This window comes from Thioalkalivibrio versutus (assembly GCF_001999325.1).
GTDB lineage: Bacteria > Pseudomonadota > Gammaproteobacteria > Ectothiorhodospirales > Ectothiorhodospiraceae > Thioalkalivibrio > Thioalkalivibrio versutus.
Genome location: NZ_MVAR01000016.1, coordinates 1 through 55,499, shown reverse-complemented (window position 1 = coordinate 55,499; position 55,499 = coordinate 1). Strand labels below are relative to the sequence as shown.

At 65.0% G+C, this 55,499-nt stretch carries 45 protein-coding genes and 2 pseudogenes; 19 read left to right on the top strand and 28 right to left on the bottom strand.

The annotated features are described in order from the left end of the window. The coding region (locus tag B0684_RS06455; RefSeq protein WP_077276994.1) for a GntP family permease at nucleotides 1-936 on the bottom strand (936 nt) is incomplete at its 3' end. A gap of 124 nt (nucleotides 937-1,060) precedes the next feature. On the opposite strand from B0684_RS06455, the gene B0684_RS06450 reads away from it, so the two are divergent. The 3 genes from B0684_RS06450 (at nucleotide 1,061) to putA (ending at nucleotide 6,127) form a co-directional block, all read left to right on the top strand. Next, nucleotides 1,061-1,630, top strand: a complete 570-nt coding sequence (locus tag B0684_RS06450; protein WP_018176559.1) for a Spy/CpxP family protein refolding chaperone — start codon at nucleotides 1,061-1,063, stop codon at nucleotides 1,628-1,630. A 73-nt stretch (nucleotides 1,631-1,703) separates the two neighbouring features. Then, entirely contained in the window at nucleotides 1,704-2,357 is a 654-nt protein-coding gene (locus tag B0684_RS06445; RefSeq protein WP_018176558.1) for a cupin domain-containing protein, read from the top strand. Nucleotides 2,358-2,449: 92 nt separating this feature from the next. Further along, nucleotides 2,450-6,127, top strand: coding sequence for a bifunctional proline dehydrogenase/L-glutamate gamma-semialdehyde dehydrogenase PutA (gene putA, locus B0684_RS06440; protein ID WP_018176557.1), 3,678 nt, complete (start codon nucleotides 2,450-2,452; stop codon nucleotides 6,125-6,127). A gap of 43 nt (nucleotides 6,128-6,170) precedes the next feature. Here the strand turns inward: putA and B0684_RS06435 are convergent, their stop codons facing one another. Beyond that, on the bottom strand, nucleotides 6,171-6,497 hold the full coding sequence (locus B0684_RS06435) for a DUF3634 family protein (RefSeq protein ID WP_018176556.1): 327 nt from the start codon (nucleotides 6,495-6,497) through the stop codon (nucleotides 6,171-6,173). Nucleotides 6,498-6,717: 220 nt separating this feature from the next. Here B0684_RS06435 and B0684_RS06430 point away from each other — a divergent pair, with 220 nt between their 5' ends. The 3 genes from B0684_RS06430 (at nucleotide 6,718) to B0684_RS06420 (ending at nucleotide 8,948) form a co-directional block, all read left to right on the top strand. Further along, nucleotides 6,718-7,077: an MbcA/ParS/Xre antitoxin family protein gene (locus B0684_RS06430; protein WP_018168043.1), complete on the top strand. Its 360-nt coding sequence runs from the start codon at nucleotides 6,718-6,720 to the stop codon at nucleotides 7,075-7,077. A 12-nt stretch (nucleotides 7,078-7,089) separates the two neighbouring features. Then, nucleotides 7,090-7,836, top strand: a complete 747-nt coding sequence (locus tag B0684_RS06425) for an RES family NAD+ phosphorylase (RefSeq protein WP_018168042.1) — start codon at nucleotides 7,090-7,092, stop codon at nucleotides 7,834-7,836. A gap of 200 nt (nucleotides 7,837-8,036) precedes the next feature. Continuing rightward, complete coding sequence (locus B0684_RS06420; protein ID WP_018168041.1) at nucleotides 8,037-8,948, top strand: D-hexose-6-phosphate mutarotase; 912 nt, start codon at nucleotides 8,037-8,039, stop codon at nucleotides 8,946-8,948. 545 nt (nucleotides 8,949-9,493) lie between these two features. On the opposite strand, the gene B0684_RS06415 is transcribed toward B0684_RS06420, so the two are convergent. The 4 genes from B0684_RS06415 to B0684_RS06400 all read right to left on the bottom strand — a co-directional run bounded on the left by B0684_RS06415 (nucleotide 9,494) and on the right by B0684_RS06400 (nucleotide 14,963). Then, a complete protein-coding gene (locus B0684_RS06415) occupies nucleotides 9,494-10,333 on the bottom strand; it encodes a hypothetical protein (protein WP_018168040.1) in 840 nt (279 codons plus the stop codon). Beyond that, complete coding sequence (locus B0684_RS06410) at nucleotides 10,333-12,444, bottom strand: molybdopterin-containing oxidoreductase family protein (RefSeq protein WP_018650489.1); 2,112 nt, start codon at nucleotides 12,442-12,444, stop codon at nucleotides 10,333-10,335. The genes B0684_RS06415 and B0684_RS06410 overlap by 1 nt, the downstream gene beginning before the upstream one ends. Before the next feature lie 383 nt (nucleotides 12,445-12,827). Then, nucleotides 12,828-14,546, bottom strand: coding sequence for a potassium channel family protein (locus B0684_RS06405; RefSeq protein ID WP_018650488.1), 1,719 nt, complete (start codon nucleotides 14,544-14,546; stop codon nucleotides 12,828-12,830). A 33-nt stretch (nucleotides 14,547-14,579) separates the two neighbouring features. Continuing rightward, nucleotides 14,580-14,963 (bottom strand): DUF6394 family protein, encoded by a 384-nt coding sequence (locus B0684_RS06400; protein ID WP_018146378.1) that lies wholly within the window; start codon nucleotides 14,961-14,963, stop codon nucleotides 14,580-14,582. A gap of 370 nt (nucleotides 14,964-15,333) precedes the next feature. Between B0684_RS06400 and B0684_RS06395 the strand changes: the two genes are divergently transcribed. Further along, nucleotides 15,334-16,989: a tetratricopeptide repeat protein gene (locus B0684_RS06395; protein WP_231362624.1), complete on the top strand. Its 1,656-nt coding sequence runs from the start codon at nucleotides 15,334-15,336 to the stop codon at nucleotides 16,987-16,989. 126 nt (nucleotides 16,990-17,115) lie between these two features. On the opposite strand, the gene B0684_RS06390 is transcribed toward B0684_RS06395, so the two are convergent. From B0684_RS06390 to B0684_RS06380, 3 genes are all read right to left on the bottom strand, one after another. Next, nucleotides 17,116-17,583, bottom strand: a complete 468-nt coding sequence (locus B0684_RS06390) for a HEAT repeat domain-containing protein (protein WP_018168036.1) — start codon at nucleotides 17,581-17,583, stop codon at nucleotides 17,116-17,118. A gap of 475 nt (nucleotides 17,584-18,058) precedes the next feature. Next, complete coding sequence (locus B0684_RS06385) at nucleotides 18,059-19,006, bottom strand: hypothetical protein (RefSeq protein WP_018168035.1); 948 nt, start codon at nucleotides 19,004-19,006, stop codon at nucleotides 18,059-18,061. A 530-nt stretch (nucleotides 19,007-19,536) separates the two neighbouring features. After that, nucleotides 19,537-20,322, bottom strand: a complete 786-nt coding sequence (locus B0684_RS06380; RefSeq protein ID WP_018650487.1) for a matrixin family metalloprotease — start codon at nucleotides 20,320-20,322, stop codon at nucleotides 19,537-19,539. A 462-nt stretch (nucleotides 20,323-20,784) separates the two neighbouring features. Between B0684_RS06380 and B0684_RS06375 the strand changes: the two genes are divergently transcribed. Then, nucleotides 20,785-21,267, top strand: a complete 483-nt coding sequence (locus tag B0684_RS06375) for a hypothetical protein (RefSeq protein WP_196802250.1) — start codon at nucleotides 20,785-20,787, stop codon at nucleotides 21,265-21,267. Nucleotides 21,268-21,754: 487 nt separating this feature from the next. Here B0684_RS06375 and B0684_RS06370 read toward each other — a convergent pair whose 3' ends face one another. Continuing rightward, nucleotides 21,755-22,126 carry a rhodanese-like domain-containing protein gene (locus B0684_RS06370; protein WP_018168032.1) on the bottom strand — a complete coding sequence of 124 codons (372 nt, stop codon included), beginning with the start codon at nucleotides 22,124-22,126 and terminating at the stop codon, nucleotides 21,755-21,757. A 136-nt stretch (nucleotides 22,127-22,262) separates the two neighbouring features. On the opposite strand from B0684_RS06370, the gene B0684_RS06365 reads away from it, so the two are divergent. Beyond that, on the top strand, nucleotides 22,263-22,631 hold the full coding sequence (locus B0684_RS06365; protein ID WP_018168031.1) for a rhodanese-like domain-containing protein: 369 nt from the start codon (nucleotides 22,263-22,265) through the stop codon (nucleotides 22,629-22,631). A 195-nt stretch (nucleotides 22,632-22,826) separates the two neighbouring features. Here the strand turns inward: B0684_RS06365 and B0684_RS06360 are convergent, their stop codons facing one another. Next, complete coding sequence (locus B0684_RS06360; protein WP_018650486.1) at nucleotides 22,827-23,048, bottom strand: hypothetical protein; 222 nt, start codon at nucleotides 23,046-23,048, stop codon at nucleotides 22,827-22,829. A gap of 199 nt (nucleotides 23,049-23,247) precedes the next feature. On the opposite strand from B0684_RS06360, the gene B0684_RS06355 reads away from it, so the two are divergent. After that, nucleotides 23,248-23,796: a glutathione peroxidase gene (locus B0684_RS06355; protein ID WP_018650485.1), complete on the top strand. Its 549-nt coding sequence runs from the start codon at nucleotides 23,248-23,250 to the stop codon at nucleotides 23,794-23,796. 234 nt (nucleotides 23,797-24,030) lie between these two features. Continuing rightward, nucleotides 24,031-26,223, top strand: a complete 2,193-nt coding sequence (katG, locus tag B0684_RS06350; protein ID WP_018650484.1) for a catalase/peroxidase HPI — start codon at nucleotides 24,031-24,033, stop codon at nucleotides 26,221-26,223. Between the two features lie 361 nt (nucleotides 26,224-26,584). Here katG and B0684_RS06345 read toward each other — a convergent pair whose 3' ends face one another. The 3 genes from B0684_RS06345 to B0684_RS06335 all read right to left on the bottom strand — a co-directional run bounded on the left by B0684_RS06345 (nucleotide 26,585) and on the right by B0684_RS06335 (nucleotide 29,874). Further along, the gene (locus B0684_RS06345) at nucleotides 26,585-27,784 is read right to left on the bottom strand and encodes an NnrS family protein (protein WP_018650483.1); all 1,200 of its coding nucleotides are present in this window, start codon (nucleotides 27,782-27,784) and stop codon (nucleotides 26,585-26,587) included. A 232-nt stretch (nucleotides 27,785-28,016) separates the two neighbouring features. Beyond that, a complete protein-coding gene (locus B0684_RS06340; RefSeq protein ID WP_018650482.1) occupies nucleotides 28,017-28,349 on the bottom strand; it encodes a DUF3634 family protein in 333 nt (110 codons plus the stop codon). 157 nt (nucleotides 28,350-28,506) lie between these two features. Continuing rightward, the gene (locus tag B0684_RS06335) at nucleotides 28,507-29,874 is read right to left on the bottom strand and encodes a DUF2254 domain-containing protein (protein WP_018650481.1); all 1,368 of its coding nucleotides are present in this window, start codon (nucleotides 29,872-29,874) and stop codon (nucleotides 28,507-28,509) included. A 901-nt stretch (nucleotides 29,875-30,775) separates the two neighbouring features. Here B0684_RS06335 and B0684_RS06330 point away from each other — a divergent pair. Further along, nucleotides 30,776-31,381, top strand: a complete 606-nt coding sequence (locus B0684_RS06330; protein ID WP_018168024.1) for a PEP-CTERM sorting domain-containing protein — start codon at nucleotides 30,776-30,778, stop codon at nucleotides 31,379-31,381. Nucleotides 31,382-31,864: 483 nt separating this feature from the next. On the opposite strand, the gene B0684_RS06325 is transcribed toward B0684_RS06330, so the two are convergent. Continuing rightward, nucleotides 31,865-32,308: a GNAT family N-acetyltransferase gene (locus B0684_RS06325; protein ID WP_077276993.1), complete on the bottom strand. Its 444-nt coding sequence runs from the start codon at nucleotides 32,306-32,308 to the stop codon at nucleotides 31,865-31,867. A 146-nt stretch (nucleotides 32,309-32,454) separates the two neighbouring features. Further along, nucleotides 32,455-32,895 carry a hypothetical protein gene (locus B0684_RS06320; RefSeq protein ID WP_018650480.1) on the bottom strand — a complete coding sequence of 147 codons (441 nt, stop codon included), beginning with the start codon at nucleotides 32,893-32,895 and terminating at the stop codon, nucleotides 32,455-32,457. Between the two features lie 322 nt (nucleotides 32,896-33,217). Here B0684_RS06320 and B0684_RS13940 point away from each other — a divergent pair. Beyond that, nucleotides 33,218-33,352, top strand: a pseudogene (locus B0684_RS13940) (type II toxin-antitoxin system RelE/ParE family toxin); the annotation flags it as partial. Between the two features lie 174 nt (nucleotides 33,353-33,526). Here the strand turns inward: B0684_RS13940 and B0684_RS06310 are convergent. The 9 genes and pseudogenes from B0684_RS06310 to B0684_RS06270 all read right to left on the bottom strand — a co-directional run bounded on the left by B0684_RS06310 (nucleotide 33,527) and on the right by B0684_RS06270 (nucleotide 47,961). Continuing rightward, the gene (locus B0684_RS06310) at nucleotides 33,527-34,720 is read right to left on the bottom strand and encodes a diguanylate cyclase domain-containing protein (protein ID WP_018650479.1); all 1,194 of its coding nucleotides are present in this window, start codon (nucleotides 34,718-34,720) and stop codon (nucleotides 33,527-33,529) included. Nucleotides 34,721-35,410: 690 nt separating this feature from the next. Then, nucleotides 35,411-37,396 (bottom strand): AsmA family protein, encoded by a 1,986-nt coding sequence (locus tag B0684_RS06305; RefSeq protein ID WP_018650478.1) that lies wholly within the window; start codon nucleotides 37,394-37,396, stop codon nucleotides 35,411-35,413. A gap of 223 nt (nucleotides 37,397-37,619) precedes the next feature. Next, a pseudogene (locus B0684_RS06300) lies at nucleotides 37,620-37,808 on the bottom strand (type II toxin-antitoxin system RelE/ParE family toxin); the annotation flags it as partial. 546 nt (nucleotides 37,809-38,354) lie between these two features. Further along, nucleotides 38,355-40,145 (bottom strand): GmrSD restriction endonuclease domain-containing protein, encoded by a 1,791-nt coding sequence (locus B0684_RS06295; RefSeq protein WP_018650477.1) that lies wholly within the window; start codon nucleotides 40,143-40,145, stop codon nucleotides 38,355-38,357. 146 nt (nucleotides 40,146-40,291) lie between these two features. Continuing rightward, on the bottom strand, nucleotides 40,292-41,326 hold the full coding sequence (locus tag B0684_RS06290) for an NERD domain-containing protein (protein ID WP_018650476.1): 1,035 nt from the start codon (nucleotides 41,324-41,326) through the stop codon (nucleotides 40,292-40,294). A gap of 520 nt (nucleotides 41,327-41,846) precedes the next feature. After that, on the bottom strand, nucleotides 41,847-42,659 hold the full coding sequence (locus tag B0684_RS06285) for a DUF5677 domain-containing protein (protein ID WP_018650475.1): 813 nt from the start codon (nucleotides 42,657-42,659) through the stop codon (nucleotides 41,847-41,849). Nucleotides 42,660-42,766: 107 nt separating this feature from the next. After that, the gene (locus B0684_RS06280; RefSeq protein WP_018650474.1) at nucleotides 42,767-43,345 is read right to left on the bottom strand and encodes a hypothetical protein; all 579 of its coding nucleotides are present in this window, start codon (nucleotides 43,343-43,345) and stop codon (nucleotides 42,767-42,769) included. 92 nt (nucleotides 43,346-43,437) lie between these two features. Next, nucleotides 43,438-44,235, bottom strand: coding sequence for a hypothetical protein (locus B0684_RS06275; protein ID WP_026313087.1), 798 nt, complete (start codon nucleotides 44,233-44,235; stop codon nucleotides 43,438-43,440). A 222-nt stretch (nucleotides 44,236-44,457) separates the two neighbouring features. Then, the gene (locus tag B0684_RS06270; protein ID WP_018650472.1) at nucleotides 44,458-47,961 is read right to left on the bottom strand and encodes a class I SAM-dependent DNA methyltransferase; all 3,504 of its coding nucleotides are present in this window, start codon (nucleotides 47,959-47,961) and stop codon (nucleotides 44,458-44,460) included. Nucleotides 47,962-48,622: 661 nt separating this feature from the next. On the opposite strand from B0684_RS06270, the gene B0684_RS06265 reads away from it, so the two are divergent. Beyond that, on the top strand, nucleotides 48,623-48,958 hold the full coding sequence (locus tag B0684_RS06265; RefSeq protein ID WP_018168017.1) for a hypothetical protein: 336 nt from the start codon (nucleotides 48,623-48,625) through the stop codon (nucleotides 48,956-48,958). 365 nt (nucleotides 48,959-49,323) lie between these two features. Here B0684_RS06265 and corA read toward each other — a convergent pair whose 3' ends face one another. Then, nucleotides 49,324-50,406 (bottom strand): magnesium/cobalt transporter CorA, encoded by a 1,083-nt coding sequence (corA, locus tag B0684_RS06260; protein ID WP_018650471.1) that lies wholly within the window; start codon nucleotides 50,404-50,406, stop codon nucleotides 49,324-49,326. A 141-nt stretch (nucleotides 50,407-50,547) separates the two neighbouring features. Between corA and B0684_RS06255 the strand changes: the two genes are divergently transcribed. Together B0684_RS06255 and B0684_RS06250 are read left to right on the top strand one after the other, a co-directional pair. After that, on the top strand, nucleotides 50,548-51,033 hold the full coding sequence (locus B0684_RS06255; protein ID WP_018146349.1) for a universal stress protein: 486 nt from the start codon (nucleotides 50,548-50,550) through the stop codon (nucleotides 51,031-51,033). A 22-nt stretch (nucleotides 51,034-51,055) separates the two neighbouring features. After that, nucleotides 51,056-51,310, top strand: coding sequence for a Smr/MutS family protein (locus tag B0684_RS06250; protein ID WP_018650470.1), 255 nt, complete (start codon nucleotides 51,056-51,058; stop codon nucleotides 51,308-51,310). Nucleotides 51,311-51,913: 603 nt separating this feature from the next. Here B0684_RS06250 and B0684_RS06235 read toward each other — a convergent pair. Beyond that, a complete protein-coding gene (locus tag B0684_RS06235; protein WP_018650469.1) occupies nucleotides 51,914-52,867 on the bottom strand; it encodes a patatin-like phospholipase family protein in 954 nt (317 codons plus the stop codon). Between the two features lie 139 nt (nucleotides 52,868-53,006). Next, nucleotides 53,007-53,438, bottom strand: a complete 432-nt coding sequence (locus tag B0684_RS06230; RefSeq protein WP_018168013.1) for a hypothetical protein — start codon at nucleotides 53,436-53,438, stop codon at nucleotides 53,007-53,009. 115 nt (nucleotides 53,439-53,553) lie between these two features. Here B0684_RS06230 and B0684_RS06225 point away from each other — a divergent pair, with 115 nt between their 5' ends. The 3 genes from B0684_RS06225 (at nucleotide 53,554) to B0684_RS06205 (ending at nucleotide 55,159) form a co-directional block, all read left to right on the top strand. Continuing rightward, nucleotides 53,554-54,030: a YbhB/YbcL family Raf kinase inhibitor-like protein gene (locus tag B0684_RS06225; RefSeq protein ID WP_018650468.1), complete on the top strand. Its 477-nt coding sequence runs from the start codon at nucleotides 53,554-53,556 to the stop codon at nucleotides 54,028-54,030. A 617-nt stretch (nucleotides 54,031-54,647) separates the two neighbouring features. Next, the gene (locus B0684_RS06210; RefSeq protein WP_018650467.1) at nucleotides 54,648-54,908 is read left to right on the top strand and encodes a type II toxin-antitoxin system Phd/YefM family antitoxin; all 261 of its coding nucleotides are present in this window, start codon (nucleotides 54,648-54,650) and stop codon (nucleotides 54,906-54,908) included. Further along, entirely contained in the window at nucleotides 54,905-55,159 is a 255-nt protein-coding gene (locus B0684_RS06205) for a type II toxin-antitoxin system mRNA interferase toxin, RelE/StbE family (RefSeq protein WP_018650466.1), read from the top strand. Before B0684_RS06210 ends, B0684_RS06205 begins: the two co-directional genes overlap by 4 nt. Nucleotides 55,160-55,499: the final 340 nt, after the last annotated feature.

Sequence of the window (55,499 nt, the reverse complement as noted above, 5' to 3'; positions counted from 1 at the left end):
CGGGGCCGCCAGCAGGATCGCGTCGACCGTCATCTGGTGGAAGCGGTCCTTGATGCCGGCGCCCTTGATCAGCAGCAGCGCGAAGATCACGCCGATGGCCAGCGCCACGACCGGGGTGCCGAGGAAGATCAGTGCGTTGGCGAATATCCCGGCCTCGGTGTCGCGGGTGGCCAGCAAGGCGACGGAGCCGATGGAGATCAGCACGATCGGCGCCAGGATGGGCATGAACGCGCCCAGGGTCGTCGGGCGGTGTTCCAGCTTGATCTCTTCCCTCTCGACCTCCTGCCCGGTGGCCTCGCTGATCGGGTCCGGTTCCAGCAGCTCTTCGTCATTGGCATTCGCGTAGCGGCTGGCCCACAGCCAGCCCACCGCGGCCGCGACAGCGGAGACGAACAGCCCCACCAGGATCACCAGGCCCAGGGCATCGGCGATGCCGATGTTGCTGGCGGCCGCAATCGGGCCGGGGGTGGGCGGCACGAAGTTGTGCGTGGCGAACAGCCCGGTCGCCAGCGCGACACTCATGGCCACCACCGAGATGCCGGCGGTCTTGGCCAGCGCGTTCTTCAGCGAGTTCAGGATGACGTAGCCGGAGTCGCAGAACACCGGGATGGATACGATGTAGCCGATGATCGAGACCGTGAGGGTGGGGAAGCGGTCGGACAGCGTGCGGATGATCGCCTCCGCCATCACCACGGCCGCTCCGGTGCGGTCGAGGATGACCCCGATGATCGTGCCCAGGGCGATCACGATGCCGATGTAGCCCAGGGTGCTGCCGAAACCGTCGTTGATGACACTGATCGCCTCGCGCGGCGCGATACCGCCGATGAGTGCCATCGCGAAGGCGGCGATCAGCAGGGCGAGGAACGGATGTACGCGCAGTTTCGCGGTGGCGAACACCAGCGCGGCGACGACCACAATCAATCCGATAATCAGCATGTCGCGTCCTTTTGCCTTTTTATGAGTATCGATCCGGAGTCTAGACGTCCGTGAGCGGTTCGGTGTCCCGTGATTGGTCTGGGCGCTACAATCCAGACGCCATTTCTTGCCAGGGGATTCCTGCATGCATCGTGTTATCGCTTTTTCGGGGTTGATGGGCGCGAGCCTTGCGCTGGTGATGTCCGCATCGGCCGCGGCCAATCCGTATTCCGGGTTGCAGGAGCGCGAGATCAAGGCACTCTCCGCGCAGGAGACCGAAGACCTCCTGGAAGGGCGCGGCATGGGGATGGCGCTGCCGGCCGAGCTGCACGGCTACCCGGGCCCGCTGCATGTGCTGGAGGTGGCCGAGGAACTGAACTTGACGGCCGAACAACACCGCGAGACCGAGCGGCTGTTCGAGACCATGCGGGAGCAGGCGCGCGAACTGGGCCGGCGCATCGTGGAGGGTGAAAGGGAACTGGACGCGCGCTTTGCGGAGGGCGGGATCTCCAGCGAGACCATCGAGACGCTCACGGTCGAGATCGGCGAGCTGCGCGGTCGCCTGCGCCACCTGCACCTGTCCTACCACCTGAAGATGGACGCATTGCTCAGCGACGAGCAGAAGGCGCGCTATCGGCAGGCCCGCGGTTATCACGGCGAGGCGGAAGATCGTCCGGGGCCTGAGCATCACGGCCACGAAGGTCACCACCACTGAACGCCCGTGCCCTTGCCGGAAAGGAACTAACCGGCCGGGGCTGTGTTCGATTGAAAAGACGGTCGGAGCGCGCATGACGGGAGCCCTGAACCTGGATCTGAACCGGCCGGTGGTCGTGGAGACGGCGGCGCAGCCCTGGAGCGGCAGCCGTGCCGACGGCGTGGTGCGCAAGCCGCTGGAACGCGAGCAGGCGGAAGCGGGCCGCGCCACCAGCATCGTGCAGTTCCAGCCCGGAGCCCGCTTCCCGCCGCACACGCATGCGCTGGGCGAGGAGATCCTGGTACTGGACGGCGTGTTCTCCGACGAAACCGGTGACTATCCCGCCGGCACCTACCTGCGCAATCCGCCGGGTTCCCGCCACACGCCGCACTCGGATCCCGGCTGCACGCTGTTCGTGAAGCTGGAGCAGTTCGCGCCCGAGGACCGCGAGAAGGTGGTGGTGGATACCCACTCGGCGCCCTTCCAGCCGGGCATCGGCGGCTTGCGCGTCCTGCATCTGCACAGCTTCGGTGCCGAACACACCGCACTGGTGCACTGGCCGGCGGGGGAGCATTTCCAGCCCCACCGGCACTGGGGCGGGGAGGAGATCCTGGTGCTGTCCGGCGAATTCATCGACGAGCACGGGCGCTATCCCGCCGGCACGTGGATCCGCAGCCCGCATTCGAGTCAGCACGACCCCTGGGTGGAGGAGGAGACGCTGATCTACGTGAAGACCGGTCACCTGTGATGCCCTGCGCCCGGGCCTGCGCTTTCACCGGGTAAGGTGACCGAAGGCGCCCGGGCCGGGTACAGGGACCCCCTTTACACGGGAGCAGGCCGATGCAGCAGCCCGAATCCCAGCAGGACACTGTCCTCGACCCGTATCGTGCCCGCATCCGGGCGGCATACGGGGCCGACGAGGCGGCCGTGTTGCGCGACCTGCGGGCCGCCATCCGGCTGGATGCCGAAGCCCGCGCCCGTATCGCGGCCGAGGGCGCGCGCATCGTCGAGCGGGTGCGCGCCGACACATCGCCGTCGATGCTGGAGAGCTTTCTCGCCGAGTACGGCCTGTCCACCGAGGAGGGTGTCGGTCTGATGTGTCTGGCGGAGGCCCTGCTGCGGGTGCCGGACGCCGAGACCATCGACGACCTGATCCAGGACAAGATCGAGCCCTCCGACTGGGGCGCCCACCTCGGGCATTCCTCGTCGTCGCTGGTGAACACCTCTACCTGGGCCTTGATGCTGACCGGCAAGGTGCTGAGCGACGACCCGCAGCGCCCGGCCGCCGCATTGCGCGAGCTGATCCGGCGGGTCGGCGAGCCGCTGGTGCGTACTGCCGTGGCGCAGTCGATGAAGCTGCTGGGGCGCCAGTTCGTGCTCGGCGAGACGATTGCCCAGGGGATGCGCAACGCGCGCGAGATGGAGCGCGAGGGCTACACCTATTCCTACGACATGCTCGGCGAGGCGGCGCGTACCGATGCCGACGCCCGGCGCTATCACGAGGCCTATGCCACGGCTATCGCGGAGATCGCGAAGCAGGCGCAGGGCGACGTGCGTTCCAGTCCCGGCGTCTCGGTCAAGCTTTCCGCGCTGCATCCCCGTTACGAGTACACCCACCGCGCGACGGTGATGGCGGAACTCGTGCCGCGGGCGCGGGAACTAGCACGGCAGGCGGCGCGGGCCGGAATCGGTTTCAACATCGACGCCGAGGAGCAGGATCGCCTGGAGTTGTCGCTGGACGTGATCGAGGCCCTGCTGGCGGATCCGGAACTGGCCGGCTGGGACGGCTTCGGCGTGGTCGTGCAGGCCTACGGCCGCCGCGCGGCGCCGGTGATCGAGGCGCTTTACGCGCTGGCGGAGCACCTGGAGCGGCGGATCATGGTGCGCCTGGTCAAGGGCGCCTACTGGGATACCGAGATCAAGCTGGCGCAGGAACGGGGTGTGGAACACTTCCCGGTGTTCACGCGCAAGGTGAATACCGATGTCAGCTACATCGCCTGCGCGCAGATGCTGCTGGACCGGCGCGACCGCATCTACCCACAGTTCGCCACCCACAACGCGCATACCTGTGCGGCGGTGCTGGCCATGGCCGGAGACGATCGCGACGGCTTCGAGTTCCAGCGCCTGCACGGCATGGGCGAGTCGGTGCACGCCATCGTCAAGGCAACGGCCGGCACCCGCTGCCGCATCTACGCCCCGGTGGGCGCGCATCGTGACCTGCTGGCTTATCTCGTGCGTCGCCTGCTGGAAAACGGCGCCAACAGCTCTTTCGTCAACCAGGTGGTGGACAGCGCCATCGCGCCGGCGGAGATCGCCCGCGACCCGCTCGCCGAGCTGGATGCCCTCGGCGACACCATCGCCAACCCGGCCATCCGCGACCCGGCTGATCTCTACCAGCCGCAGCGGCAGAACTCGCGTGGCTACTGCGTTAACGAACCCGCCTCCATCCTGCCGCTGCTCGAGGCGCGCGAGGCCTTCGCGCGGATGCGCTGGCAGGCGGCGCCGATGCTGGCCGCGGGGCACGCGCCACAGGGCGAACCCCGCGCCGCGGTTTCTCCTGCCGACCCCGACGACGTGGTGGGGGCGGTGCGCGAGGCCACGGTGGAGGAAGTCGAGCAGGCCCTGCGGGCCGCATTGATGGGGTTTGTCGACTGGTCGGCGCACCCGGTCGCGGCACGGGCGGACCTGCTGCGCGCCATCGCGGATCGTTACGAGGCGCACGCCCCCGAGCTGATCGCGCTGGCCAACCGCGAGGCCGGCAAGACCGTATGGGACGGCATCGCCGAGGTGCGCGAGGCGGTCGACTTCCTGCGCTACTACGCCGGCGAGGCCGAACGGCTGGAAGAGGAGGCGGAGCTGGAGCCGCGCGGGGTGTTCGTTTGCATTAGCCCGTGGAACTTCCCGCTGGCGATCTTCACCGGGCAGGTCGCCGCGGCCCTGGCGATGGGCAATACCGTGCTGGCCAAGCCGGCCGAGCAGACCCCGCTGATCGCCACCCGCGCGGTGGAGCTGATGCGCGAGGCCGGCCTGCCGGAGACCGCCCTGCAGTTGTTGCCGGGTGACGGCCCGTCCGTCGGCGGGCCGCTCACCGCCGATCCGCGCATCAGTGGGGTCTGCTTTACCGGCTCCACCGAGGTGGCGCAGCGGATCCATCGCAGCCTGGCGGACAACGCCGGGCCGGACGCTGTCCTGATCGCCGAGACCGGCGGGCTGAACGCGATGATCGTCGACAGCTCCGCGCTGACCGAACAGGCGGTGCGCGACATCCTTGCCTCCGCCTTCCAGTCCGCCGGGCAGCGCTGCTCCGCGCTGCGCATGCTCTACGTGCAGGACGAGGCCCATGACCGGTTGCTGGAGATGCTGCAGGGCGCGATGGACGCGCTGACCATCGGCGATCCCTGGCAACTGGCGACCGACGTCTCGCCGGTGATCGATGCCGAGGCACAGGCGGATATCCGCGATTACCTGAAGGCGCAGGAGGAGCAGGGATGCCTGGTGAAGTCGCTGCCGGTGCCGGAGACCGGACGTTTTGTCGGCCCCTCTATCGTCCGGCTCCCGGGGATCGAGGCCCTGGAGCGCGAGGTATTCGGCCCCGTGCTGCACGTCGCGCGCTTTCGCGCGCGGGACCTGGACGCCGTGGTGGATGCCATCAATGCCCGCGGCTACGGCCTGACCTTCGGCCTGCATACCCGCATCGACGATCGCGTGCAGCAGGTGGTCGAGCGCCTGCGCGTGGGCAACCAGTACGTGAACCGCAACCAGATCGGCGCCATCGTCGGTTCCCAGCCGTTCGGCGGCGAGGGGCTCTCCGGCACCGGCCCGAAGGCCGGCGGGCCGCTGTACCTGACCCGTTTCGGGCGCCGCCTGCCAGTCGCCGCGGATCACCCCGCGGCGCCGGATGCGGAGGCCCCCGGGGTTACCCGGGATACCCTGCAGCAGGCCCTGGACGCGCTGGATGCCGGTGACTGGGCCGCGCGCACCGACCGGATGGAGGTGCTGCGCAAGGCGCTGCCGGAGCGCACGGGGCTGCTGCGCCAGGCCCTGGCGGAGACCGCGGCGTTCGACACGAGTCCGCAGACGCTGCCGGGGCCGACCGGCGAGAGTAATCGCCTGCGTCTCTATCCCCGCGGTCCGGTGCTGTGCCTGGGGCCGGGTGCGGAGGTTGCACTGGCGCAGGCGGCGCAGGCGCTGGGGGCGGGGTGTCCGGTGGTCATGGTGGCCCCGGGTGCCGAACGCGCCGCGCGGGCGCTGCAAAAGGCCGACGTCCCGCTGCGGGGGATCGACGGCGTCGTCGATCCGGAAACGCTGACTCTACTCGACGGTCTGGTGGCGGTGGCCGCGGTCGGTAGCAGCGAGTGGACCCGCAGGTTGAGCAAGGCGCTGGCGCTGCGCGACGGGCCGATCATTGCGCTGGAGACCGCCCTGATCGCGCCGGAGCGCTATGTGGTGGAGCGCCACCTGTGCATCGACACCACCGCCGCCGGCGGCAACGCCAGTCTGCTCGCAGCCGCTGACTGATGCCGGCTACGTTGTGCGGTGGCGCCGGTCTGGCCTGGGCGCGTTACCGGCGCTTCTTGCGGCGCTTCTGGCCCACCTTTACACGCTGGAGTGCGGCCTGCAGTTCACCGTGCGCCTCCTTCGGGATGGAGGACGAGCTGCGCAGGCGCAGCCCCTTGCCGGTGCGAACCGCAGTCAGGCGCCCGTTCTCGACGCCGTAGCGCCGGACAATGTCGCGGGCCGCATGTTCGAAGTGCATCGGCGGGTCGCCGCGCCGCACCCGCAGTTTCCCGTCCGCGATCTCCAGGCTGAAGATGATGCTCGCCTGCCAGATCAGCAAGGCGCCCGCCACCAGCAGCAACACAATCATCAACAGCAGCGTGATCAGCATGGCGTCCTCTCCGGTGGTGCCCCGACCTGCATGAGTCTGGGGCAGGGCGTAATGAATCCGTCGCGCCGATCGTAGCACTCGAACACGCGGTTGCGTCTCGCGCGGCCGGACCGATGGGCGCGTGCGGTGCCGGATGGCCAAAGGTCGCGCAGGGTTTGAATGTGCAGTATGCACATGGAGTGCTAGTATGTGCTTACTGCTGTTTGTCTGGAGGTGAGCCATGAGCACTGCAGAGCTTCTGGCCCCGGAACGTTCCGAGGTCCTGCGCGAGGCGCTAGTCAATGCCGGCAAGGCGCTGGGCCTGACCCAGGCGGAGCTGGGCGAGGTAGTCGGGCGCGGCCGCACGGATATCAGTCGGGGCAACATCGAGCCGGCCAGCAAGCCGGGTGAGCTGGCGCTGTTGCTGATTCGCTGCTATCGCGCGCTCTATGTCCTCACCGGCGGGGATGTCGGTGCGATGAAACACTGGATGCAGACGCACAACCACCACACCGGAGGCGTGCCCGCCGAGCAGATCCGCACGGTTCAGGGTTTGGTGGGCGTGCTGGAATATCTCGACGCGATCCGCGGCAAGCTATGAGGGTAACCTGACATGCCGGACTGGGATGCCCTGGTCGAAGCGGCGCCGCGTGTCATGCTGAGGGGGGAGGTCCTGCGCCTGGTGGAGAGCCAGGAGCAGGTTGCCACCAACCAGATTGTCAGCTCGCTCGACCGCCAGGCCGTTCTGGAAGAGATGCTGGAGGCCACCAAGCCGCCCCGGCGTCCGGGTACGGAACGGCTGCACTACCTGCTGGCGACGCCGTTTCGCTACCCGCCGCTACGTCACGGATCGCGCTTCGGCCGTCGCCACGAACCCAGCCTGTTCTACGGCGCCCTGCGCGAGCGCACGGTCCTCGCCGAGGCGGCCTACTACCGGTTTGTGTTCTGGCATGGCATGGCGACCCCGCCACCGCGCAAGCTCGATACCCAGCACACGTTGTTCGCCGCACGCTACCAGAGCCCCAATGGCTTGCAGCTCCATCAGCCCCCGTTCGCTGAACACGCGGACCTGTTGCGTCATCCCGCCGACTATCAGGCCACCCAGGCCCTGGGCGCCGCGCTGCGCGAGGCCGGCATCGACCTGTTCGAATACCCGTCCGCCCGCGATCACGAGGCCGGCCTGAACCTCGGGCTCTTCAATGCGCGCCCGTTTACCCGCAACAAACCCACGCGCCAGGATCCCTGGCTGTGCCAGCTCACCGCCGACCACGTCCGTTTCCTCAAGCCCCGCGACGGAGCCCTGCACGACTTTCCCCTGACCCAGTTCCACTACCAGGGCCGGCTGCCGCTACCCGCCTGACAGCCGTACCCACACCGGCCATTGCGAGGCCTCGCAGAGGCCGTGGCAATCGGTCGGAGCGTGCTGGGCCGCCGGTCGGTCGCAATGCCGGGGCAGAAGGCCCGACCTGATCCGGCGTCCTTGATCCCGGCGCCCGTGCAGGCACTCGGTGCACCACGGGGTCTGCTACGCTTCAGCCCTTGTCGGACAGGAGAGATCAGATGACGGTTGCAGCGCTCACGGAACAGTTTCCGCATCCCGAAGTGCGATTTCGTCAGCAGGATGCGCTGGTGATGGTCGATATCGAGAACGCGCACGGCAGCGCGACCCTGACGACCTTCGGCGCGACGCTGCTGAGCTATCGCCCGAAGGGTGGTGCCGACGTGCTGTGGGTGAGCGATACCGCGTTGTACGACGGCAAGAAACCGGTGCGCGGCGGGGTCCCCGTCTGCTGGCCATGGTTCGGCCCGTACGATCCGGCCGCGCTGGGGCCCGACCCGAGCGACGAATACAAGAAGGGCCACGGGATCGCCCGCTATGCGTTCTGGGATGTCGAGTCCGTGGAATCGGTCGGCGATGCCACGCACGTCGTGTTCGTGCTGACCCCGGACGACGACATCCGCAAGGCCTGGCCGCTGGAGTTCTCGCTGCGCCTGCACGTCACCCTGGGCGAGGCCCTGGAGATGACGCTGGAGGGCGAAAACCGCAGCGATCGCGAGTGGCGTGTGTCGGAGGCCTTCCACACCTACTTCGGCGTGGGCGAGGCCGAGGGCCTGGTGGTGCGCGGGCTGGATGGGACCACGCGGATCGACAAGCTGGCGGACGGTGAACGCGGGACGCAGTCCGGCGACGTCGCCATGACGACCCCGATGGAGCAGGTGTTCGTCGGCCAACCGGGCACACTCGTGATCGAGGACCGGGACAACGCGCGCGAGATCGTCATCGAACGCGAGAACAGCGCCAGCAGCGTGCTCTGGAACCCCGGCCCGGAAGGTGTCCAGTCGTTCGCGGACATGCCCGACGACCAGTACCGCAAGACGGTCTGCGTCGAAGTCGCCAACGCCCTCGACGACGCCTACCCGCTTGCCGCGGGCGCAACCCACGCCATGACCATGCGGCTCTCCGTACGCTGAGCCAGCCGCGGGGCAACGCCCCGGCGTGGCCTCTCCAGCCTCGCCGATTGGATCGCGGGGCGGTCGGCCTCACCAGAACCCGTTATGGCGAGTGCGGCGCGGGCAATCCCCCCGAGGGGGAAGCCACCCGGCTGGATTGCCACGTCGCTGCGCTCCTCGCAATGACAGGGACGGGGCACTCGCGCTTCCTGCGCAACGGGGCATGTGGGCCATTCAGGTGCAGTGACCCTGCGCCGGTATCCCGCTGACCCCGGCCGTTCGCGGGCCCCATTCCCCGCCATTGCGAGGCCTCATAGGGGCCGCGGCAATCGGCCGGACTGTCGCGGATGCCGATCGGCCAGGGTGGAGAGAGGACTCAGGCTTGGCCCCGGCACCCGTGACAAATCACGCTCCGTCATCCCGGCTCACCGCTTTGCGGTGTCCGGGATGACGCAGGTGGGGGCGCGGAATGGGGATGGTCCCAACCCTTTGCCCTGTCTCGACCTGTCACGCCTGATCCTGGTATCCGCGCTGACTACGCCAGCTCCGGAAGCGGTGCGCCTTGGCTACAGCGTGTGCCCGGTGAGTCGTCGGTAGATGGCGAAGCCGGCCTCGCGGTCACGGCAGCGCAGGATGGCGGCGCGGCCCGGGGTGGAGGGATCGGGCTGCAGGTTCACGCCGGCCGCCTCGGCGGCCCGGAAGTCGTCATCCCGCAGGTCGGCCTCGCCGAACACCGAGATCACGAAGCCACCGGGGATGGGCGGGGGCGGGGTGAACGCCTCGCCGTCGGCCAGCGCGACCCAGGCTGAAATGAACTCCGGGCCGTAGAAGTCGAAGAAGCCGTTGGAGCCGCGCAGGTGGGCCTCGATCGGCCGGCCGCCGATCAGTTCGATGTTGCAGAGGCCGCTGTAGCCGGCCAGGTTGCGGCGTACCCAGTCGGCGATCCAGGGTTCGATCTCGGGCGCGGCGGCGCCGATCTCCCAGTAGATCGGGCGGGCGGCGTCCTTCGCCTCCGAACCGCGGGTGTGGGCAAACCAGCGTGCCGCGCCGTTCTCCACCAGGCAGTCGGTGCTGGTGTGGGTACCTTGCAGGCGCTGGCACCAGAAGCTGCCGGGCTCTGCCGGCACGTCGCTGGCCGGCAGGGTGCGTGCGTTCAGCCCCATGCCGGCCAGGTTGGTGATCGGCTTGACGAAGACCTCGGCGTCCGCCGCGATGCCGAGGTCCGTGGGTGCCACGCCGCAGGGCGCGGCGGTCAGTCCGGCATCCAGGGCCAGATGCAGTTTGTCATAGACATGCCGGTGGTCCGGATTGAGCCGCCAGGCGGCGGCGTCGGACACGGCCACCTCCCGGCACGGCTCGGGCCGGAAGATATGCTCGCGTTCGGGGAGGACACCGACAAACGGCACTACCCGGCCTCCGCTTGGCGTTTTGCGTGGCCCGCCGCCAGGCGCTCCACCTCGCACAGCAGCGACTTGAACGCGGGAAACCCGCTGATCGGGTCCAGCGAGCGGTCGTCGGTCAGTTCGTTCACGTTGGCGTGGTTCCAGCCGTGCTGGCAGTGGGCCACGCCGGGCTTGATGCGGTCCGTGACCTTGGCCACGAACGCCACGCGCCCACGTGGCGAGCGCACCTCTACCGTGTCGCCGTTGACGATCCCGCGCGCGGCGGCATCCATCGGGTGCAACTCCACCAGCGGCTCCGGCATCGCCCGGCGCATGCGCTCCAGCTGCTGGTGCTGCGAGTGGGTGGCGTGCTTGTGGCGGGCGCCGCTGGTCAGCACCAGCGGATAGTCGCGGGCGAGCTCCGGCGTGGAAACCGGGCTCTCCGCCGGTTCACGGTAGACCGGCAGGCCGTCGTGCCCGGCCGCGCGCAGTTCCGCGGCGTCGAACTCCACCTTGCCGCTGACCGTGCGAAACCCGTTGATCCGGTACTGGCGGTCGCCTTCCTCGAAGCCGTACTCGAGCATGTCGTCCAGCGCCTTGGCGAACACGGTGACCCCGTCCGGGTCATTGTAGACCTGCTCGCGGATGGTCTCGGGGATGCCCTCGGCGGCCTCGGCCCAGCTGGCCTCCAGGTCGCCGTTCCAGAACTGCTCTCCCATGCCCAGGCGCACACCCAGCTCCAGGAATACCTCGCCATCCGGGCGCGCCTCGCCGCGCGGGGCAACGGCGGCGTGGCGGTAGCGCAGTTCGCCGCGGAAGTTGCAGCCGGGGTAGGCGATCAGCGCCGCGCGTTCCAGGCTGGTGGCGGCCGGCAGCACGATGTCGGCCATGCGCGTGGCCGGGTTGTGGAAGAAGTCCGACGCGGCGAAGAAATCCAGCGCGCCCAGTGCCTGCTCCATGCGCCTGGAGTTCGGCCACATCGCGGTGTTGATGCCCATCGCCAGCAGGGCGCGAACCGGCTGTGGCTGCCCCTCGAGGATGGCATCCGGCAGCAGCATGCTCTGTGCCGCCGGCCAGTGGGCCGTCCACACCGGAAAGGTCTCGTCGCCGATGCGCGGCGGGAGGTTCTGCTTGCAGTGGTCGAACAGGTCGATGGGCCTGGGTGTGACCTTGTCGTTGAAGAAGCGGTTGCCGCCCTCGCGGTCGATGTTGCCGGTCACCGCGGCCAGCAGGATCACCGCGCGGTGGTTCTGGAAGCCATTGCTGTGCTGCACGGTGGCGGTGGGCGAGAGCATGATCTGCGCCGGCGCGTTGGCGGCATAGAGCTCGGCGGCGCGGCGCAGATCGGCCGCGTCGATGCCGCAGATCTGTGCGACACGCTCCGGCGGGAATTCGCCCACGTAGTCGCGGAAGGCCTGCACGCCGCTGCCCCATTCGTCGAGGAAGGCCTGGTCCTGCCAGCCGTTTTCGAAGATCAGGTAATGCATGCCCAGCGCCAGCGCGCCATCGGTACCCGGGCGGATCTGCAGGTGCACCTCGGCCTGCTCCGCCAGCGGGGTCACCCGCGGGTCGACCACCACGGTCGCGCAGCCCGGGCGGGCCTCAGCCAGGGGGTGCTGGTGGAACGGCGGGATGGAACCGCGCGGGTTGGTGGACCACACCAGCAGGCAGCGGGTGGCATCCGAGGCGACGGTGGAGGAGGTCTTGATCTTGGTGCCGAAGGTCACCTCCTCCGCCACCTTGGTGGAGGAGAAGCAGCAGCCACTCTCGGTCAGGTAGTTGGGCGAGCCGAAGGCATGTGCCAGGCGCTGGAGCTGCGGCCGGGCCTCCTTGGTATAGCCGGCGAAGAAGGCCGCCGCCGGGGCCCCGTGTTCCTCGCGGGTGGCGCGCAGGCGCTCGGCGATGGTGTCCAGTGCCTCGTCCCAGGAGATGCGCTCGAACTGGCCGCTGCCGCGCGGGCCCGTTCGCCGCAGCGGGTACAGCAAGCGCTCCGGATGGTTGCGCCGGTCGAGCTGGACGTAGCAGCGCGGGCAGTCGGGGCCGTCAATGGCGACCGGCTCGCCGACGGCGTCCAGGGTGACGTCGATGGCACAGTTGGCATCGCACTCGTAACAGGTACTTTTCACGGTCGCCATCGGACGGTCTACCTTGTTCAGCGGTCGTTCCTGATTGCTGCGCGGGCATTATGCCGGGAGCCTTCGGTCCGCCACGAACAACGCCTGGAACCGCGGGGCCACCTCTTTTTCACTCGTGGCCTGGGCGCCGATTAGCTTCGTTGGGGGTAAGGCAACACCTGGCACGGTCACTCGTGACAAAACACATCCCGTCATCCAGGCCAGAGCGCAGCGCAGAGCCGGGATCTCCGGGTTGAAGAGCCCGGGCGGGGAGGTCCCGGCTCACCGCTTTGCGGTGTCCGGGATGACCGGGTGTGGGGGCGGAACGGTATCGGTCCCCAATCGTTTGCCTCTGTCGATGCGCGTTTACGGACTTGCGTGTTGGCGGGTCTGCCTTGCGTGCCTCAGGCCGGTTGTCTGCGGGCCGCGCGGAGGGCACGGCAGATCCAGCCTTCGGGGGTATCTTCGCCGGTCAGCAGGTAGCGCAGGGCGTGGGGGTCGCGCAGGGTGTGGGAGATCGTGAGGGCGCTCGCGAAGCGGCCGCAGAACAGCAGGTGGTCGCCGGGTTGCAGGGGCGTGTTGTCGTCGGGCGCGAGGATATCCTCGCCTCCGGCTTCGCGCCGTAGTAGCAGCACAATGCAGGCGTGTCGCTGGCGCACGGGATGGTCGGCGCGTAGCAACTGGCCCAGGGTCACCGGCTCCTGCTCCAGATGGGCAAGGAGGGCCGGGGCTGTCCCCTCATCCAGTTGCTCGGTCCAGATGGCCGGCACACGGTCGCCGACCACGGCCGTGATGGAGCTGACTCGCTCGTTCGCCCAGTCGGTTGTCTGGTTGCGGCTCAGTTCCAGGAAGCGCGGCAGGAGCGGCGAGGTCAGATGGGCCAGGATCGCCTCGGCGATCACCCGGTCGTGGCGCATCACCAGCGGCAGGTCGGCCGCCGCGAACAGGAGCGAATCGCACTCGCGGTTCTGGCGTCCGACCATGAACAGCTCCGGGTTCAGCTCGCGCGCGGTCATCACGATGGACAGGTTGTAGTCGTCGCGGCCGGTTCCGGCCACGATCCCGGAGGCGCTCTCGATGCCGGCCTCGTGCAGGGTGTCCGCCTCGGTGCCGCGGCCCTTGATGCAGTCGGGCGGACAGTCCGCGCCCTCGGGGTCCGTTTCCACCAGGGTTACCTCCACGCCCTCCTGGATCAGCCCGGCATGCACGGCCTTGCCGAAGCGCCCGAAGCCGCACAGGATCCAGCGACCGCAGGGCGGGTCGATCGGCATCGGCAGCGGGCTCCCGGGGATACTCCCAAGCCACTCGTGCAACAGGTGATGCGCGGGGGAATGCAGCGCGAGGGCGAGGCGCTGGCCGAAGATGTCGAACGGGTTGATGATCTGGTCAGTCCCGAACGAGGCCATGTTCTTCTCTGTGTCGTGGCTCTCGGCACGGCAGATCACGGGGCGCTCCGGGTTGAGAAGTTTGGCGGCAATGGCGATCCGCAGGTTCACCGCATCGTCGCTGGTCAGCGCCACCACACCCTGGCAGTGTGGGTTGAGGAGCCCGGCATCGAGCAGGCGATTGGCGATGCTGGCATCCGCGCACAGACCGGGGATCTGCAGCGGGTAATCCTCCAGGACCAGCTCGTTGATGCGGTCCGGGTTCTGGTCGATCACCACGGCAAAGCCATTGCGCCCGAGCAGGGAACGCACCACCAGGGCCCCGGTGTCGCCATAACCGCACACGATATGGAACGGTCGCTGCAGCTTGCGGATCGTGCGGTCGAACGCATGCTGGCTGACGGCCAGGCGGAAGGCCGGGTCCTGGATCAGTGCAAGGATCTTGCCGATCGCATACAGCCAGGCCACCACCGACAGGTAAACGGCAAACACCGTCCACATCCTCTGCGCCTCGGTGAAGGCGTGGGGGATCTCGCCGAAGCCGATGGTGGTGGCCATGTAGGTCACGAAGTAGAACGCATGGAAGAAATCCATGCGCCAGGGCTCCCCCTGATCGTCCACGCCGGGTATCAGCACCAGGCCGAGAACGGAGATCGCGTAGGCCGCCGTCAGCGCAAGCAGGGGTGCCCGCATGCGCCGCAGGAACAGGAACAGCACCTTGTTGATCGTGGGCCCCACGGCTCGTGGTGTCTGTAGCGCTCGCGGCCGCCGTCAGCGGCGCAGCGCCACCGTATCCGCGATCAGCAGCAGCACGGAGATCAGGTTGGCCACCATGGCCCCGCCCGCCAGGGAGACGATGCTGGCCATGAACATCGCATCCATGCCCCCGGCATGCACGTGGCTCGCATAGGCCCATACCGCCGCGGCCGCGATCAACTGCAGCACCGCGACCAGCGAACTGGCCAGCAGCAACGCCCCGGTCTGCGTCCGGTCCCCCAGCTTCAGGGCCGTCGCGATGACGTTTACCACGATGGCTGCGAACAGCTCGTACACATTGTGGTGCGCCGGATCATCGATCTCGCCGAGAAAGAACCCGAAGTTCAGCGTGAACGCCAGGATGATGAAAAAGCCGAAGATCACCTTCTCCAGGTTCATGCGCATGCTCCTTGTCGTTCGAGGTAACGGCTCCTGCCCGGCGCCGCGACACGGGCCCCGTCTTCATCTGCCCGCAGCATGGAGCATGGCCCAACAAGCCCCGGATGGCGAGGGCAGGGCGCTCATCTCCCCACGTGCCGAAACGCCAGGGCAACGTCATTGCGAGGCCTCGCAGAGGTCGTGGCAATCGGCCGAAGTGCCACGAAGTTGGTCTCCTTACGGTCGCGCAGGGAGAGGCAACGGCCAAGATTCGATCCGGGAGCCACCCGTGGCATTCGCCTTCTTCCGGCCCGGCGTCTACCGGCAGCAGCTCGGGTCTCTTCTGCCTATGATCTGAAGTAATGATCCGGAACGATGTTGGAGGCGGATCATGAAACGCTATTACGACCTTGGGCCCTACCGTCGGGGTATTTCTTCACCGTCGCCGGAGGCTCGGCTCTGGTTCAATCGCGGGCTCTTGTGGGGCTATGGATTCAACCACGAGGAGGCCATCCGTTGCTTCGAAACGGCCATTGAGCATGACCCCGAGTGCGCGATGGCGTGGTGGGGCATCGCCTGGGCGCTTGGCCCGAACTACAACAAGCCGTGGGAGGCGTTCGCCGATTCGGAGCTGGCAGACTCCCTGTCACGCGGATCGACGGCACTGGCCCGGGCGCAGCAGGCTGCCACCAGCAGTCCGGTGGAGCAGGCGCTGATCAACGCGCTGCAGGTGCGCTGCCAGACGGCAGAGCCGCCAGCTGTGGGTGCACTCGAGCGCTGGAATGACGACTACGCCGATGCCATGCGCGCGGTGTACCGCGAACACGGCGAAGACCTCGATGTGGTGGCCCTGTTTGCCGAGGCCCTGCTGAACCGCACTCCCTGGCAGTTGTGGGACCTGAAGGCCAACGCCCCGGCGGAAGGTGCCAGCACGGTCGAGGCCACCGAGGTGCTGGAGACTGCGCTCTATCGCGAAGAGGCGCGCAGGCACCCCGGCATCCTCCACTACTACGTACACCTGATGGAGATGTCGCCGCACCCGGAGCGCGCCCTGCGGGTTTGCGACCGGCTGCGTGGGTTGGTGCCGGACGCGGGCCACCTCCAACACATGGCCTCGCACATCGACGTGCTGTGCGGTCAGTACGACAACGTGGTGCGGATCAACAATGAGGCAATCGCGGCCGACAGCAAGTATCTGGAGCGCGAAGGCGCCATCAATTTCTACACCCTTTACCGCTCTCACAACTACCACTTCAAGCTGTACGGCGCGATGTTCCAAGGCCGATATACTGACGCGTGCGAGGCAGCGGAGGGGTTGCGCGCCACCATTCCGGAGGCCCTTCTGCGGATCGAATCGCCACCAATGGCCGACTGGCTGGAGTCCTTCGTGCCGATGCACCTGCACGTAATGGTGCGGTTCGGGCGCTGGCAGGAATTGATCGACACCCCGCTGCCTGCCGACCCCGAGCTGTATGCGTTCAGCACCGCGCTGACCCACTACGCGAAGGGCGTGGCCAACGCCGCCACCGGTCGCATCGAGGAGGGTGAGGAACAGCGCGTGCGCTTCGAGGCCGCCGCGGCATGCATGCCCGACACTCGCTACCTGTTCAACAATCGCTGCCGCGATATTCTCGCGATCGCCCGTGCGATGCTGAACGGAGAGCTGGAGTACCGCAAGGCCAACTACGACGAGGCCTTCGCCTTCCTGCGCCAGGCCATCAAGCAGGACGATGGGCTTCCCTTTGACGAACCCTGGGGGTGGATGCAGCCGACTCGCCACGCCTGTGGCGCGTTGCTTCTGGAACAGGGCGAGGTCGCGGCGGCAGCGCAGCTATACCGTGAGGACCTCGGCTTTGACCCCGCGCTACCGCGGCCGTACCAGCATCTGGATAACGTCTGGGCGCTGCACGGCTACCACGAGTGCCTGATGCGCCTCGGACGCAACGAGGAGGCCACCATCATCAAGCAGCGCCTGGACCTTGCCACTGCCCGCGCCGATATTCCCATTCGGGCCTCCTGCGCTTGCCGAACGCGTGTTGTGCGTTGATGCGTGTGTCGGACACCGCGTCGCGCTGACCCTGGCGGGGGCGTTGCCATGTCGGTCCCGTATCGTCTATCCAGTAAGCGCTTCGTCACCCGTGCCGTGTTGCTCGTTCGAGCGCGGATGCGCTTGCTAATCCCAGAGGTGGCCCCAGCGTTCCCACCAGTCGCGGGCGAGGGCCCGGTTGGCCACGTTCTCGCGTTCGTCGAGGACGGTCCCCAGGCGGATGTACTCGCCGCCAGTTTGCGAGGTCACCGCCGGATCCTGCGAAGCCAGCATCAGGGCGTACAGCGCCAGTTTCAGTTCCCACGGGTCATCGGAATCGAGGTAGGGCACGAGATGCGGGACCGCCGGCGCACCGATCCGGCCGAGCGCCTCGGCCGCGGTGTACCAGGTACGCGGATGCTCCTCGCCCCCGTAGGTCTCGGTGAACGCGCGATCCGACAGGCGTTCGAGGTAGTAGTGGATCTCGTCCCGGAGGCTGGCGAAGCCCTCCGCGGGTCCGTCTGCCGCGGCGGCGGGCTGCTCCTGCGGCGCGGCCCCCGTGGCGACGGGTGGCTCCGCCGATGGCGGCCCGCCGACACAGCCAGCAAGCAACATCCCGCCGGCCAGCCATGCGGTCAGCCACCAGGCAGAAGAGGGGCAAAACGGCAGGGGGTTGTCTTTCAAATGCCTTCCGATCCACGTATTGCCGAGGGTTTATCCGCACTCAATTTTCGGGGTCCCGTCTCCGGTAATGAGTCCCTTGCCGGGAGCCGGCCCCGCATTGGCCCATCGGTACGGTCACTCTACGGTAACCGGCCACGTATGCGACGTCTTGTCCCGCGGGCCGCGGGTGGTCTTCAGGTGCAAGACCGGTGCAGGCCTGGGGCGCGCTGCGCCAAGGGGATCCCTCGAAGAGTGATCATTGCTTCGGGGGTTCGCAAAAGGCGAGGCCCCCTGTAGCAGGGGGCCTCGCGCAGCCGTTAAAGCAGGATGGCTAGCAGGATGAGGACGGGAATCGGGATGCCCAGAAACCAAAGCAGTATGAATTTCATCTTGATCTACCTCGCTGATTGGCAGCAATCTGTACGGTTCAATAGTGGACGCTGTCGCGCTGCCGACCGCCGATCGTGGCGGCGAAGCTGGCGCTGAACGCCCCGATCAGCAGTCCCAGGAACGTCCACAGAGAAAGTTTCGCCATCGCGCTTCGGGCCTCATCGGCCACCTGTCGCGCCTGCATTTCCAGTTCCTCCATCTGCGCCTGGACTTCGCGGATCCGGTTCTCCGCCTGGGACTGGCTGACGCCGGTGTTCTGCGCGATCAGTTGCGCCAGATACGCCCTGTCGCCATCCGACATATCGTCCCACCCGCGGGCGAGAATACGTACCGCCTCGGTGCGCATGGCGGTTCTGTCGGAGTCGGTTGCGCCGGCGTCGGGAGCCGCCCTGGCACGCTCTGGGCGAAACAAGATATCCGCGAAATAGTCGAGCGGGCCGGTGGCGTCTCCTTCGGTCTGCCCATTAGCGCCTGCCATCATGGCAGCGCCGCCAGTCGTAGCCGCCGCCCCGACAGCCGAAGCACCGGCCTGGGCGGTGCTGCCGATGATCGCCGTGGAGGCGGAAACGAGCAGAGCCGCCGTGACGACCACGCTAAGCGCCCAGACGAGGAAGCCGTGTGCGGTATCCCGGAAGAATACTTCGTCGGTATGCAGATCGGTCCACTGGGTGCGCAGTCGGCCGGCCAGATAGCCGCCCATGGCGCCGGCGATGATGTGCACGAGTATCAGCCAGACGATGCTTGCGAACCCGATGCCCTCGGCCGACACGCCTTCCCCGGCCCACGGCGAGACCGCCGAGAATCCCAGGCCCGTGCCCAGGAGCAGAAAACTGAGCGACAGCGCCGTAGCGACCACGGCGCCTGCGATCACCGCGCCCCAGGAAACGCCGGAGCGCCGTGCCTCGTTACCGATGTCCGTGGTGAATGGGTCATGCATTCCCGATGTGGCGGAACGCCCCGCCAGAGTGGGCTCGACAGATGCCATGGCGACTTTCCTTCGTGACAAGTGGATGAGACTGCATGCTGCGGTGCAGTCGCTCCGGGGTTCTGTGCGTTGCCACACCTTGGCGTCCCGGCCCCCTCTCTATCGGCTCGAGTTGCTGCGCCGCTTCAGGTTTTCACGGCGCGGGTCGCGAGGCGCGCGGCCATGCCCGCAAATGCCCGCAGCGGTAAGACCGGTCGATCCCCGGCGCTGCCAGGCAACCCCCTGTAGGCGCCCCGGCCTCCGGGCGATTGCGGTATCCACAGCACGCCATCGGTCAGAGGGCGGACCGCCTGAACAAACCGCGTCATTGCGGGGCCTCGCAGAGGCCGCGGCAAACGGTTGAAGTACCAAGGGGGTGGGCGAATTACGGTGGAGCGGGGACCAGGGAGCAAGACCTGCCCCGCATTTCCGAAACCCCGTCATTGCGAGGCCCCGCAGGGGCCGCGGCAATCGGTTGACGTGCCACGGGTGGGGGCCGCTCGTAGTGGAGCAGGGGCGTGGGAAAGACCTGCCCCGGAATTGACTCGGGGCTACTTTTCGCCGATGCCAAGGCCGCTATCGACACCGGTCACGGGCACGATGTGGCCGTTCGGGTCAAGGAAGAGGTCGCTGGTGAATGCGCTTTCCCCGTCCTCGGTCGGCATCTCGGCCAGTTGGGTGTCGAGGGTATCGGCGGGGCGCCCGTAGAGCCGCTGGACTCCGCGCAGATCGCCGGGCTGCAGGTCGGCGAAGTCCTCGGTGTACCTGAATCCCATCACCTGCCCGGATGGCCCGGGATGGTCCAGGCCGATGGCGTGACCGATCTCGTGAGTCAGCGTATAGCGGATGTCGTACACATCCTTGTTGCCGTCGAATCCGACCTTCCACTCGTGAGCAGGATTCAGACACACCAGCGACTGTTCGATGGTGCGCACATCCACTTCCGCATCGGGTGCGTAGGCTACGTTGGCGAATGCCCGTCCACGCGGCTGCCCCTGGGCACCGAGGATGATATCCGCCTCCCGGGTATCGCTTACCTTGTGGAATGACAGACCGGCCGCGCGCTCCCAAACCCGAAACGCCGCCGCGGCCTCGCGATCCAGCGTCTCCATGGAGAGGGCTTCGCCCAGAAGCTCGTCAATCGGTGCGAGATCGCGGCAGTTGTGCGCATCATCGAACCGTAGCGCCTCCCCGGCAAAGGCATAGCTGATGCTGGCTCCCACCCCTAACTGCTGGTCTCCCCACTTCACCTTGTAGCCATCCAGCTTGAGCAGCCGATACCCACCGTCGTCGGCAAGGGCCGGCAGCGGGAGTGCCAAGGGCAGAAAGCCGGCCATTACCAAGGCCAGCGCGGGAAGGTGTGCATGCGTGACTGATCGCACCGCAGTCTCTCCTGGTCGGGCCCCGTCAAGAGCGCCTTCAGGGCGCGCGAGGCTCCCGCGCAGCGTAACATAACGGACGACTAACGCTTATGTGTGGCATCGAACCGACGAAGCAGTCGGTCGCACCCAGAGTCCGAACGGGGCGTCCTGCGGTCAGCGCACCGTACTCGGCTCAATCTGCGGCGTGGACCCGCGCAGGCGAGGGTGGGGCGCGTATCCAAAGCCGAACCAATAACCCCGCGGTGACGTGTCATTGCGGGCCTCGAAGGGGCCGTGGTAATCGGTTGCAGCCCCACGAATTCGGGGCGCTGGAGGGGAGCAGGCGCATAACCGAAGCCCTACGGGGTCAAACCTTGCCCTTTGCCCGCGCCTACGGCCCGTGCCGGAAAGCCAGACTGGATTGGAGAGACACGTTTGATGAATCGATCGTGGCCCGTGTTGGGCCTTTGCATCTCTCTGGTTTTCGCCGGCGCAGCCTGGGCGGACACCACGGAGCTGGACGGCGACTGGGCCTGTCCTGCCGTAATGCAACTGGCCGCCATTGGCTCGAGCCAGCTGAATCTGCAGCTCGATACGCGCTCCCGTCTGCATCCGGACGGGCGGTACCAGAGCGAGGGCGATGCCGTGGCCCAGTTCGGCCTGTGGCCGCTCACGCTGATCGCGACCAGCGAGGGGCAGTGGCAGCGCGAGGAGCAGCAGCTCACGCTCACCGTGGAAGCCCTGGACCTGTCGCCCGGCTCCCCATCAGGTGTCGAACTCCAGCGCCAGCTGATCCGGCAGATCACTACGCGGCTACCGGAACTCCCGCATACGGAGGTCACGCGGATCGTCACCGAATCGCCCACGCGCCTCGTGGTCGAGCACGCGTCCGGCGAACAGTACACCTGCCAACGACTGTGAGCCCTCGCGCGGGCGCAGACCGAGATCTGCCCCGTCTTCCCCTTTCCTGATTAACCACGAGAGTCAGCCAGTCACGGGGATCATCCGGGGACGACAATGGCCCGTCGCAGGGTGCTTTAATCCGGGCCTTTTGGGAATGTCACTCTCCCCGGGGCCCTTGCCCCTGCACTGTCATCCCGGCCGGAGCGAAGCGACGAGCCGGGATCTCCCCCGTCGGGGCAACCCCAGCCGCCGCCGAGATCCCGGATAACCGCTACGCGGTTTCCGGGATGACGAAGAAGGAGGCGCGTGGAGCCGCTGGGCGCGTACCGTTGCGCTCCAGGGCCACCTTCGGCCACCGGGTGCTGGACACACCCGAGCCCGCACGGTCCTTGGACCTGGCTGACCCTCGTGGCGAATCAGCGTTTCTTTAAGATGGGGCAACGGGAAGATGGGGCAACGGGCAAGGTCGGAAAATCCGAAGCTGGACCCCCGGGCCGTCCGGTCGTCAGGCGGAGCTCTTCGAGGTGTCGTTTGCCTTCTGGTAGGCGCGCAGTCCCCCGGCGATGGACTGGACATTGGTATAGCCCAGATCCACCAGCTGGGCCGCCGCCAATGCCCCGCGGTTGCCACCATTGCAGAAACAGACCATGGGCGCGTCCTTGTCTGGTGCGACTCCCTCGATCTGACGCGTGATGGAATCCAGCGCTACATTGCGGGCGCTCGGCAGGCTGCCTTTCTGGTACTCCCCGGGTTCGCGCACATCGATGGCCACCGCACCGGATGCCAGGCTGGCGTCTACCTGTTGCGGCTCGATCTCGTTGATGCGAGCGCGCGCGGCTTGCGCCCGACGGAGAAACTCTTCGTCGTGATGATCCATAATGATTTTCCTTTCGGCGATGGTTTTTCGCGCGGTCAGTGCTGAGAACAGCCCATCCTCGCCGCGTCGCGAATTAGGTACGGGGCACAAGACAAAGTTCGACCGCGTTCTTGCCTGTGGACAGGAGGTGATCACGATGGGTTTGAGCCAGTGGTGGCCGTTCGGCCGCGTGCCGGAAATGAGCCCCGAGGAACTGGCGCAGGCGATGGAGAATGCCCAGGTGCAAGTGCTGGATGTGCGCACCGGTGTCGAGCATCGTCGGAGTCGTATCCCGGGCGCGCGTCACCTCCCGATCACGCAGTTTTCCAGGCAACGCCTGGCGGACCTGGAACTCGATCCCGATCGTCCCGTGGTGGCCATCTGCCTCAGTGCACACCGCAGCATCCCTGCCGTGCGCAAGCTGCGGGCCCGCGGCTACGAGGCCCGCCAGCTTCGCGGCGGCATGCTCGCCTGGTGGCGGGCAGGGCTGCCATGCGAGCGGGGAGGTGAAGGCGTCGGTGGATAAGACCTGCGACCGTTACGCGGGCCCGGCAAGCCAAGAAACGGGGCGGCCATTCCCCTTGGCCGCATGCTCTCGGAGTGCAAGGGCCCCGTTTGCGGCCCAGGGGCCAGCGTGCGCGCCCTTGGAGCGGCCGTTGCGGTCAGGAGCGCCGAGTAAACGCAGTTCGCGGCTTGCGTCCGTCCCCGGCCGGCCGGTATTTCAGTCGTTGTCCTTGTCCTTGTCCTTGTCCTTGTCCTGCTTGCTGCCCGGAGTGACGGCACGTCCCACCGCTCCGGCGGTCTTGCCGGTCGCCTTGGTGGCGCCGGTGGTGACGCTGACGGCGGCGCTTCCCGTGGCACCGGCGACCTTCACGGCCGTGCAGCCCGTGGTCAGCGGCAGGATGATGGCAAGCAGCAGGAGCGGGCGGGTGTAGGCAATCATCGGCTCGAGACTTCGTTGATGTCTGCGATCAAGGGTACGCCCGTCATGTCTGTGAGGCCATGGTATGTCCAAAAGGGAGCACCGAAATGGAGGATGTTCGGCGCCATCGTGGCCCCGGGCTGGCGGTCACGAACCAGCCCTCCACAGAACCCACAGGTGCGCCGCTGGTCTGAAGGTCGAGCCCCTGTGGAGACTTGCGATGTCCCGTTTTGCGCCCTTGTTCGCTTCCCTGTTGCTGGTGCTGCCGATGGCCTGCGCAACCGCCACGGAGCCCGATACCGAGGCCTTGTTCCAGCACGAGCTGGGCCGGCTGCACGCGTCCGAGATTGTCAGCCTGCAGGAACGCTTCCAGGGCCATCCGCTGCTGATCATCAATACCGCCAGCCATTGTGGTTACACCGACCAGTTCGGTGGGCTGGAACAGTTGCATCAGGACTACCGGGACCAGGGGCTGAAGGTGGTGGGCTTCCCCTCCCACGACTTCAATCAGGAGGCCGATGACGAGGCCGAAACCGCCCGGGTGTGCTTCGAGAACTTCGGCGTCACCTTCGACATGTTCAGGCCGATCAGTGTGCGCGGCGCGGACGCCCACCCGATCTTTCGCGAACTGGCCCGTCAGGCCGCCGCCCCGCGCTGGAACTTCTACAAGTACGTGGTGGACCGAGAGGGGCGGGTGGTCGCGCACTTCCCCAGCCAGGCTGGCCCCGGGTCCCCCGAGCTGCGCCGCGCGATCGAGAGCATCTTGTAGCCCATCGCGCTATAGAGCCTCTCGCGGAAAGATAGCGGGAGACTATCTCGATCATGCTTAATATCAACTGGAACTAATGGTTCGTGGGGCCTAGCTTCAAGGGCAGGTGGACAGTGAAGCCACCCTGGCCGAAGGTGGCCCAGGGTCGGAACGGCTTGCGGTCCCTGAGGAAAGCCATCGATGACATATGGATGACGGCTTCCGAAACACGAACCAGCTGAACGCAGCGAAAAAATGGAGAACGATATGGGTGAGCATCAGAACATGGGCAAATGCCCGGTCATGCATGGCGGCGAGACCGCCGCTGGCCATTCGGTCATGGACTGGTGGCCGGAAGCGCTGAACCTGGACATCCTCCATCAGCATGACCGCAAGACCAACCCGATGGGCGAGGACTTCGACTACCGGGAAGAGGTCAAGAAGCTCGACTTCGACGCCCTGAAGAAGGATATGCACGCGCTGATGACCGAGAGCCAGGCGTGGTGGCCGGCCGACTGGGGCCATTACGGCGGGCTGATGATCCGCATGTCCTGGCACGCGGCCGGCACCTACCGTATTGCCGATGGCCGCGGTGGCGGTGGCACCGGCAACCAGCGTTTCGCACCGATCAACAGCTGGCCGGACAACGTCAGCCTGGACAAGGCGCGCCGCCTGCTGTGGCCGATCAAGAAGAAATACGGCAACAAGGTCAGCTGGGCGGATCTGATGATCCTGGCCGGTACCGTGGCCTACGAGAACATGGGTCTGAAGACCTTCGGCTTCTCCTTCGGGCGCGAGGATATCTGGCATCCCGAGAAGGACACGTACTGGGGCGCGGAGAAGGAATGGCTGGCACCCTCCGACGAGCGCTACGGCGACGTCGACAAGCCCGACACCATGGAGAACCCCCTGGCGGCCGTCCAGATGGGCCTGATCTATGTGAACCCGGAAGGGGTCAACGGCAAGCCCGATCCGCTCAAGACCGGCGAGCAGGTCCGCGAGACCTTCGCCCGCATGGCCATGAACGATGAAGAGACCGCGGCCCTGACCGCCGGCGGCCACACCGTGGGCAAGTGCCACGGCAATGGCGATGCCGGTGCGCTGGGTCCGGATCCCGAAGGGGCCGACGTCGAGGAACAGGGCTTCGGCTGGAAGAATCCCAACATGCAGGGCAAGGCCGCCAACGCCGTCTCCTCGGGCATCGAGGGTGCCTGGACCACCCATCCGACGAAGTTCGACATGGGGTACTTCGACCTGCTGTTCGGCCATGAGTGGGAGCTGAAGAAGAGCCCCGCCGGCGCCTGGCAGTGGGAGCCGATCGAGATGAAGGAGGAGGACAAGCCGGTGGATGCCAGCGATCCCTCCATCCGCCACAACCCGATCATGACCGACGCCGACATGGCGATGAAGATGGATCCGAAGTACCGGGCCATCTGCGAGAAGTTCATGGCCGATCCCGCGTACTTCCAGGACTGCTTCGCCCGCGCCTGGTTCAAGCTGACCCACCGTGACCTGGGCCCGAAGACCCGCTACATCGGTCCGGAAGCGCCGCAGGAAGACCTGATCTGGCAGGATCCCGTGCCGGCCGGCAATACCGACTACTGCGTCGAGGCGACCAAGAAGAAGATCGCCGCGAGCGGCCTCAGCGTCGCCGAGATGGTCAGCACGGCCTGGGACAGCGCCCGCACCTTCCGCGGCTCCGACATGCGCGGCGGCGCCAACGGTGCCCATATCCGCCTGGCTCCGCAGAAGGACTGGGAGGGCAACGAGCCGCAGCGCCTGGACCGGGTGCTCAAGGTCTACGAGCAGCTCTCCGCCGAGACCGGCGCCAGCGTGGCCGACCTGATCGTGCTGGGTGGCAGCGTGGGCATCGAGCAGGCCGCCCGGGCGGCCGGATACGATGTCCTGGTGCCGTTCAATCCGGGGCGTGGCGATGCCAGCGCCGAGATGGTCGACGTCGACTCCTTCGCGCCGCTGGAGCCGCTGGCAGATGGCTTCCGCAACTGGCTGAAGAAGGACTACGTGGTCAAGCCGGAGGAGATGCTGCTCGATCGCGCCCAGCTGATGGGCCTGACCGCGCCGGAGATGACCGTGCTGATCGGCGGGATGCGCGTGCTCGGCACCAACCATGGCGGCAGCAAGCATGGCGTGTTCACCGGCCGTGAAGGCCAGTTGACCAACGACTTCTTCGTTAACCTGACCGACATGGCCAACGCCTGGAAGTCTGCGGACAACGGCATCTACGAGGTCCGTGACCGCAAGAGCGACCAGGTGAAGTGGACTGCCAGCCGCATCGACCTGGTGTTCGGCTCCAACTCCATCCTGCGCAGCTACGCCGAGGTGTACGCCCAGGACGACAACGAGGAGAAGTTCGTGAAGGACTTCGTCAGGGCCTGGACCAAGGTGATGAACGCCGACCGCTTCGATCTGGAGCAGTACCAGCAGTAAGCGCGGCCTGAACCGGGCGGTTTGCCCGGCATGCAGACCAGGACGCCCGGGACCATCCCGGGCGTTTTTTTGTGCCGAGGGTTCGGCTACTGCTGCCCGGTGCGCGAATTCCCGGTCGCCCCCGTCCTTCGGCTCCCGCGACCGCCGGAGGGCAACCGCCCGCTCCTGATCCTCCAGGCCTAGCTGGCCCCTGCGAGCCCGCACCCACTCGGCCTCCGGGGGGTAAACGCCGTCCGGCCTTCACCCGCCGCCTGTTTCGACGCTCAGGTCGGGCCGTCCAGGACCTTCAACGAGCCCTTCGAGCCCGGACAAGCTCGTCAAGCCAATCGGTTGCCGTGGTCCGGCCTCGGCAGTTCGGTAGCTAGCCGTAACGCCCGTCGACGCGCGGTTTGACCAGCATCGGGGCATGAACCCAGAGAAACCCGGCGAAGGCCGCGATCCACAGGAGTTGCGAGGCGCTCATCCAGCTGGCGGTCAAGGCCGGCCAGAGCAGGGGGCCGGCCACCCGTACCAGCGCCCCGATGGCCAGCAGGCCGAAGAGCAGCCCGAGGACCCGCGGAGGGTCAAACACGTTACGTCCGGTATGGCCCAGGGCGACGCGCGTCATCATCCCGAGGGTCATCATGCCGATACCCCCGTAGGTGAAGGCGTGCAGCGCGGCCATCGGGTTAAGGGGCGTGAATTCGGCCACGGCCCGCAGGGCAAAGCCGACCACGATCCAGCCGTAGGCCATCATCAGCACCCAGAGCAGTGGCTTGCGCCACAGCGCCGGCGTATGCCAGCCCGTCCAGCGCATGCCATGCGCCACGGCCAGCCCAGCCGCCAGCCCCGCCGCGACCGGTGCCCATGGCAGGAACACCTCGACCAGCCAGAAGGCGAGCAGCAGTACCAGGGCGAGGCGGTCCAGCCAGTCCCGGTTCACCGGCGTAAAGGCACCATCCAGCCCGCGCTCGATAAAGAACGGGATGACCCGGCGCCCCATCATCAGGATCAGCGACAGCACCAGGTAGACCCCGGAGTAGAGCCCCAGGCGCTGGCCGCCATCAAGCAGATCGAAGGCGCCCAGGTAGAACAGGCCGTTGCTCGCCCCCAGCAGCGCGATCTTGCCGATCACGGCGAGCTGGGCCCATTGGCGCGTCTGCCATACCGGGCGGGCCAGGGCGGCCAGCAGCCACAGGGTAAAGCCGAGATCGAACAGCGCCATGGCCACCAGCCCGGGGTCCCCGAACAACGCCGCCACCCGGCCGCCGAGCCAGAGCCCGGCCAGCACCAGCAGCGCGGGCCCGTGGGTCGTCTGCACCCCGGTCCAGTTGCGCACGGCCGTGAGCAGGAACCCGGCGACGACCGCCATGGCGTAGCCGAAGATCAGGGTATGGCCGTGCCAGGCGAAGGGCCCGCCAAAGGCGGCCGTGGGCAGCGCCGCCATGTCGAATTGGTAGAGCCAGGTCCACAGACCGGCGACCAGCACGGCGTACAGCCCCGCCAGCAAGAAGAACGGGCGAAAGCCCAGATGGCTCAGGGCAAACCGATACGGTCCCGGCTCTTCGATATTCAGCTTCAACAGCGCCCCCTTGGCCCCGCGGGGCTAGTACCCGCCATCTCTACGCGAACCACCCAGAATTCAGGTTCGCACCCGCTCATATAATGCATGCGGGTTAAATCTTTTTGCGAGCCTGGGTTCTTCGTCATTGCGAGGCCTCGAAGAGGCCGTGGCAATCGGTCGGAGTGGCCTGGATGCCGCTCGATTGCCACGGGACCAAAAGCCAGACACTGACCCCGAGCCCCGCGCCTCGCTATCCCGTCGCGCGCATGCCGCCGCCTCCCCCTCCGCCGGGCGGGGGTGTCCAGACGTTGCGAAAGGCCTGATGCGTCTTCGGTGGGAGGTGGCGGGAGAAGCGCAGCTCGACACCCCGGTCGGTGCGCACGGCCTGGATCCGGCCCTGCTTCAGCCCGTAACGTCGTGCGACGTCCTCGCAGCCCCTCACGAAACCGGACGGCGGCTTGCCGCGCCGCACGCGGGCAGCGCCATCGCGCAGCTCCACCGAAAACACCAGCCGGGCATGCCAGAGCATCAGCGCGACGCCAAGCCCCAGCAGGGCGAACATGATCAGGAACGTGAGCAGCATGATGGATGGCGGGACAAGGGTGCGCCCCAGTGTAGCGCACCCCATCCGCAGTTCTTCGCCTCCGCTCGTCGGCGACTCGTCACCGCAATAGCCCCTTTACGGGCCCAAAAGCCCCGTGTAAGCCCTGGAAATAGCCCTTCACATTCGCAAAGCCGCGTTAACTCAGTCCGTTACCGTGGTCCGACCCTGTCCTTGGCGACACGCTCAACAATTGTTTCGCATATTCAAAGCGTTCCTCTACCTTCTGGCGGTCCTCAACTTCGGGCTGTCCCTCACTAGCCCCACGGGCAATCATTTCAGCGTGCCGTAACAGCGCAGCGCGATCCTCTGGCCGCTGTACGAATCTCGCGACCTCGGCGATCGTTTCCAGCAGGCGGACAGTAACCGCGGTGTTCGAGCGGGACACTTGTCGGATCTGGTTGAAGGCCGCATCTGTGACGTCCACAAAAGTAGACCCTGGAGCAATCACCCTCAGCTGATCCGTACTGTCATAACGATAGGGCGATGGCATGTCTCGCGTAGCCAAACGACTCAACGCGGACGCCAGGTGGTCTACGCACGTAATTGCCGTGAACGGGTCATTCACTCCCGAGGAGAGGGCACGCAGAGCGACCTCCACGAGTTGGGTAACCGCGAACTCGATGTCCTGGCCCGAAGTCCGCTGGTTACCCAGGGCGAAGGTGTTGTTGACCTGATCCGCAGGCACGTCGGCGGCCCTTTCTCCCGGCCAGACCTGCATCAGGGGGCCACCGGAGACCACATAGTCGCCGGGTACTCGCTCCAGTCGAATGACCACGTCCTTTTGCATCGCCAACTCGATCAAAGCGTCCGTGTCGATGAACTGAATGTATCCGTCCGCGCTCGCTCGAATGGGACGAGCCTCCCGGTCAAATACGTCCAGAAATGCCGACTCGGGTGGTGTTGCCGACGTCCGTGGCGTCCCCTGCCCGATGTGTTCCGGAAATAGGCGGTCCACCCCGGCGATCAACTCGTCGCTCACGCGCGCCACGATTTCGTTGGCCTGCATCGAAACAGACACGTGGTGAATGAAATAGATCAGCACCCCCACGCTCGCGACCGCAAAGAGTACGCCGAGCGTGATTGATATATGAGGAACGAAAGCAACCTCCTCCGCGCGCCGGATGGTAAGGAGGACCAGCAAGCAATACAGGAAGGTGGCAACGAACGTGCCCAGCACGACCTGAGTCGTCGTATCGCGCAGGAAATTGCGGAGCAAGCGCGGCCCCAACTGCGACGTCGCCAGCGACAGGGCGACCAGCGTCATCGAAAACACAACTCCAGCGATGGTGATCATCGATCCGGCGATGACCCCCAGCACGGCGCTGGCCCCCTCGGCTCCACCGGTGAATGTCCAGCCCCACGAACGCCACAACCAGTTCGTCACCGGCCTATCCAGGGCGACGCTTATGCAGGCCAAAAACACCGCGCCCAGGGCCATCATGGTGGGGATGAACCATAAGCTGGATCGAATGCGGTCCCAATACCTGAAAGTCAGTGTTTTCACTATGACGCCTCATTCACTCACATGCTGTCCGCCGGCTTACCGTGGTCCGGCCCCGTCTTCCTCGATTCTCCCGACCCCGGGAGATCCTATCTTCCGTGGAGGATGACCAAGGCCGTTAGAAGCATCACGTTCGCGGCGAGGGATGCCCATAGGACGATCGTCTTCCAGTCTGGACTGGGTGGGGCCCCGGTTGTCGAGTGCGACGTCTGAGCCGGGCGAGTCCGGCGGGCGTCAGCACCTGGGTTGGATGTTCCCCCGGTTCGATCACCCCTCGCTTTCTTGGTATGGGCCGTTTTTTTCTCATGGACATAGTCGCGATCGTAAAGCCCCATGTCTGTCTCCTTTTTTGTGCTACTCCGTTTCTACAGCAGAGTACGCTGCGTGTCGTCAGGACCGGAAGGGGCGGGGGAAAAGGTTGAGATGGCTTCATTGCGCGGCCTCGCAGAGGCCGCGCAATCCGTCGAGGCAGCCCGAGGCCTTACCGGTCGCCTTCGCGGTGCCGGAGCGGGATCCTCTCTCAGAGTAAGAGCCCATTTATGGGCCGCAATGCGCCGTTTAATAACGCCCTCAAACAGCCCTTTGGGTTCAGAAAGCCCCGTTAACACGCCTAGTTACCGTGGCCCAACCCCGTCGATGTGACCTGGTCGAGGTCCTTCACCCGTGCACGCGTCAGAACCCTTTACACCCGATGATCGCGTTTGCGACCGCCCCCCGTCGGGTGCGCGTAACCTACGGTTTTCCAACGTCAATATAGAGCGGAATCCAGCGGGCATGGATGTTGCAAATTCGTGGGCGAGCGCAGACCCCAAACCACAACCTGCCTGCGCAGACCCACGAGGTAACAACCATGACTACAAAGACTGTACGGGGCGGAACCCTCGCCCTTCTGCTCGCGGGAGGCATGATTGCCGCCGGCTCGGCCTCCGCCAGCGTCATCAACTGCTCCGATCTCGACGGCAACCTGGGCGACAAGGTCACGCCCAACCAGGGCTGCCAGGTCCTGGAGCCGCTTGACGGCAACGTGAATACCAGCCTCACAGTCGTCAACAATGCCGAGTTCTTCGGCTACTCGGACTGGCTGTTCGACGGCAAGTACGAGGACACCAACGGCAACCTGATCAACGACCCCAATGATCCGGCAACCATCGTGAGCTTCAGCGGCGATGCCCAGAGCGGGACCTGGGAGCTGGTGGTTCTCGACTTCTGGAGCAATTTCGAGAACCTGATGTTCGCGTTCAAGGATGGCGCCGACACCAACATCGTGGCCTACGACATGCTGAACGGCGCCCTGGGCGGGACCTACGCCACCCCGTTGACCGCCCCCCCGTTCGATTTGTCGGGCGCGGGCGAGGATCGCGACATCTCGCACATCTCGGTGTACTACCGCGGTAACGGAAATAACGAAGTACCGACCCCCGGCTCGCTGCTCCTGGTCGGTATCGGCCTCGTGATGCTCGGCTGGGCCCTGCGCCGGCGCAAGGATCCCGCCCCGGCCTCGACGGCGTAAGCCACCGCAGCACCCTGTCCGAACGGGCCCCGGAAGCGATTCCGGGGCCTTTCCCGTGCGGCCGGCGCAGATCTGCCTCCGGCGGGAGGGGTGCCGGTTTCCCCGCGGCACAAGGTTGTGCCGCCAGAACCGCCCGCCGCAGGTGGTTGAGCCTGATGCAGGCTGCAAAGCCCCTTGCTATCGCAAAGGCAATCAAACCGGTGCAGCGCAGCGTGCGCTGCAAATGCCGGGATTCCATTACCGTGGTCCGACCTGGTCATGTTTCTCCGAGGGCCGAAGACGAGGACTAGACTCCGTAGACACGGGAGCAAAGCGCAACGGCTGACTCCAGTGATCTGATCTAGCGGGCGAACGAAAAACGGGGCCGTCTTGGCCCCGAAAATTTGGCGCCACATTATGACGCTCAGCCTATTCTCATTTCGTTACCGTGGTCCAACCCCGTCATGAGTCCGCAGGTCCGCAGGGCCGAACTGCTTTGCTTGGCTATGCGCTGTACGTGTAGACATACCATTCGCTCTTTTTTGTATTAAGGGAGTCGTAAAGTTTTTGAGCCGGATGATTGTCTTGGGCTGTAAGCCATTGAAGTCTTGCTGCACCCTTTTCCCGGGCGAACTCCAGGCAATGATTGATCAGCCGCTTACCTATCCCGTTTCCTCTATGGGCTGGCAATGTATAAAGGTCGCTCATAACGCCGACCCGAGCGGGAATACTGGATACATACGTGAAATATACAGTAGCAAAAGCCACGGCGTCTCCGGCTTTGCTCCTGAACAGGAAAATGCAGCCATTATTTCCATTTTCGCTGAACTGCGAGAAGAACACTCGATTCTTCTCGTCATCAATTTCCTGAACCTTGTAGAACTCCTGGTATTTTCTAATCAGCGGGAGTACTTCTTCGATGTTCTTACTTGACACTGCTTCTATCACTTGACGAGTCCTCTAAAAGCATAACGCCAACAGCACGCGCGCCTGCGCAATGGAGGCGAAGACGCACGGGACTTCGGGGGCAGACCTTGCCTCTTGCCCCGGGGCAGGGTCCGGGAAGGCTGCAGAATCGGGAAGGGTCTTCGGCGTCATCGCGGCGTGTCCTCCAGCAGGATCTGGCCCGGGGTGGGCTCCGGGAAGAATTCGGCCCGGAATTCGCGGCGCGCGCGGATGCGCTGGTTCGTGCACTCGACCATCTGGGCTTGGGAGTCCCAGCTGTCGCAGCCGTCCGGCACCTCGTACTGCGCGATGAATGCGCGTTCGAACTCACGCTCTCTGCGTGCCTGTGCGGCTTCGCGCTGACGGAGCGCCTCTTCACGCTGACGGGCCGCCTCTTGATGTCGGTGTTGCTGTTGCAGGCGTTCCTGTTGGCTGCGCAGACCGTCGAGCGCCGGTTTGACGAGTTGCTCGGCGGCCTCGGTCTGAACGACTCCGAGCCGCTCCAGCATGTTGTTCACGGCCCGGATCTGCATGTGGTAGTGGAGCAGATAGGCAAGGGCGAGGACGAGCGCCAGGATCAGCACGACCATGAGGAGTTGTTTGGTGCTTCGGTCCAGCGCTAATTCTTCTGGGGCGGCAGGCTTGCGCCCCCCGCCTACGACGGGGCGGCCCGTCGCGGTCGTAATTTCGGTCTGATAGCGCCATCCGTGCAGCTCTCTCGTTGTTGTTCTGGGTCGTTCCTCGGCGGAAACCATATCAATCTTGAGCCAATCGCGCGTGTGTGCGCCCAGGGCGGCATGAAGGGCCCATTTCGGCGGTGAAATGCCTCGACCAAGGGCCCGAAACCGCGCTTGAGAGCAGGAAAGTCTCGTCCCTACAGCGGGTTACCGTGGTCCGACCCCGTTATGAGTCCCGTTCCTGCGAGAGGTCGTCCATCCACCGTTCCGCATCGTGTACCGGCGTGATCCCGGTCGGGTGAGGGTTGTCCGCGTCTGGCGAAGCGAACGCCTGCTGCACCACCCTGGTGGAGCGTCGAAGAAGAGCTAGGCAGCCACCAGACCTCCGCTCACGGTTCGTGGCGTTTGAGCGCACGCAAGCCCGGCCCACCGTCATTGCGAGGCCTCGCGGAGGCCGCGGCAATCGGCCGGACTGGCCCGAGACCTTGTTGGTAGCATTCGCGGTGCCGGATCGGATCGCAAAGGTGGTGTCCTCTTTCTCCGGCTACGTCCCGCGCCCCGCCTTGAGACCATACATGGCGCGGTCGGCTCGCCCCAGCAGTTCGTCTGGATCGCCGTCTCCCGGACCGTAGGCCCAACCCAGAGTCATCGCCAGCGTGACCTCGCCCGCAGCAAGCTGGACCGGCCGGGACACCGCCGCCTGCAGTCGCTTCCCCTCGGCTTCGGTTGAATCCTCGCCAAACAGTAGCACCGCAAACTCGTCACCCCCGACCCGGGCCACACAGGCCGGCTCGCTGAGCGCCTCCTCCAGCCGGCGGGCGACCACCCCCAGCAGTTCGTCGCCCGCCGCGTGTCCGAACCGATCGTTCACCGGCTTGAACTGGTCGAGATCGATGAAGCCTACGGAGAACGCTTCGCCGGTCCGTTGGGACCAGGCGATTGCGTCCTGCAGGCGCTTATAGAAAGCACGCCGGTTGGGTAGACCGGTCAGCGGGTCGTGGCTAGCCTCGTGCTGCAGCTGGCGTCCGGCCTCGTCGAGTTGTGACGCCTGCTCGCGCAAATCATGGTGCATGGTCACCAGGGTCCGCCGGGTGAGCAGAATCAGAGCCAACGCGAACACCACGCCGCCGCCACCGAACACCAGCATGAAGCGCTGCGTGTGCGCCCCGACTTCGCCTGCGCGCTCGGCTGCGGCTTCCATCTGGGCGCGTTCATGTGCTCGCAACGCCTCGATGGAGCTGTCGAACTCCCGATCCAGATCAAACAGACGCTCGCTCAGGATCGCCATTGCCGGCTCGATCTCCTCGCGGGCCGCCAGGTCCACCACCTGGTCCTGCAGCCTCACGATCTCCGGGATCAGGGCATCCTGTTCCTCGAGTCTTGCCCGCGCCGCATCCTCGGTCACGCGCTCATTGAGGGCCGCGCGCACCTCGCCGACCCGGTTCCCCCAGCGGTGGTACGCCATCATCAGGTCATCACGCTCGAAGGGGTCGTCGGTGATGACCTGATTCACCATGGTCTGGTGGCGATTGTAGGCGGCCTCCAGCAGATCGGACGCCAGCTGGATGCGCTGTCCTCGCTCCTCCGTGATGTGACGCAGCTCGTCCAGCAGGCGCTGGTTCTGCCACAGGCTGTTGCCCACAATCACAATCATGCCCGCCAGCAGGACCACGAAAGCGACCGTGATGGCGTTCAACAACCGCCCGCTGATCCGCTGCACCTTTTGCGAGAACTGCATCGACTACTCCTTCCGAGGGGCGAGCATGGGGAGCCACCCTCCCATGGGCCAAGCGCCCCGCACTGTCGCGCGGATTCCGGATAGTATCGGATCAAACCGTGATTTCTTACTCGAATATGAGGCGGAGGGCCAAAGCCACGTCTGCCCCGTCATTCCCCGCCGTCATTGCGAGGCCCCGAAGAGGCCGCGGCAATCCGTCGGAGCGGCCCGAGACTCTACCGATCCCCTTTGCGGTGCCGGAGTGGCATCTAGTCTCAGAGCAAGAGCCCATTTATGGGCCGGAATGCGCAGTTTAAGGCCCTGGAACAGGCCTTCTGATTCCACAAGCAGTTTAAAGTCCGTCTGTTACCGTGGTTCGGCCCTGTCATGTACAGCTACCACAACGCGGCGCGCGTTGAACGGCCGCGGGCCGGCCCGAAGGACGAGCGTAGCGAGTGATTGGCAGGGGAAGTCGGCGACGTCTGCGGGTGGGAACGAGCGATCATGGCTGCCCCTGTCTTCTTTCTCCGACGGCCCGTCATTGCGAGGCCTCGCAGAGGCCGCGGCAATCGGCTGGATCAGCTCGGAAACATTTCGGTCGCATCTGCAGTTTCGAATCTGACCGACCAGGTGGGTGTCCTCTTTCTCTACTGTTGGAGATTGCGCCGTTCCGGCAGGTCCGATCCCGCTATGGTGGCCCGCAAGGGTGTTTCACTCGTCCGGCTTCGACTCCTCGTGCAACCGCAGGCAGTCGCTATCTTCTGCCTGGCCAAGCTCGAGGAAGGCGGCCACGGCGGCGATCGGTGAGACGAGGGCGGCCAGGCCCACCGCCAGCCCGCCCCGGATCACGAGCTCCGACGGATCAATGTCGATGGAGGGAGCAGTGAACGGGCCGCTCACCCGGACCGGAACGCGAGTGCGAGCGATACCGGTCTCCTTGGGCTCACCCTTGATATCGAGCACGAAGGTCTCCTCGTCGAGGTCGATCTCCCCGTCGCCAGCGATCATTGTGTCCTCGGTGTCGAGGAGCAAGGTCGTGCTTTTCATCACGCCGTCCTCGCTGTCGAACGCCGCGACGAAACAGCGGATATGCACCGCATCCGGGACGGTGTCGCCCCGCACGAGGGTCAGCGCCTCGAGGAAACCGATGTCCAGCAGGCGCAGCAGCGAACCGTCTATGCGGCCGCGTTCCATGATGATGGCCACCTCGCCATCAGCCGTGGCCAGTGCGGAACGGATGGTGTCCCCGGTCGTCGAGAAAAGCGCGCGTCCCTCCAGGACGCCTTCGCCGGAGCCATCCATGGGCGTGCCTTCAATGATGTTGCGCAACTGTATGCCCGACAGGCGAAGATCGTAGTCGGTCCGCACCGTGTCGCCCCCGGAATAGATGGACGTGAACAGGTCAAACGTTCCCCCGGCAAGCCCGAAGCGCAGGGGTGAAAGACGCAGGATGCCCTCTTCGATTTCCAGGTCGAGTTCGACGTCGTTAAGCGGCAGCCCGCGTGCGACAATGCGCTCGCCGCGAAACGTCAGTCTCACATCGTTTTTCTGAATCTGCTCCACCTGGAGCGGTGCATCGGGCAACACGCGGGGGGCAGGTTCCGTTTCGTCCTCGGCCTCGCCCCCGTCTTCGGCCTCGCCTTCCCCTAAGTCTTCGGCCTCGCCCCCGTCCTCAGCCTCGCCTTCCCTTAAGTCCGGGGATACCCCGATCACGGCTCCGAGATCCTCGAATTGCAGATTCCGCGACAGTAAATCGGCAGTGATCAGCGACCGCTCCGGGCCGGCCTCGAAGGTGACCAAGCCGGAGAGATCGCTCTCGCCCACGGTGCCGTCGAAGTCCTCAAACCGCCAGAGGTCGTTCTCTCGGACGAGGTGACCGGCAAGTTCGTAAGGCGGTGTAGCGGGCAACGGAATGTGCAGGATCGGGACGAGCAGGGCGAGATCCGGTCCTGCGAGATGCAGATCCATGTCGAGATGCATTTGGTCGGGGCGGTGGAGGAGGGTACCGGTTATGGCGAATGCGGTGGGGCCCACCTGTGCGTCCAGTTCGATCGCATAGGGTTCGTCTGTGTCGCGCAGGCTCACGAGCGACGCGCCGCGTATACTCAGGTCGAAAGGCTCACCTTGAATCCGCCCCTGACCTTCGAGGGTGACGGGCAGGGCCCCTTCATCAGGACTGACCGCCTCAACCGAGCTCAGCCTGGCATCCAGTTCGAACTCACGCCCGTGATCCCGGTAGGTCAGGCGGCTCTCGTCGATGACCATTGTTTCAATGAGTGGAATCTGTGGCGGCTCATCGGATCTTTCCTCGGTGTCCAGATCCCAGTTGACTCGTCTTTCGGCATCGGCCTCCAGGTGAACCTCCGCTCCATGCACGCGCAGATCGGTGATGACCGTCTGTCCGCGCAACAGCGCGCCGAGGTCGAGCCGCACATCCAGACGCTCGACCCGGAGCATGTCCGGTTCCGAGGCCCAGTCAGCATTGGCGAGGCGGATGTCCCGGGCGGTGAACCGCGGGTGCATCGAAATGCTGCCCTCCAAATCGCCATCAATGGCGAATTCACGCCCCGTCTCCTCGGAAACCCATTGCGAAATGGGACCGCGCAGCATGTTCCAGTCGAGGACCAGAATCGCAATGGTCAGCAATACCGCGATAACGCCCACCGTCGCCGCCAGCCACGTAAGCGTTCTGCGCATCGTAGAGCCTCTCTCCCGCCCCGCCGGGGCGGATGTGAGTGGTGCCGGCGGGGTCGTTCCCTCCGGCACGAAAACCATCGAACCGGATGTTCATGGGCCGGTCAGCGAGATTTCATCGACCCACCAGCCGGCGTGTTCCTCCTGATGTGTGGATTCCTTTGCAATGATCATAGGCACGGGTGCCCCGATTGGAACGGCGCATGTGCGGGCGTGTGAGGGCCTTCAAAGTCTTTCGGATTCGCGACGGCGGCCAGCGAGCGCGGCTCAGCGGAAAGCGGTTCAGTAGCGACACCGCCTCACCGATGGCGGCTCCAGCATGGGCAGCGGCTGCCGGGTCGCGTTCCCCCAGGCAGGCGACAAGCCGCAGGAGGTCCTCGTGCGCTCGCGCCGTGAAGCGTACCGAGTAACTCATCCTTGAGACTCCCGCTGACGGGCTACTGGTTGCTCAACACACGGTCGAGATCGTCCAGCACCCAACCGGCCGGGTAGTACTCACTTGTTCAACGGGCATTGCGCGCGGATGCCAGCCAAAAGGCTAGGTCTGAAGTAGACCCCGAAGCTACTGTCCCCTTGCGGTCGGCAATCAGTTGGAACGGCCTGGATCCCAACCGCCGTTTCAACGCACAAAATAGGCCGTTTAAGGCCCTGATTCAGCCCTTCAGATTCGGAAAGATTCGTTAAGTCAGCCCGTTACCGTGGTCCGACCCCGTCATGCCGCGCCGTCATTCCCCGCCGTCATTGCGAGGCCTCGAAGAGGCCGCGGCAATCCGTCGGAGCGGCCCGAGACTCTACCGATCCCCTTTGCGGTGCCGGAGTGGGATCTATTCTCAGAGCAAGAGCCCATTTATGGGCCGGAATGCGCCGTTTAAGGCCCTGAATTAGTCCGCCTGATTCGGAAAGGCGTTTTAAGTCAGTCCGGTACCGTGGTGGGCCGACCCGTCGTCTGCTCGGCTGGCTGTCACAGTGCCTCGTAGTATCGGCGGACGAGTGCGGCCATCATTTTGCGGCGCGCTTCCAGGAACTCCTGATAGTTGGTGGCCGTGACGTCCCCGATAAACTCCGGTATGGCGTTCTCGGCTAGATTCGCCTTGAGGTCTTCCTGATTGGTGATCTCGCCAAGCCGAAATTGCCCTGTGGCAATCTGCTCGGATATCCACGCCATGTACTCCTTGGGCGGACGATCCTTGATCGCGATATTGATAGGCGTTTCGGTGAGCGCGAAGTTGGCCACCTGGTTGTAGTCCCCCTGCTTAGGAAACCCGTTCTGGATCAGGTGGTTTTTGGGGACGATGTGATGCAGGTCGCCGTGACCTTCGATCATCTGCGCGACGCTGATCGATTTGGACAGGAAACCGCGGCCCCCGCTGTTTACCCGGGCCGCGAGATACGTCTGGAAAGCCGGGTTGCGCCTGCTGGGGGTGTTGAGCTCCTGTGGAAGTGCCACGTTCCAGAATCCTTCCCCGAGCACCGATTCCTCGAGTATCTCCAGATAGCGTTCCGCGCCACTTTCACGGATTCGCCTCAGGTCAGTCTCCCACGTTGACTCGAAGCTCCCTACAGCACGACCCGAGAGCAGGGTGAGCACAAACCAGCGCTTGATGATCCGGGAGCGTTGTCCTTCCGTCATCTCGGCATCCTGGCGCAGCAGGAGGTACAGGGCGTAGGCGAAGTTCAGCGCGTTCTTCGATCCGATCATGCTGGAGTCAATGAACCCCGCGGACTTGATCATCATCACGAAGCGCTCTAGGTGTGTCTTGCTCACCAGCTGATCCAGAGCATGCCCAAACCGCTCATAAGCGTCAGGGATCCGAGACTCATCGATCCTTCGGGTTTCGGGGTCCAGTCCGGAGAGTTCGCTCACGATCGCGCCGGCCTTGCCTCGATTGAACCCGACCAATCCGGTAATACGGATCACATCGGTGTACTCAGGCTGGAAGAGCTCGTCGGATTGGTTTCGGAGCCATTGGATCTTGTTCAGATGTTCTGTGGCGGCGAATTCTTCGTCGTTCTCCTTGATATCCGAGAAGGCGTGTCCCGCCACCGCCAAGTGGCAGAAGTAGTCGATCAGCTTTCGGAGATTCCGGCCTTCGTCACCGTAGGTGGCGATCTTACTCATCACGAAATCGGCGCTCGAGAGAGGGACGCCCTTGGCATTGATGCGCACGAAGATCTCGGCCACCGTTTCCACATCCAGGTCATCCGCCAGCGAGATCACGCCGACCTGAGCGTGCTCGATTGCCGCGAGCTTGGTTACCGACTCCTCGACCTTGTGCTGGTCAGCGTCCGGGTTTTTCTCGAAGTAACTGCGCAGAAAGGTCAGCTGGCTCGTGCCCGAGTAGAACTCGCTGATATCGTGAATCCACAGGCTGCTCTTTCGGATCGCGGGCGTCTGCGTCGCGAACTCCTCGGTGAGAGGATTAAAGGAGATCGCGATGCGTTTTTTCTGGTACCGGGTACCGACAACCGGCTGGCCCGCAATAGCGGCGCGGAGGGCGGTTACGCGCTGTTGCCCGTCGATCAGAATCTGCTGATGGGCAGCGACTTCTCCCCCTTTGAGCTTCGCGCCAACAGACTGCCAGGTGATCAGATAGCCGACCGGGTAGCCGTTGTAGAGGGAATCCAGAAGGTCTCGAACCTGCCACGTCTTCCAGACAAACGGCCGCTGCAGTTCCGGAATCGCAATTTTGTCGCTTCGCACGTCAGCCAGCACCTGGCTTACCGCAGTTTGCTTCACTTCATACTTTGCCATTCTTATAGCCTTTTGCTTGAGGCGGGACAGTCGCGGTGCGCTCCGACATACTAGTCAGGTGCTGCCCCGGTGGGGGTAACGCCGCAACCGTCAACGCACGCTTGTCGCCGCTTTTCAGGGCCCTTGGAGTCGTCGACGTCAGGATGCTACTGCTCGGTAGGACTTCCACGCTGCGCGAATACCACCCACTCGTTGGCGCAGTCCTGGCAGGCGCTGGTGTAGGTCGGGCCGGATTTGGTCACTCGGACCTTGCGGGACTGGCAGGCCGGGCAGGGGACCTTCATTGAGGTGTTCGTGTCGCAGGCATCGCAGCGCACGTAGTAGCCGTACTTGCCGTACATCCCGGTTAGCTTGTCTTGCTCGCCGCATTTTTTGCACGCAAGCGTGGGGGCCTGACTCGGATTCGTAGCGGGCGAAGGCGCAGCTTGTGTGGGCTGCGGCTCCGGGGTCGCCGGTCGTTGCGCCTTTGCTGCCGGCTCGGTCTTGGCGGAAACCGGCGACTCCTGGACCCGCGGGGCCGGCTCGGCCACGGCCGAAGGATTCGCGATTGGCGCGAGGTGGCTTTGCAGCAGGAAGTCGCCGATGCCTTCGATTTCCTTTTGGCTGAATCGTGGCCGGGCCGTCACCAGCCCCTTGGCTCGTGAGCCGACCAGCTCGCGAACCTTTTCCGCGACGAACTCGCTCTTCACCACGCGATTCGCGATCGCGCGAGGCATCTCATCGCGGTGCAGGATCGCGCTGCTGGATACGGCGCAGAGCGTCCTCCAATCACGGCCGCCAATCTGGGTCTGGAGGCCCAGCAGTCGGCCGAGGAACTTCTCCACGTTGTCCTTCAGGAGCTCCTTCACCAGCGCCTCTTGCAGCTCCGCCTGCCGGACCGGCGACGGCATCCCGTACCAGTCGCCGCGGTAGCTGCGCGACCACTCCCCGTGGCCGTTCACCTTTACCTCGCCGTAGATGCTCTTCGACTCGATCACCACGAGCCCGTACGGATGTATAACCAGATGGTCGATCTGCGCGCGTTCGCCGTTATGCTCGATACGCAGGTCGTTGATGATCCGAACGCTCTCATCGTCGCCAAATTCGCGCCGCAGGTAGAACGCCACGTCCTGTTCCTGCTGGTGCCCGGCCTTTGAGCGTTCATCCTGACCGCTTGGCCCTTCCTTCTCCTTAAGAATCATCGAAGCTCCTGAACTGAATTACTCGGTCTCGCCGCCTGGGCGGCGCAGGCTATTAATCGCACGTAAGATCAGACATCCGAAGCCCCCTGGGCGTCGAGCGGCTGCCATGAGGCAAAAGGCAGGGGGTTGACCCCTCTGTTTTGCGTGGTCCCGGCTGAACCGGTGCCGTCCCGTCTCGTTCGGATCATACGACCTTGGCGCCAAAGGCAGTTTCAGGGCCCAAAATGCGCCGTTTAAGGCCCTGAACCATCCCTTCAAATTCGGAAAGCCGTGTTAATACATCTTGTTACCTTGGTCCGACCCCTTCATATGGGGCCCTCCAAGTCCGCTTGGCCAATACTCAGGAGCCGACCGATGTGGTCATCGTAGGTAAGCTTCGCTGTGTGCCGCAAGACTTGGAGAGCACTGCCCGTCATCAAAACACCTCGAAAGCACCTAACGCTTGAGCTCAGGGGTGCTTGACCCGTCGGCCATTTTGCGATTGCAAAATGGCCGACGGGTCAAACGTCCCCTGCAGCCACTAGTTAGATTGCGGATAACCCAAGGCTTCCCGTGCTGCCCGATCAAACTCGCCGGAAAGCTCAATGTGAGCATCCCGTTCAATGCCAAAGAGAAGTTCCATTGCTTCGAGGGAGTGAGACATTGATTCGATCGCTGTAATCAATAACTTTGCGGTATCGGAGCCTTCAGGCCCCCAGCGCATCCGATGGATTTCCCCCTCATCGTCCAGCTCAAGGTACTGCTCTAGATCTCGCACGGCTGAATGGACCGTACTACTCAAGTAACCATACGCCGTGTCATAGGTGTCAGTGAGTTCAGCTTTCTCTGCTAGTTCGTGAATCGGTATCTTGAGGCTCCGATTCACATTCTCGTCCGCCTCAAGGTTGTCGATTAGCTGTTCGAGCTCTTCACGATCTCGATCGATCAGAGCCGCTTCAAACGCCGATGAGTTCTGTCGCACCTTTCGAAGCGCCCGCAGCCGCTCAAATTGGTCGGCGGCGACATAGCGCCTCATGATCTCAACGTCCGCCGCTACGGCACGAATGGTGAACGTAGTCTCTAGGAACGAGCGGAGCATCACTTTCGCTGGATTGGAAAGGCCGCGCTCGATCAAAATCAACGACCCCTGGAAGAACTCCAGCGCGCGCACGAAGAGCGCGGAACAAATGACCTGCTGTCCGTTGGAATTATCGATTTGCAGTCCGCAAGCCACCTCATGGCAATGGCGGTTCATTCGGGCAGCAAGGTCAAAGAGGAGAGTATGCTGTTTCCGATTTTGTCTCGACCACGCCGAAGCCTCTTCGGAATAGTACCCATCCGCTTCATATGCCATACCCGTTCCCTCCGCGATCTAACGCTTGGCACAGCGGACGTTTTGGAGCGACGAAGGAGCAGAAAAACGTTCCGACTGCTGCCACTTGTTAGCTTTCACACCATCTACTAGGTGAGCAATGAAACAAATGACAGAATAATTACTAAGGCAATTCCGCCCTTGATCGTACGCAGTGCATTATCGCGAATCGCCTGATATCGCTCTTCGCCGTTCTTAACGCGCTCCCATTCATCCTTGAGAAATGGTGCTGCCGCACTTCGGATGTCTTCGCCGGAAGCGATCGCATTAGCATAGTCTTCATTGTTGAAATGCTTACGCGCCGAGTTCAATGCGTTCAGAAGTTTAGCCTCGTGACTTTCTGGGCTTTCCTTTGCATGTACCGGATTGAGGCGCAGCTGAATTTTTGTCAGCGCTTTTGTGGCCTTGAAGTAGCCGGGAGCACTAACCTTGTGGTATTCAGCCATCGCTTCTTCGTTGTCATTACTATGCCCCCTTATCCGCGTAACCTCCTGTAGGGCGGCAGTGAAATCGGCGACTTCCTCGCGGATTCCGTCAATCCAGGACTGGCGGAACTCTGATACCTTGTTCTCCTTCGAACTGATCAGGTTTAAAAACGAGAAAAAACCTGCGACCAAAGCAGCTAGCACTGCACCAATTGCGATGTAGACTGAAGCTGGTATATCCATAAAAATTTATTTCCTGTGGAAGCTAACGCGAAGCTTTGCGGCAATTGTGGAACCGCGAAGCGGTGGAAAAATTGTCCGGCAACAGCGCCTGGTTAGAAGATGTTCGCAATTGCCAACCCGATTGAGAGGACACTTGCAGCCAAGCCAATTAGAACAACGATCCAGTGCTGCGCTGCCACTTCGGCCCATAGTTTGGGGTTTATTCCGTGAATATCGAACCATCGTGCATTGGTCTTAAGGCTGCCATCCACGGTTCTACCGAGAATATTTGAGAAAACATCAACTTTTCGAAGCGTCGACTGATGGAGCTTCACATATTCCTTGTTTTCGAACGCATCGGCTTCTTCTTTTCCCGTCAGAAAATTCAAATCAGTCATCCCGTTTTTCTTCATTAAGCTTTCCAACCTTGGATGCCCGGTGTATCGAGCTCCATACAGCGCAATGAGAAGGCGAGCCAAGTCGACTTTCTGAGAGTCTTCAAGGATCTCGGGCTGCCCGCCCAGCACCCGAAAACGATGCTCAAGAGCGGGGAACCCATAATTTATGTCGCGCATATTCCAATGAACCCAAATGTGAGTCTTTCGCTCCCGGAGGAAGTTAAAGAACTCTGCGAGCATCTCCTTCTCCAGGCGGTCGTAGTTGTTCTCTATATATGAAAAATCTACGCCCTCGACCTCGGCAATCTTATGGATCGAGAAGGAAACTGTTTGCGCTGACAGATAATTTCGGACAGCAATAGACGTAACCCTTGGCGTCTGACCTTCGGGGCGATCGTAAAAGCTCTCGCAAGAGTAGTGAACCAAAAGAACGTGCTCTTCCTTTCGGCCCAAATCCTCCAAGATCTGAAGTGCTGTCTTGCGACGACGTCGCTTCTCTATCTCAGATGCCATTGTTTTTCTTCTAACAGTGGTTGGATGGCGCGCACGGATATTGGATGAACGTGCGCGCGTGTTTAATTGGATATTGAACCGGGCGCGTGGCGTCAGAAACCGTCGTTAAATCAGGTGGGTGTGTCGCCGCGGTGGTTTTTAGCAGCGTGTTATCTCGGGCGGCTGTCGATGCGGTTTGGGGCCATCGCCGAGCGGTGAGCCCTTGGTGCTGCTGGTCGTTTGTCATGTCAGGCGCCAGTGGTCGTTGTCGGTTGTTGCCTGGCCGAGGATTTGGAGGGCAGCGAGGACCTGGGTGATCGACTTTGTGGGTTTGCGCTTGAAGTGGGTGGCCAGGGCTTCTGGGGTCTGGGGGCCGATGGCGAGGAGGCGGCGGACGGCTTCGACCTGGTCGGGCATGGATTTGGGCCAGGTGGGCTTTTTGGCCGGTTCGGTCGGGGTCTCGGCGGCGGCCTCGGGTTTGGCTTCGAGCGTAGCGGTGGTCTGGGTGGCTTCGGGGGCCTGGTAGTCGGGGCGGAGCCAGCGGATGTGGGCCTGGGCTTCTTCGGCGGCGCGTTCGGCGTTGAGTGCGACGAGGCGGCTGAGGAGTTCTTCTTCGGCTTCGGCCTGGTCGGCGGGTTTGTCCGGCAGCGGGGTGGTGGCGCCGGGGCGGCCGACGAGGCGGTCGGCGAGGTCGTTCCAGCCGTAGGCGTCGAAGACGGCGCGGTCGAGGTTGTCGTGCAGTTCGCGCAGCAGGGAGACGAGGCCCTGTTCGTGGATGGTGCGTTCCTTGGCGGTCAGCGGTTCTTCGGCGCGCAGTTTCTCCAGCACGTTGTACATGCCGGTGAGGGTGAGGTCCGGGTGCTCGGCCTGGCGTGCCTTGCGGTGGGCGTCGATGCGTTCGGCGAGGTCGCCGATGGTGGCGACCTGCTGGTCGTCGAGTTCCGGGAAGGGGAAGGTCTCGAAGCAGCGGGTCTTGTTGTAGCGGGGGCGGTCTTCCAGCGTGCCGCCCATGGCAAGCGCCCAGGTGAGATGGATGCGACTGGACAGGACCCCCAAGGTGGCGGGCCGGTCGATGGCGATGTTCACCAGCATGTTGTCGGGAAGGATGTCCGCGTCGAGAAACTGGAAGACGCGATGCTTCGTGGTTTCGACGGTGGCGATGTAACGTGGCAGCCCGGTAGCCATGGTTCGCCAGTCTCGGCGTGCTTCCCCAAAAAGCCACCAGTAGTCACGGTACGTAGCGCGCTTGTTCTGGTCGCGCTCGGGTTTTACACGTTGGAGCACCCACTGATAGATCGCCGGGAATTGGTCCCTTACCTCGTCGGAAGTGAGTCCGAACAGGTCGATGACCCTGACGCCGCGCGGTCTCTGGGTGAGGTCCCGTCCGTTGCGGTACTCGCGAATGACGCGGGCGGTTTCGGGTGTTTTGCCCAAACCGAGTTCTGCTGCCTCGTCCGGCGTCACGATGAAGCCGGCACCGTGCAGTTTTACGCCAGGGCTGCTGATGCCCTGATTGGCTTGCAAAGTGATGGCGCCAGCGACGTTGGCGCCGATGGTGAGGTCCGAGAATAGCTTGCCGGGCCTGTGGCTCAGTTCCACGGTGCGTGCGTCGTCGCCGGCGTCGCGTTCGTTGACAACATGGCGCAGGGTGCCGGGCTGGTCTCCGGGTACGCCGACGGTCATGGCAATGCGCACGGCGGCACCGTCGGCGCTGTCCACCCAGGGGTGGTCGGGGATGGCGAAGGCGAGCGACAGGGGCTTCTTGCTGTCGCTCAGATGCGGTTCGAGTACGCGGCGGTTGAAGGTCTGGCGCAGGCTGTTGGTGGTGATAAAGCCGAAGCGCCGGACCTCGCCCTTGCGGACCTTCTCGGCGGCGATGTGCCACCAGTACATGACGAAGTCGGCGGAGTCCGGGACGATGCCCTTGAAGACCTTGCGCACGGCGTCCACGTAGCCGTCGCCCAGTGCGCGGCGCATGGTGGCGGCGCCAATAAACGGCGGGTTGCCGACGATGAAGTCGGCTTCGGGCCATTCGGCGCGGCGGGGGTTGCTGTAGTGGTAGACGGGGGTGCGGCCGGTCTCGTCGGGGATGAGTTCGCCGGTGACGGGGCTTTTCTTGTAGCTGATGCCGTCCCAGATGGTCACGGGTTCGCCGTGCTCGTCGGTCATGGGTTCGCGGGCATCAAAGTCGATCAGCGCGTCGCGGCATTCGATGTTGTGGAAGTCGCGCAGGATGGGTTCGGGCAGGCTGAGGCGGCCGTGCAGGCGGTAGTGCCATTGCAGGTAGCCGATCCACAGCACGATTTCGGCGATGGCGGCGGCGCGCGGGTTGATCTCCAGCCCGAGGAACTGGTGCGGGTCGACGGTGAGGCCTTCGGTGTCGAAGGTGGCCTGGCCGGCGCTCAGGTCGCGGATGAGGTTGAGCACTTCGCCTTCGAGGCGCTTGAGGTGTTCCAGCGCGACGTAGAGGAAGTTGCCGGAGCCGCAGGCGGGGTCGAGCACGCGCGTCTCGCACAGTCGGTGGTGGAAGCGGTGCAGCTCGTCCAGGGCCTTGTCGGGCTTGTTCTGTTGCAGCCAGGCTTCGGCGGCGACCTGCACGGTGTTCCATTCGGCGCGCAGGGGTTCGATGAGCGTGGGCATGACCAGGCGTTCCACGTAGGCGCGCGGGGTGTAGTGGGCGCCGAGTTTGTGGCGTTCGCGCGGGTCCAGCGCGCGTTCTAGCAGGGTGCCGAAGATGGCGGGTTCGACGAAGCGCCAGTCGGCCTTGCCGGCCTGGATGAGCAGGCCGATCTGGTCGGCGTTGAGCGGGATGGGGTCGATGTTCTGGAACAGGCCGCCGTTGAAGCGCTGCACCTTGTGCATCAGCTGGCCTTCATAGCCGCCGGTGTTCATCGTCTCCCATAGGGAGCGCATGGCGTCGGGGAAGTGTTCGGGGTTTTGCTGCAGGCGTTCCAGCAGGGCGGTGAAGCTGCCCTTGGGCAGGAGTTCGACGTCCTCGCTGAACATGGTGAACAGGCAGCGCTTGAGGAAGTGGGCGACGCGCTCGACTTCAAAGCCCTGCTGTTCCAGGGATTTGGCGAGTTCGGCCAGGCGCGCGCTGACCTCGCGGGTGACGCGGGCGGCGTGCTTGCTGGCGTCGAGCTGGTCCGGCGCGAGCCACAGGTGGTGCAGGCGCTGCTGGATCTCGGGGTCGCGCAGGTCTTCCAGGCGGATGCGGTGGCGGCTTGGGTCCGGGTACGGGACGTAGGTGCCGCCGGAGCGGGAGAACTCGGAGTAGAGCTCGAGGCTGCGGCCGACATCGGTGACGACGATGAACGGCGGGCGGCCTTCGTCTTGCGGGAGGGCGCGCACGTACTGGTCGGCCTGGTTCTGCGCGGCGAGCATGGCCTTGTCCCAGCCCTGGGTGTGCAGGCCCTTGCCGGTCTGCTTGGCCTCCAGCACGAAGCAGCCGCGGCGGTAGAGGTCGATGTAGCCGCGGTTCTCGCTGCCATCCGGGTTGCGGATGGTGACGCGGCGTTCGAACACGTAGGCGTTGTCGGCGGTGTCGTCGCTGGCCGGGTCGGGCTGGGGCAGGTCCAGCAGCGCGCACAGCTCGGTGAGGAAGAGCTGGTAGTTGGCGCGCTCGGAGCCGCCGGTGTCGCGCCAGCGCTCGATGAACGCCTCGACCTGCTCGGGGGCGGCCAGGGGCGTTGCGGTGTCGTGATCGAAGGACGCGGCGTGGGCCGGGTTGCCCGGGGTGACTTCCATGTGACGAAGGTCCGTTTTCGTTTGGGGGTCACCTTACCGATCCGTGGCGGTGTTGTCGTCTGTGGCTTCGGTTGGAGATCGCCGCGGCCGCGTTGCGGCCTCGCGATGACGGGGTTTGTGGGGTTTGGATGGCGCGAGTGGGGTGGCTAGCGTGGGAGATCCCGGCTCTTCGCTGCGCTGCGGCCGGGATGACGGGGTGTGGGGCTGCGGCGGGGGTTTCGGGTTTGGCGTTGGTGCCTGCCAAATGTGGGGCATCTGTCCCGTCATCGTGAGGCGCGAAGCGCCGTGGCGTCCGGTGCCCTGGGCACTCGCCAAGCCTGAACCTTCCGGTCTGCGTGTCTTCCTGTGAAAGCATTCTGGTTCTGGCACGAAGCTCGGGCGCGCGGTTCGCCCTGGCGGGCGCATGATCTTGTTTTCCGCGTGGGCGGTGTGGCGTTCTGACCCGGTCGCGATAACCCATGTGTCGTTTTGCATCATTCCGGAGTGGAGTGTTGCGGTGTGAGCCAGCGGAATCGATCACACTTTGTTTCGATGATGAGATCTTCGTCAGCAGGGGTCATGTTTGGCATCCCCCTTGCTCCTTCTCTGGCGCAGTCAATTGAAAGCCTGACTGGCCCGATTCGGTTGGCTGTGACTCGATTCCAACTTGAAGGAGAGAACCATGATGTCGACTTTCCAGAAAACTGCGATCGCGATGGTGCTGGGTTCCATGTTTGCGCTGGGCGGCCTTGGCGCGGCGCACGCCCAGGCGGGCGGCGACGCCGGCGCAGATACCGGTGCCCCGGAGGCCGGTGCCGGTGCTGAAGGAGGCGCTGGCGCTCCCGAAGGCGCTGCCGGTGGCGGCGCGGGTGCTCCGGAAGGGGGTGCTGGTGGCGCCGGTGGCGGCGGCACCATGGGCGGCGGTGGTGCCGAAGGTGGTGCGGCCGGCGGCTCCATGGGTGACCACGACGAAGAAGACGACGACGATGACGATGACGAAGGGGCCCCTGACTGGTAACAAGCCCCAGTCCCCTCAACAAGCCGGGCTCCCCGCCCGGCTTTTTTGATTGTCTCCCATCGCCCCGGTGCTTCCCCCCTATAGCCCGGCCGGGCGAGGCTTCAAACCCGTTATCGTGGTCCGACCCTGCTGTTGTTCCCGGTCGGTCGTTGGCTTTGTTGCTCCGGAAGCCGCGCTTTGTCCCAGTGTCGTCATCCCGGAAACCGCGAAGCGGTTATCCGGGATCTCGGGCGTCGGGGAGGGTCTTGGCGGTGGAGATCCCGGCTCGTCGTGGCGCTGCGGCCGGGATGACGAGGTGGGGCGCAGCGGGCGGGATCATCGCGGGTTTTATATGAAGGAGCCTGCAGTGAGGGGGAGATGGCTGGTTACAGCCAGCCGCGGCGGCGGAAGAGGTAGAGCATGACGGCGACGACGGCGAGCATGATGCCGAGCAGGATGGGGTAGCCGTAGTAGGTGTAGAGCTCGGGCATGGACCAGGGGCTGTCGGGGTGCTCGAAGTTCATGCCGTAGATGCCGACGATGAAGGTGAGCGGGATGAAGATGGTGGCGATGATGGTGAGCACGCGCATGACGTCGTTGGAGCGCTGGTTGATGGCGGACATGTAGGCCTCGATCAGGGTGGCCGCCATTTCGCGGTAGGACTCCAGCAGATCCATGATCTGGATGGTGTGGTCGTAGGCGTCGCGCAGGTACGGGAACAGCTCCGGGGTGAAGGGCTCGAGGTCGTCGCGCATGAGGCGGGCGATCACGTCACGCGTGGGCCAGAGCTGGCGGCGCAGGACGAGGAGCTCGCGCCGCAGGATATGGATCTCGTTGAGGGTGTGGCGGTCGGGCTGGTCGAGGACGGTCTCTTCCAGTGTCTCCAGGCGTTCGCTGATGTGTTCCAGCACCGGGAAGGCCTGGTCGATCACGCTGTCCATCAGGGCGTAGGCGAGGTACGCGGCGCCTAGGCGGTTGAAGTTGCGGTTGGCGTTGCGCATCCGTTCGCGGACCGGCCCGAAGGGATCGGCCGCGCCGCTATGGACGCTGATGACGAGGTGGGTGCCCACCACGAACAGGTTGAGCTGGTCGAGTTCGATGTTGCCGTTGTGATGGCGCGGCTGACGCAGGATGGCGACCATTTGCGCGTCGAAGAAGTCGACCTTGGGACGCTGGCCCTGGTGGCGCACGTCTTCCAGCGCCAGCGGGTGCAGGTCGAAGGCCTCGCCCAGGTCGTGCAATTGGCGCGGGCTGGGGGCCCCCTGCAGGTGCAGCCAGACGAATCCGCCGTCGAGGGTCGGCACGCCTTCGCGCAGGGTGCGCTGCGGGTCGAGCTCGACGAGCTGCTCGCGATGGTAGTGCCAGGCGGAGACGGTGGCGTCGTCGGCGTGCGGGTGTTCGGTGGCGTGGGCGCCGTGGCCGGGGGCGGCGCCGGGCTTGAGGTAGGTCTTTTCGAACAGGCGGGTCATCGCGGTTCCTGTGCCGATTTTCTGCCCAGTATAGGGTGCTGAAAAGTGCTGCGCGCGGGGGGCAACTCTGGCAGTCTGGGCGGCGACTGAACGGCCGCGGAGGCGGCTGGGTCCCACGGGGTGAGGAACAAGGAGCGCGGTATGGAACTGAAGACCATGTTGGTGCCGGTGGATGGTTCCGCCAACGCCTGGCGGGCGGTGGAAGTGGCCGCGGATCTGGCGTCCAAGTATCACGCCCGGGTGGTGTTGGTTAGCGTGCTGCTGCAGGGCGAGGTGCCGCCGCATATCCGCCAGCTCTCGGACCTGCCGGACCCGAACGATCCGCCGCTGGCAGCGGGCGGTGCGGCCGTGGGCGCCGCGGTGCCGCCGAAGGTGCTGCGGGATATCGCGAAGAAGCTGATCGAGCAGGCCCACGGATACTTCACCGATCTGGGCGTGACCGACATCGAGCACCATGTGGAAGACGGCTCTCCGGCCAAGGTGATCCTGCAACAGGCCGAGTATCACGACGTGGACATGGTGGTGATGGGCTCGCGCGGCCTTGGGGGCCTGCAGGGGCTGCTCTCCGGGAGTGTCTCGCACAAGGTGCAGCAGCTGGCGCGCTGTATCGTGGTGACGGTGAACTGAGCCTCTACTCGCGGGGTTCGCGATGTCGCGGTTGTCGATCGATCTGCACGAGTGCTTCCGCAATGGCCGCCGGATCGACGCCGAGCTGAACGGCGTGATCGAGCAGGCCTGCGACAAGCGCATCAAGACGGTGGAGATCATCCACGGCAAGGGCAGCGGGCAGTTGAAGAAGCGCGTGCTGCGCTTTTTGCAGCAGCCGGAGGTCAAGGCGCGCTATCACCGCCTGGAGAAGGATTCGAAGAACCACGGGCGGCTGTTCGTGCACTTCAAGCATTGATCCGAGGCCTCCTACAGTTCGGGGTGCTGTCGGCGCGTGCCTGCATCCGACTTTGGCAGGGGCTTCGCGTGCAAGCACGCTCCCACAGTGATGGTCCCACCGGGGGGCAACTAAGGCTTCTGGCGGCCCGGAAGAAGCTGTCATCCCGGAAACCGCAAAGCGGTTATCCGGGATCTCGGGCGTTGGGGCGTGGGCTGGCGTTGGAGATCCCGGCTCTTCGCTGCGCTACGGCCGGGATGACGGGGGTAGGGGCGCTGGCCGGGATGACGGGGTGTGGCGCGGCGGCCGGGATGACCTGGTGGGGGCGATGGCCGGGAGGATATGGGCTGGGGTTCTGTAGGAGCGTGCTTGCACGCGAAGCCCCTGCCCGCGTCCGACTCTGGCAGGGGCATTCGCGTGCAAGCACGCTCCTACAGTGATGTTCCCACCGGGGGGGCAACTAAGGCTTCTGGCGGTCCGGAAGGTGCTGTCATCCCGGAAACCGCGAAGCGGTTATCCGGGATCTCGGGCGTTGGTGGTGGGCGTGGCGTTGGAGATCCCGGCTCTTCGCTGCGCTACGGCCGGGATGACGGGGTGTGTGGCTGGCGCGGACGTGGGGATGGATCAGCGTCTCCCTAGTTTGTGGTCGGCGAGTTCGTAGCCGAGGTCGATCATCTCGGCGGCGCGGTGGAAGTCGAATATGCCGCAGGCGTTGACCGGGACTTCGATCAGGTGCTCGGGGTTGTAGGCGGCGATGCGAAAGCGCGCGATCGTGCCCTGCATGGCCTCGATGGAGTGGGAGACGATGTCGATCATGCCCAGCGCGTGGGCTTCCTGCTCACGGCTCAGGCCGGGGTCGGTCTCGCCCAGGCCCAGCTTGTCCTGCCAGTCCAGCAGCCAGCTGCCGACGCGATCCGGCAGGGCGTCGGTCAGGCGATGGTTGAGGAACCCGCTGTCGGGTTCTTCCCGGTCCGGGTCGGGCGCCTTGGCGCGCTCGGGACGGATCAGCTCTTCGCCGACGCGGCCGTTCAGGCTGACGGCCAGGGTGATGTCGGTGTCGTCGGTCAGGGTCGGGGCGATCGGGACCGGGTTCAGCAGGCCGCCGTCCACCAGCAGCCGGCCCTTGTGGCGCACCGGGGTGAACACGGTGGGGATGGCGATGGAGGCGCGGATGGCGTCGAACAGCGAGCCGGAGTTCAGCCAGACCTCGCGTTCGCGTTCGATATCGGTGGCCACGGCGGTGAACGAGATCGGCAGGTCCTCGATGTCCATGTCGCCGAGCATGTCGCGCAGCTTCTCGATCAGGCGGTCGCCGCGGATCAGCCCGGCACCGCGGAAGGAGAAGTCCAGCAGCCGCCAGACGTCCTGGCGCCGCAGGGACTTCACCCACGCCTCGTAGGCGTCCAGTTGCCCGGCGGCGTAGATGCCGCCGACGACCGCGCCCATGGAGGCCCCGGCAATGGAGCGGATGCGGTAGTCCGAGTGCTCCTCCAGCCAGCGGATCACGCCGATCTGTGCCAGACCGCGGGCGCCGCCGCTGCCGAGGACCAGGGAGATGGACTGGGGCTTTCGCGTCATGGTGGTCGGTGTGCCTGGGTGGAGTGTTTGCGGAGGGCCCCGCCTTCTTGCGTCACAGCCTTCGCTGCGAGCGTCGCCGCCCGCGACGAGCCTGCTTAACCCAACGTTGGGGGTGTGGTGCGCTTTTTCCAGTGGCGGGTCATACGCGGTCCGGGTCGAGCAGGTGGTCGTGCAGGGCCTGGGCGGACTCGCCGGCCGGTTCTTCGACCCGCAGCTGCCAGACGGCGGCGGGGTGATCCGGCGACCATTCGCTGAAGACTACGAGGCCGGCGTACGGGCCGTGCCCGCGGATGGTGCCCAGCGTCAGGCGGCCGTCCGGGTCGCCGTACAAGTGCACTTCGAACTCGGGGGCGGGCGGCGGTAGCTTCCAGTACCCGTCCCGACCGGTCTCGCGGAAGGCGGCGTCGGAAGGCTCGGCGTCGTCGCCGAAGTGGCGGCGCAGCAGCGGCACCGACAGTCGGTGCGGCAGCCCCAGGACGGTCTCGATGCCCGTGCGGCCATGGTCAACCGCCTGGGCGGCGGACGCCAGCGGATCCCGCCGGCCCAGCCATTTCTTCAGTAGCTTGCGCATGCGCGGATCATCCGTGTGCCGTCCGCGGTCTGCAAGCGCCGGGCTTCACGTACTGGCTTGGAGACCGGCGGTCGGCGGCGTTACCGTGCGGGTAGGTAATGCAAAGGAGTACGTCATGGGTTTTGCACTGTCCGAGATGCAGCTGTCGAGTTCCGCCTTTGGCCCTGGCCAGCCGATCCCCAAACGCCACAGCGGAGAGGGTGAGGACACCTCCCCGGCATTGCGGTGGCGGGACGTGCCGCAGGGCGCCCGGTCCCTGGCGGTGATCTGCCATGACCCGGATGCGCCGTTGATCCAGCCGGGCACCTACGGCTTCGTGCACTGGGTGCTGTACAACCTGCCGCCGAATCTGGATGGCCTCCCCGAGGCGACCGATCTGGGCGCGACCGGCCAGACGGACTTCGGTCGCACCGGCTACGGCGGGCCGATGCCGCCCGAGGGCCACGGTAAGCACCACTACTTCTTCTGGCTGCTGGCGCTGGACGCCGACCTGCAGCTCCCACCCGGCCTGACCCTGTGGCAGTTCCTGGAGCACGCCGAGCCCCACGTGATCGGCATGAACCGCCTGGTGGGCACCTACCAGCGCGACTGAGGCCTTGTAGGAATGCCTTGTGGGAGCCGGCTTGCCGGCGAAGCCCCTGCCAGAGTCGGGCGCGGGCAGGGGCATTCGCGTGCAAGCACGCTCCCACAGTGATGCCCCCACCGGCGGGGGCCAAGGCTGGCGGCGGTCTGGAAGACGGCGTCATCCCGGAAACCGCGAAGCGGTTATCCGGGATCTCGGGCGTTTGGGGGTTGGGCTGGCGTTGGAGATCCCGGCTCTTCGCTTCGCTACGGCCGGGATGACGGNNGGCAGGGGCTTCGCGTGCAAGCACGCTCCCACAGTGATGCCCCCATCGGCGGGGGACAAGGCTTGCGGGGTTCGAGAAGACGGCGTCATCCCGGAAACCGCGAAGCGGTTATCCGGGATCTCGGGCGCTGGGGGTGGGCCTGGCGTTGGAGATCCCGGCTCTTCGCTTCGCTACGGCCGGGATGACGGGGTATGGCGTTGCGGCCGGGATGACGGGGGGGTGCGGTTGGTGCGAGCGGGGGCTTCGCGTGCAAGCACGCTCCTACAGGGCCCCTATCCTGCTTCGGACTGTTCGGTCTTGACCGGGTTGTGCGGCGGGCGCACGATATGTACCACTTTATGTACGTTTCGGGTGACTGGCGATGACGACGCTGACGGCTACCGAGGCCCGCAAGGGTCTGTTCGATCTGCTCAAGGGCGTGAACGAACAGCACGCGATCTACCATATCCGGCATCGCAACGGCGATGCGGTGCTGATGTCGGAAGACGAGTACGCCAGCCTGATCGAGACCCTGGAGCTGCTCTCCGAGCCCGGCTTCCGGCAGGCATTCGAGCAGGGCCGCCGCGAGGCGGATGAAGGCGATACGCTGGGATTCGAGGAGGTGTTCGGGGAGAAGCAGTGACCTGGACCATTCGGTTCACCCGTCAAGCCGAGAAGGACTTGCGGCGTCTGGCGCCGAAGCTGCGTGACAAGGTGAAGCAGATCCTGCGCAACCGGGTGGCGGTTGACCCGTACTGCGGCAAGGCGCTGGTTGGTGATCTGCGCGGGTACTACTCCCTGCGGATCAGCTACAAGGACCGTCTGCTGTACACGATTCGGGATGAACAGTTGCTGGTGATCGTGATCCGGGCGCGTACGCACTACGGCGAATAGCCTTGCAGGAATGTCTTGTGGGAGCCGGCTTGCCGGCGAAGCCCCTGCCAGAGTCGGGCGCGGGCAGGGGCTTCGCGTGCAAGCACGCTCCCACAGTGATGTCCCCCTGCGGGTGGGGGCCAAGGCTGGCGGCGGCCTGGAAGAGGGCGTCATCCCGGAAACCGCGAAGCGGTTATCCGGGATCTCGGGCGTTGGGGGTGGGCCTGGCGTTGGAGATCCCGGCTCTTCGCTTCGCTACGGCCGGGATGACGGGGGATGGCGCTACGGCCGGGATGACGGGGTATGGCGTTGCGGGCGGGATGACGGGGGGTGCGGTTGGTGCGGGCAGGGGCTTCGCGTG

What these genes read in the sequence shown, in the direction of transcription:
- B0684_RS06450 (WP_018176559.1), top strand. Translation starts at nt 1,061, where the DNA reads ATGCATCGTGTTATCGCTTTTTCGGGGTTGATGGGCGCGAGCCTTGCG.
- B0684_RS06445 (WP_018176558.1), top strand. Translation starts at nt 1,704, where the DNA reads ATGACGGGAGCCCTGAACCTGGATCTGAACCGGCCGGTGGTCGTGGAG.
- putA (WP_018176557.1), top strand. Translation starts at nt 2,450, where the DNA reads ATGCAGCAGCCCGAATCCCAGCAGGACACTGTCCTCGACCCGTATCGT.
- B0684_RS06435 (WP_018176556.1), bottom strand. Translation starts at nt 6,497, where the DNA reads ATGCTGATCACGCTGCTGTTGATGATTGTGTTGCTGCTGGTGGCGGGC.
- B0684_RS06430 (WP_018168043.1), top strand. Translation starts at nt 6,718, where the DNA reads ATGAGCACTGCAGAGCTTCTGGCCCCGGAACGTTCCGAGGTCCTGCGC.
- B0684_RS06425 (WP_018168042.1), top strand. Translation starts at nt 7,090, where the DNA reads ATGCCGGACTGGGATGCCCTGGTCGAAGCGGCGCCGCGTGTCATGCTG.
- B0684_RS06420 (WP_018168041.1), top strand. Translation starts at nt 8,037, where the DNA reads ATGACGGTTGCAGCGCTCACGGAACAGTTTCCGCATCCCGAAGTGCGA.
- B0684_RS06410 (WP_018650489.1), bottom strand. Translation starts at nt 12,444, where the DNA reads ATGGCGACCGTGAAAAGTACCTGTTACGAGTGCGATGCCAACTGTGCC.
- B0684_RS06400 (WP_018146378.1), bottom strand. Translation starts at nt 14,963, where the DNA reads ATGAACCTGGAGAAGGTGATCTTCGGCTTTTTCATCATCCTGGCGTTC.
- B0684_RS06395 (WP_231362624.1), top strand. Translation starts at nt 15,334, where the DNA reads ATGAAACGCTATTACGACCTTGGGCCCTACCGTCGGGGTATTTCTTCA.
- B0684_RS06390 (WP_018168036.1), bottom strand. Translation starts at nt 17,583, where the DNA reads ATGTTGCTTGCTGGCTGTGTCGGCGGGCCGCCATCGGCGGAGCCACCC.
- B0684_RS06385 (WP_018168035.1), bottom strand. Translation starts at nt 19,006, where the DNA reads ATGGCATCTGTCGAGCCCACTCTGGCGGGGCGTTCCGCCACATCGGGA.
- B0684_RS06380 (WP_018650487.1), bottom strand. Translation starts at nt 20,322, where the DNA reads ATGGCCGGCTTTCTGCCCTTGGCACTCCCGCTGCCGGCCCTTGCCGAC.
- B0684_RS06375 (WP_196802250.1), top strand. Translation starts at nt 20,785, where the DNA reads ATGAATCGATCGTGGCCCGTGTTGGGCCTTTGCATCTCTCTGGTTTTC.
- B0684_RS06370 (WP_018168032.1), bottom strand. Translation starts at nt 22,126, where the DNA reads ATGGATCATCACGACGAAGAGTTTCTCCGTCGGGCGCAAGCCGCGCGC.
- B0684_RS06365 (WP_018168031.1), top strand. Translation starts at nt 22,263, where the DNA reads ATGGGTTTGAGCCAGTGGTGGCCGTTCGGCCGCGTGCCGGAAATGAGC.
- B0684_RS06360 (WP_018650486.1), bottom strand. Translation starts at nt 23,048, where the DNA reads ATGATTGCCTACACCCGCCCGCTCCTGCTGCTTGCCATCATCCTGCCG.
- B0684_RS06355 (WP_018650485.1), top strand. Translation starts at nt 23,248, where the DNA reads ATGTCCCGTTTTGCGCCCTTGTTCGCTTCCCTGTTGCTGGTGCTGCCG.
- katG (WP_018650484.1), top strand. Translation starts at nt 24,031, where the DNA reads ATGGAGAACGATATGGGTGAGCATCAGAACATGGGCAAATGCCCGGTC.
- B0684_RS06340 (WP_018650482.1), bottom strand. Translation starts at nt 28,349, where the DNA reads ATGCTGCTCACGTTCCTGATCATGTTCGCCCTGCTGGGGCTTGGCGTC.
- B0684_RS06330 (WP_018168024.1), top strand. Translation starts at nt 30,776, where the DNA reads ATGATTGCCGCCGGCTCGGCCTCCGCCAGCGTCATCAACTGCTCCGAT.
- B0684_RS06320 (WP_018650480.1), bottom strand. Translation starts at nt 32,895, where the DNA reads ATGGTCGTGCTGATCCTGGCGCTCGTCCTCGCCCTTGCCTATCTGCTC.
- B0684_RS06310 (WP_018650479.1), bottom strand. Translation starts at nt 34,720, where the DNA reads ATGCAGTTCTCGCAAAAGGTGCAGCGGATCAGCGGGCGGTTGTTGAAC.
- B0684_RS06305 (WP_018650478.1), bottom strand. Translation starts at nt 37,396, where the DNA reads ATGCGCAGAACGCTTACGTGGCTGGCGGCGACGGTGGGCGTTATCGCG.
- B0684_RS06295 (WP_018650477.1), bottom strand. Translation starts at nt 40,145, where the DNA reads ATGGCAAAGTATGAAGTGAAGCAAACTGCGGTAAGCCAGGTGCTGGCT.
- B0684_RS06290 (WP_018650476.1), bottom strand. Translation starts at nt 41,326, where the DNA reads ATGATTCTTAAGGAGAAGGAAGGGCCAAGCGGTCAGGATGAACGCTCA.
- B0684_RS06285 (WP_018650475.1), bottom strand. Translation starts at nt 42,659, where the DNA reads ATGGCATATGAAGCGGATGGGTACTATTCCGAAGAGGCTTCGGCGTGG.
- B0684_RS06280 (WP_018650474.1), bottom strand. Translation starts at nt 43,345, where the DNA reads ATGGATATACCAGCTTCAGTCTACATCGCAATTGGTGCAGTGCTAGCT.
- B0684_RS06275 (WP_026313087.1), bottom strand. Translation starts at nt 44,235, where the DNA reads ATGGCATCTGAGATAGAGAAGCGACGTCGTCGCAAGACAGCACTTCAG.
- B0684_RS06270 (WP_018650472.1), bottom strand. Translation starts at nt 47,961, where the DNA reads ATGGAAGTCACCCCGGGCAACCCGGCCCACGCCGCGTCCTTCGATCAC.
- B0684_RS06265 (WP_018168017.1), top strand. Translation starts at nt 48,623, where the DNA reads ATGATGTCGACTTTCCAGAAAACTGCGATCGCGATGGTGCTGGGTTCC.
- corA (WP_018650471.1), bottom strand. Translation starts at nt 50,406, where the DNA reads ATGACCCGCCTGTTCGAAAAGACCTACCTCAAGCCCGGCGCCGCCCCC.
- B0684_RS06255 (WP_018146349.1), top strand. Translation starts at nt 50,548, where the DNA reads ATGGAACTGAAGACCATGTTGGTGCCGGTGGATGGTTCCGCCAACGCC.
- B0684_RS06250 (WP_018650470.1), top strand. Translation starts at nt 51,056, where the DNA reads ATGTCGCGGTTGTCGATCGATCTGCACGAGTGCTTCCGCAATGGCCGC.
- B0684_RS06235 (WP_018650469.1), bottom strand. Translation starts at nt 52,867, where the DNA reads ATGACGCGAAAGCCCCAGTCCATCTCCCTGGTCCTCGGCAGCGGCGGC.
- B0684_RS06230 (WP_018168013.1), bottom strand. Translation starts at nt 53,438, where the DNA reads ATGCGCAAGCTACTGAAGAAATGGCTGGGCCGGCGGGATCCGCTGGCG.
- B0684_RS06225 (WP_018650468.1), top strand. Translation starts at nt 53,554, where the DNA reads ATGGGTTTTGCACTGTCCGAGATGCAGCTGTCGAGTTCCGCCTTTGGC.
- B0684_RS06210 (WP_018650467.1), top strand. Translation starts at nt 54,648, where the DNA reads ATGACGACGCTGACGGCTACCGAGGCCCGCAAGGGTCTGTTCGATCTG.